Annotated in this window: 57 protein-coding genes (1 of these 57 running past the window's edge); 24 read left to right on the top strand and 33 right to left on the bottom strand. The window is 63.2% G+C overall.

What is annotated here, in order from left to right; translation table 11 throughout:
• On the top strand, positions 1-111 hold the final stretch of the coding sequence (locus ACOVRJ_RS10200) for a S1C family serine protease (RefSeq protein ID WP_422043740.1). 1071 nt of this gene lie to the left of the window's left edge; 111 of the gene's 1182 nt are visible here — the last part of the coding sequence; its start codon lies off the left edge, out of view; it ends in the stop codon at positions 109-111.
• 43 nt (positions 112-154) lie between these two features.
• Here ACOVRJ_RS10200 and tatC read toward each other — a convergent pair whose 3' ends face one another.
• From tatC to argB, 12 genes are all read right to left on the bottom strand, one after another.
• A complete protein-coding gene (tatC, locus tag ACOVRJ_RS10195; protein WP_422043739.1) occupies positions 155-943 on the bottom strand; it encodes a twin-arginine translocase subunit TatC in 789 nt (262 codons plus the stop codon).
• Between the two features lie 3 nt (positions 944-946).
• On the bottom strand, positions 947-1456 hold the full coding sequence (gene tatB, locus ACOVRJ_RS10190) for a Sec-independent protein translocase protein TatB (protein ID WP_422043738.1): 510 nt from the start codon (positions 1454-1456) through the stop codon (positions 947-949).
• Between the two features lie 22 nt (positions 1457-1478).
• Positions 1479-1706 carry a Sec-independent protein translocase subunit TatA gene (gene tatA, locus ACOVRJ_RS10185; protein WP_422043737.1) on the bottom strand — a complete coding sequence of 76 codons (228 nt, stop codon included), beginning with the start codon at positions 1704-1706 and terminating at the stop codon, positions 1479-1481.
• Positions 1707-1809: 103 nt separating this feature from the next.
• Positions 1810-2157 carry a histidine triad nucleotide-binding protein gene (locus tag ACOVRJ_RS10180; protein ID WP_422043736.1) on the bottom strand — a complete coding sequence of 116 codons (348 nt, stop codon included), beginning with the start codon at positions 2155-2157 and terminating at the stop codon, positions 1810-1812.
• A 23-nt stretch (positions 2158-2180) separates the two neighbouring features.
• Positions 2181-2585, bottom strand: coding sequence for a DUF4870 family protein (locus ACOVRJ_RS10175; RefSeq protein WP_422043735.1), 405 nt, complete (start codon positions 2583-2585; stop codon positions 2181-2183).
• Positions 2578-2946, bottom strand: a complete 369-nt coding sequence (locus tag ACOVRJ_RS10170) for a phosphoribosyl-ATP diphosphatase (protein WP_422043734.1) — start codon at positions 2944-2946, stop codon at positions 2578-2580. The genes ACOVRJ_RS10175 and ACOVRJ_RS10170 overlap by 8 nt, the downstream gene beginning before the upstream one ends.
• Before the next feature lie 14 nt (positions 2947-2960).
• Positions 2961-3359: a phosphoribosyl-AMP cyclohydrolase gene (gene hisI / locus ACOVRJ_RS10165; RefSeq protein ID WP_422043759.1), complete on the bottom strand. Its 399-nt coding sequence runs from the start codon at positions 3357-3359 to the stop codon at positions 2961-2963.
• A gap of 10 nt (positions 3360-3369) precedes the next feature.
• Positions 3370-3825 (bottom strand): NUDIX domain-containing protein, encoded by a 456-nt coding sequence (locus ACOVRJ_RS10160; protein WP_422043733.1) that lies wholly within the window; start codon positions 3823-3825, stop codon positions 3370-3372.
• Positions 3818-4744, bottom strand: coding sequence for an ATP-binding protein (locus tag ACOVRJ_RS10155; RefSeq protein WP_422043732.1), 927 nt, complete (start codon positions 4742-4744; stop codon positions 3818-3820). The genes ACOVRJ_RS10160 and ACOVRJ_RS10155 overlap by 8 nt, the downstream gene beginning before the upstream one ends.
• A gap of 132 nt (positions 4745-4876) precedes the next feature.
• Positions 4877-5542 (bottom strand): nucleoid occlusion factor SlmA, encoded by a 666-nt coding sequence (gene slmA, locus ACOVRJ_RS10150; RefSeq protein ID WP_422043731.1) that lies wholly within the window; start codon positions 5540-5542, stop codon positions 4877-4879.
• 150 nt (positions 5543-5692) lie between these two features.
• A complete protein-coding gene (locus tag ACOVRJ_RS10145) occupies positions 5693-6385 on the bottom strand; it encodes a pyrimidine 5'-nucleotidase (protein WP_422043730.1) in 693 nt (230 codons plus the stop codon).
• Between the two features lie 69 nt (positions 6386-6454).
• Complete coding sequence (gene argB / locus ACOVRJ_RS10140) at positions 6455-7369, bottom strand: acetylglutamate kinase (RefSeq protein ID WP_422043729.1); 915 nt, start codon at positions 7367-7369, stop codon at positions 6455-6457.
• Between the two features lie 188 nt (positions 7370-7557).
• Between argB and ACOVRJ_RS10135 the strand changes: the two genes are divergently transcribed.
• The 3 genes from ACOVRJ_RS10135 to dtd are packed head-to-tail and all read left to right on the top strand — an operon-like array spanning position 7558 to position 9642.
• Entirely contained in the window at positions 7558-8283 is a 726-nt protein-coding gene (locus ACOVRJ_RS10135; protein ID WP_422043728.1) for a hypothetical protein, read from the top strand.
• A gap of 31 nt (positions 8284-8314) precedes the next feature.
• Positions 8315-9205, top strand: a complete 891-nt coding sequence (locus ACOVRJ_RS10130) for a cation diffusion facilitator family transporter (protein ID WP_422043727.1) — start codon at positions 8315-8317, stop codon at positions 9203-9205.
• Complete coding sequence (gene dtd / locus ACOVRJ_RS10125) at positions 9202-9642, top strand: D-aminoacyl-tRNA deacylase (RefSeq protein ID WP_422043726.1); 441 nt, start codon at positions 9202-9204, stop codon at positions 9640-9642. The genes ACOVRJ_RS10130 and dtd overlap by 4 nt, the downstream gene beginning before the upstream one ends.
• A gap of 23 nt (positions 9643-9665) precedes the next feature.
• Here dtd and htpX read toward each other — a convergent pair whose 3' ends face one another.
• Together htpX and ACOVRJ_RS10115 are read right to left on the bottom strand one after the other, a co-directional pair.
• On the bottom strand, positions 9666-10541 hold the full coding sequence (htpX, locus tag ACOVRJ_RS10120) for a protease HtpX (RefSeq protein ID WP_422043725.1): 876 nt from the start codon (positions 10539-10541) through the stop codon (positions 9666-9668).
• Positions 10542-10639: 98 nt separating this feature from the next.
• Positions 10640-11068: a MerR family transcriptional regulator gene (locus tag ACOVRJ_RS10115; protein ID WP_422043724.1), complete on the bottom strand. Its 429-nt coding sequence runs from the start codon at positions 11066-11068 to the stop codon at positions 10640-10642.
• A gap of 70 nt (positions 11069-11138) precedes the next feature.
• Here ACOVRJ_RS10115 and ACOVRJ_RS10110 point away from each other — a divergent pair, with 70 nt between their 5' ends.
• Genes ACOVRJ_RS10110 through ACOVRJ_RS10100 form a run of 3 tightly spaced genes read left to right on the top strand, consistent with a single transcriptional unit; the run spans position 11139 to position 15192 of the window.
• Positions 11139-12404, top strand: coding sequence for an NADH:flavin oxidoreductase/NADH oxidase family protein (locus tag ACOVRJ_RS10110; protein WP_422043723.1), 1266 nt, complete (start codon positions 11139-11141; stop codon positions 12402-12404).
• Positions 12405-12448: 44 nt separating this feature from the next.
• Positions 12449-12916 carry a (2Fe-2S)-binding protein gene (locus ACOVRJ_RS10105; protein WP_422043722.1) on the top strand — a complete coding sequence of 156 codons (468 nt, stop codon included), beginning with the start codon at positions 12449-12451 and terminating at the stop codon, positions 12914-12916.
• Positions 12913-15192, top strand: coding sequence for a molybdopterin cofactor-binding domain-containing protein (locus ACOVRJ_RS10100; RefSeq protein ID WP_422043721.1), 2280 nt, complete (start codon positions 12913-12915; stop codon positions 15190-15192). The genes ACOVRJ_RS10105 and ACOVRJ_RS10100 overlap by 4 nt, the downstream gene beginning before the upstream one ends.
• A gap of 175 nt (positions 15193-15367) precedes the next feature.
• Here the strand turns inward: ACOVRJ_RS10100 and ACOVRJ_RS10095 are convergent, their stop codons facing one another.
• From ACOVRJ_RS10095 to ACOVRJ_RS10055, 9 genes are all read right to left on the bottom strand, one after another.
• Positions 15368-16336: a tripartite tricarboxylate transporter substrate-binding protein gene (locus ACOVRJ_RS10095; RefSeq protein WP_422043720.1), complete on the bottom strand. Its 969-nt coding sequence runs from the start codon at positions 16334-16336 to the stop codon at positions 15368-15370.
• A gap of 100 nt (positions 16337-16436) precedes the next feature.
• Positions 16437-17723, bottom strand: coding sequence for a phenylacetate--CoA ligase family protein (locus ACOVRJ_RS10090; protein WP_422043719.1), 1287 nt, complete (start codon positions 17721-17723; stop codon positions 16437-16439).
• The gene (locus ACOVRJ_RS10085; RefSeq protein WP_422043718.1) at positions 17720-18019 is read right to left on the bottom strand and encodes a hypothetical protein; all 300 of its coding nucleotides are present in this window, start codon (positions 18017-18019) and stop codon (positions 17720-17722) included. The genes ACOVRJ_RS10090 and ACOVRJ_RS10085 overlap by 4 nt, the downstream gene beginning before the upstream one ends.
• An 18-nt stretch (positions 18020-18037) precedes the next feature.
• Complete coding sequence (locus ACOVRJ_RS10080; protein WP_422043717.1) at positions 18038-18844, bottom strand: ABC transporter ATP-binding protein; 807 nt, start codon at positions 18842-18844, stop codon at positions 18038-18040.
• 110 nt (positions 18845-18954) lie between these two features.
• Positions 18955-20289: an ABC transporter substrate-binding protein gene (locus ACOVRJ_RS10075; protein WP_422043716.1), complete on the bottom strand. Its 1335-nt coding sequence runs from the start codon at positions 20287-20289 to the stop codon at positions 18955-18957.
• 66 nt (positions 20290-20355) lie between these two features.
• Positions 20356-21432, bottom strand: a complete 1077-nt coding sequence (locus ACOVRJ_RS10070; protein ID WP_422043715.1) for a branched-chain amino acid ABC transporter permease — start codon at positions 21430-21432, stop codon at positions 20356-20358.
• 50 nt (positions 21433-21482) lie between these two features.
• On the bottom strand, positions 21483-22412 hold the full coding sequence (locus ACOVRJ_RS10065; protein WP_422043714.1) for a branched-chain amino acid ABC transporter permease: 930 nt from the start codon (positions 22410-22412) through the stop codon (positions 21483-21485).
• A gap of 10 nt (positions 22413-22422) precedes the next feature.
• Positions 22423-23220, bottom strand: coding sequence for an ABC transporter ATP-binding protein (locus tag ACOVRJ_RS10060; protein ID WP_422043713.1), 798 nt, complete (start codon positions 23218-23220; stop codon positions 22423-22425).
• A gap of 89 nt (positions 23221-23309) precedes the next feature.
• Positions 23310-25256, bottom strand: a complete 1947-nt coding sequence (locus ACOVRJ_RS10055) for an AMP-dependent synthetase/ligase (protein WP_422043712.1) — start codon at positions 25254-25256, stop codon at positions 23310-23312.
• Between the two features lie 220 nt (positions 25257-25476).
• Between ACOVRJ_RS10055 and ACOVRJ_RS10050 the strand changes: the two genes are divergently transcribed.
• The gene (locus ACOVRJ_RS10050) at positions 25477-26202 is read left to right on the top strand and encodes a Crp/Fnr family transcriptional regulator (protein ID WP_422043711.1); all 726 of its coding nucleotides are present in this window, start codon (positions 25477-25479) and stop codon (positions 26200-26202) included.
• A 334-nt stretch (positions 26203-26536) separates the two neighbouring features.
• Positions 26537-27277: a class I SAM-dependent methyltransferase gene (locus ACOVRJ_RS10045; RefSeq protein WP_422043710.1), complete on the top strand. Its 741-nt coding sequence runs from the start codon at positions 26537-26539 to the stop codon at positions 27275-27277.
• Positions 27278-27494: 217 nt separating this feature from the next.
• Here the strand turns inward: ACOVRJ_RS10045 and ACOVRJ_RS10040 are convergent, their stop codons facing one another.
• Positions 27495-28460, bottom strand: a complete 966-nt coding sequence (locus ACOVRJ_RS10040; protein WP_422043709.1) for an AraC family transcriptional regulator — start codon at positions 28458-28460, stop codon at positions 27495-27497.
• 204 nt (positions 28461-28664) lie between these two features.
• On the opposite strand from ACOVRJ_RS10040, the gene ACOVRJ_RS10035 reads away from it, so the two are divergent.
• Entirely contained in the window at positions 28665-29237 is a 573-nt protein-coding gene (locus ACOVRJ_RS10035; RefSeq protein WP_422043708.1) for an NAD(P)H-dependent oxidoreductase, read from the top strand.
• Positions 29238-29288: 51 nt separating this feature from the next.
• Here ACOVRJ_RS10035 and ACOVRJ_RS10030 read toward each other — a convergent pair whose 3' ends face one another.
• Positions 29289-29888: a GNAT family N-acetyltransferase gene (locus ACOVRJ_RS10030; protein ID WP_422043707.1), complete on the bottom strand. Its 600-nt coding sequence runs from the start codon at positions 29886-29888 to the stop codon at positions 29289-29291.
• Positions 29889-30048: 160 nt separating this feature from the next.
• Between ACOVRJ_RS10030 and ACOVRJ_RS10025 the strand changes: the two genes are divergently transcribed.
• Both ACOVRJ_RS10025 and ACOVRJ_RS10020 read left to right on the top strand, forming a co-directional pair.
• Positions 30049-30309, top strand: a complete 261-nt coding sequence (locus ACOVRJ_RS10025) for a hypothetical protein (protein ID WP_422043706.1) — start codon at positions 30049-30051, stop codon at positions 30307-30309.
• 107 nt (positions 30310-30416) lie between these two features.
• Positions 30417-32489: an ATP-binding protein gene (locus ACOVRJ_RS10020; protein ID WP_422043705.1), complete on the top strand. Its 2073-nt coding sequence runs from the start codon at positions 30417-30419 to the stop codon at positions 32487-32489.
• A gap of 45 nt (positions 32490-32534) precedes the next feature.
• Here the strand turns inward: ACOVRJ_RS10020 and ACOVRJ_RS10015 are convergent, their stop codons facing one another.
• From ACOVRJ_RS10015 to ACOVRJ_RS10005, 3 genes are all read right to left on the bottom strand, one after another.
• A complete protein-coding gene (locus ACOVRJ_RS10015; protein ID WP_422043704.1) occupies positions 32535-33296 on the bottom strand; it encodes a phytochelatin synthase family protein in 762 nt (253 codons plus the stop codon).
• 67 nt (positions 33297-33363) lie between these two features.
• Complete coding sequence (locus ACOVRJ_RS10010) at positions 33364-34320, bottom strand: aldo/keto reductase (protein ID WP_422043703.1); 957 nt, start codon at positions 34318-34320, stop codon at positions 33364-33366.
• Positions 34321-34422: 102 nt separating this feature from the next.
• Entirely contained in the window at positions 34423-35208 is a 786-nt protein-coding gene (locus ACOVRJ_RS10005) for a hypothetical protein (RefSeq protein WP_422043702.1), read from the bottom strand.
• 224 nt (positions 35209-35432) lie between these two features.
• Here ACOVRJ_RS10005 and ACOVRJ_RS10000 point away from each other — a divergent pair, with 224 nt between their 5' ends.
• The 6 genes from ACOVRJ_RS10000 to ACOVRJ_RS09975 all read left to right on the top strand — a co-directional run bounded on the left by ACOVRJ_RS10000 (position 35433) and on the right by ACOVRJ_RS09975 (position 42518).
• Positions 35433-36368 carry a recombinase RecA gene (locus tag ACOVRJ_RS10000; RefSeq protein WP_422043701.1) on the top strand — a complete coding sequence of 312 codons (936 nt, stop codon included), beginning with the start codon at positions 35433-35435 and terminating at the stop codon, positions 36366-36368.
• Positions 36325-37704, top strand: coding sequence for a Y-family DNA polymerase (locus ACOVRJ_RS09995; protein WP_422043700.1), 1380 nt, complete (start codon positions 36325-36327; stop codon positions 37702-37704). Before ACOVRJ_RS10000 ends, ACOVRJ_RS09995 begins: the two co-directional genes overlap by 44 nt.
• Positions 37701-40889: an error-prone DNA polymerase gene (locus tag ACOVRJ_RS09990; protein ID WP_422043699.1), complete on the top strand. Its 3189-nt coding sequence runs from the start codon at positions 37701-37703 to the stop codon at positions 40887-40889. The genes ACOVRJ_RS09995 and ACOVRJ_RS09990 overlap by 4 nt, the downstream gene beginning before the upstream one ends.
• Positions 40890-41093: 204 nt before the next feature.
• The gene (locus ACOVRJ_RS09985) at positions 41094-41579 is read left to right on the top strand and encodes a TerB family tellurite resistance protein (RefSeq protein WP_422043698.1); all 486 of its coding nucleotides are present in this window, start codon (positions 41094-41096) and stop codon (positions 41577-41579) included.
• 54 nt (positions 41580-41633) lie between these two features.
• Complete coding sequence (locus tag ACOVRJ_RS09980) at positions 41634-42008, top strand: hypothetical protein (protein ID WP_422043697.1); 375 nt, start codon at positions 41634-41636, stop codon at positions 42006-42008.
• 39 nt (positions 42009-42047) lie between these two features.
• The gene (locus ACOVRJ_RS09975; RefSeq protein WP_422043696.1) at positions 42048-42518 is read left to right on the top strand and encodes a CopD family protein; all 471 of its coding nucleotides are present in this window, start codon (positions 42048-42050) and stop codon (positions 42516-42518) included.
• Between the two features lie 41 nt (positions 42519-42559).
• On the opposite strand, the gene ACOVRJ_RS09970 is transcribed toward ACOVRJ_RS09975, so the two are convergent.
• From ACOVRJ_RS09970 to ACOVRJ_RS09960, 3 genes are all read right to left on the bottom strand, one after another.
• Positions 42560-43621, bottom strand: coding sequence for an alpha/beta hydrolase family esterase (locus ACOVRJ_RS09970; protein WP_422043695.1), 1062 nt, complete (start codon positions 43619-43621; stop codon positions 42560-42562).
• A 271-nt stretch (positions 43622-43892) separates the two neighbouring features.
• On the bottom strand, positions 43893-44408 hold the full coding sequence (locus ACOVRJ_RS09965) for a hypothetical protein (protein WP_422043694.1): 516 nt from the start codon (positions 44406-44408) through the stop codon (positions 43893-43895).
• Between the two features lie 8 nt (positions 44409-44416).
• The gene (locus ACOVRJ_RS09960) at positions 44417-46414 is read right to left on the bottom strand and encodes an SDR family oxidoreductase (protein WP_422043693.1); all 1998 of its coding nucleotides are present in this window, start codon (positions 46412-46414) and stop codon (positions 44417-44419) included.
• A gap of 261 nt (positions 46415-46675) precedes the next feature.
• On the opposite strand from ACOVRJ_RS09960, the gene ACOVRJ_RS09955 reads away from it, so the two are divergent.
• The 3 genes from ACOVRJ_RS09955 (at position 46676) to ACOVRJ_RS09945 (ending at position 49708) form a co-directional block, all read left to right on the top strand.
• Entirely contained in the window at positions 46676-47497 is an 822-nt protein-coding gene (locus ACOVRJ_RS09955; protein WP_422043692.1) for a phasin family protein, read from the top strand.
• 115 nt (positions 47498-47612) lie between these two features.
• Positions 47613-48791: a patatin-like phospholipase family protein gene (locus tag ACOVRJ_RS09950; RefSeq protein ID WP_422043691.1), complete on the top strand. Its 1179-nt coding sequence runs from the start codon at positions 47613-47615 to the stop codon at positions 48789-48791.
• Positions 48792-49099: 308 nt separating this feature from the next.
• Entirely contained in the window at positions 49100-49708 is a 609-nt protein-coding gene (locus tag ACOVRJ_RS09945; protein ID WP_422043690.1) for a DUF642 domain-containing protein, read from the top strand.
• A gap of 126 nt (positions 49709-49834) precedes the next feature.
• On the opposite strand, the gene ACOVRJ_RS09940 is transcribed toward ACOVRJ_RS09945, so the two are convergent.
• Positions 49835-51322, bottom strand: a complete 1488-nt coding sequence (locus tag ACOVRJ_RS09940; protein WP_422043689.1) for a carboxypeptidase M32 — start codon at positions 51320-51322, stop codon at positions 49835-49837.
• Positions 51323-51394: 72 nt separating this feature from the next.
• Positions 51395-51886: a YqaA family protein gene (locus ACOVRJ_RS09935; RefSeq protein ID WP_422043688.1), complete on the bottom strand. Its 492-nt coding sequence runs from the start codon at positions 51884-51886 to the stop codon at positions 51395-51397.
• 168 nt (positions 51887-52054) lie between these two features.
• On the opposite strand from ACOVRJ_RS09935, the gene dusB reads away from it, so the two are divergent.
• The 3 genes from dusB to purH are packed head-to-tail and all read left to right on the top strand — an operon-like array spanning position 52055 to position 54982.
• Positions 52055-53122: a tRNA dihydrouridine synthase DusB gene (gene dusB / locus ACOVRJ_RS09930; protein WP_422043758.1), complete on the top strand. Its 1068-nt coding sequence runs from the start codon at positions 52055-52057 to the stop codon at positions 53120-53122.
• Complete coding sequence (locus ACOVRJ_RS09925) at positions 53119-53352, top strand: Fis family transcriptional regulator (protein WP_263537410.1); 234 nt, start codon at positions 53119-53121, stop codon at positions 53350-53352. Before dusB ends, ACOVRJ_RS09925 begins: the two co-directional genes overlap by 4 nt.
• A gap of 49 nt (positions 53353-53401) precedes the next feature.
• Positions 53402-54982 carry a bifunctional phosphoribosylaminoimidazolecarboxamide formyltransferase/IMP cyclohydrolase gene (gene purH, locus ACOVRJ_RS09920; protein ID WP_422043687.1) on the top strand — a complete coding sequence of 527 codons (1581 nt, stop codon included), beginning with the start codon at positions 53402-53404 and terminating at the stop codon, positions 54980-54982.
• Positions 54983-55259 lie beyond the last annotated feature (277 nt).

The following is a 55259-nucleotide window of genomic DNA, read 5'->3' as shown; positions in this document are numbered from 1 at the left end:
GCACTCAAGCCCGACACCTCCACCACCGTGTCGGTGCTGCGCGGCACGCAAAAGCTAGAGTTGGCCATCACCGTAGCGCAACGCCCAAAACCACAGGTCGAGCGCAACTGAGGCGCTAAAAACAAAAACGGCGCCTTCTAAGCGCCGTTTTTTTTCAGGTCCGCGTCTCGGCGCCCTCTTCGGGCGCCTTGGTATAGCGAATGAAATACTTCGCCGCGAACACGCCTAGCTCGTACAAGATACACATCGGGATCGCCAGCGCCAGTTGCGACACCACATCCGGCGGCGTGATGATGGCGGCAATGACGAAGGCCACAACAATGAAGTAGCCGCGAAAATCGCGCAGCTTTTCGACCGTCACCACCCCCATACGCGCCAACACCACCACCACCACGGGCACTTCAAAGGCTGCGCCAAAGGCAATGAACATCGACATCACGAAGCTCAAATAAGCCTCGATATCCGGCGCGGCCGTGATGCTTTTGGGCGCAAAGCTCTGGATGAACTTGAAGACCTGGCCAAACACGAAGAAGTAGCAAAAGGCCACGCCGACGAAGAAGAGCAAGGTGCTGGAAACCACCAGCGGCACGACCAAACGCTTTTCGTGCGAGTACAAGCCGGGCGCGACAAAAGCCCAGACCTGATAGAGCACCACCGGCAGCGCGACCAAAAACCCCGCCAGCAGGGTAATCTTCAGCGGCACCATAAAGGGCGAGATCACATTGGTGGCGATCAAGGTCGAACCTTGCGGCAACTGCGCCACCAGCGGCGCCGCCAACAAGTCGTACAAGGCGGAGGGCCCTGGGTAAATCGCAAGGACGCCAAAGCAGATGCCAATGGCGATGGCCGCGCGTATCAGGCGATCGCGCAACTCGATCAGGTGCGAGACAAAAGGCTGTTCAGTGCCGGCGAGTTCATCGTCGGGCTTTGGAGTTTGACTCATGGCTCAGAGCGATCGGCCGGGCCGAAGAGATGGAGGGCGAAAACGCGCCACACGGGCCGCACCGGACTGGGCATGACGGCGCACACCCACACGCTGCTTGTACCACTGAGGCGTGGCACCACGCTTTAAGCGCCAGTTTTTCTTGGGCGATCTGTAGACCGGCGGATGCAAGGCGCTGCCGTCATAGGCGTAGCCACTCAAACTGGTTTCCCCGCTGGCCGCATGGCTGACGTCCGCCCAGGTTTGGTCGAATGCCTTGTTGGCGCTGTCGACCTCCTGCTGGACCGTCGACGCCATATTGCTCGCCGCCGACTCCATCTCGGTCTTCATTTTTTGCAGCTCTTCCAGCTCGATCGAGCGGCTGACCTCGGCCTTCACATCGGACACATAGCGCTGTGCTTTGCCCAGCAAATGTCCGATGGTGCGCGCCACGCGCGGCAAGCGCTCCGGGCCGATCACGACCAGCGCTACCGCGCCAATCAGCGCGAGTTTGTCAAAACCAAAATCAATCATGCAGCGTCAGACCGGCGATCCATCAGGACTTGGTCTTGGCCTCAACGTCAACCGTGTTGGCATCCGTCGCCTTGTTGGCAACCTGCTGCACCGGCGCGGCGTCTGTGGCACTGCCATCCTTCATGCCGTCCTTGAATCCCTTGACGGCACCGCCCAGATCACTACCCATGTTCTTGAGCTTCTTCGTGCCAAAAACCAGCACCACAATCACCAGCACGATCAGCCAGTGCCAAATGCTCAGCGAACCCATAATTACTCTCCAAGAATCGAAGTTGTCATTCTAGTTGCGCCGTGTGACAAACACTGTCATACGGCTCATCAAGGCCCCTCAGGCCGATCAGCCCCGCGCCTCGTCAGCCCTTCAACCAGGGGCGCGGGCCACCCATCACATGCATGTGCAAGTGGTAGACCTCTTGTCCGCCATCTTGCCCGGTATTGATGACCGTACGAAAACCATTTGTGACCCCCAACTCGCGCATCAGGCGCGGCCCCAACACGGCCATCTGACCCAAGAGAGGCGCATGCTCTTCACCCAGATCCGCCATGCTCGCGATATGCAGCTTCGGGATGATTAACACGTGCACCGGTGCCCAAGGGTGAATGTCATGGAAAGCCAGCAACTGATCATCCTCATAGACCTTGCGGCTGGGGATTTGACCGGCAACGATTTTGCAAAACAAGCAATTGGGATCGTGAGACATGGGAGAACTCTCAACAAGGTCATTCAAACCGGCATCGACCGGCCAGCATTCATCGCAACCCAACCGCGCAACACGCGATAGAGGAACCAAATCGAAATCAGGCCCCAGGCGATCCAGCCCGGCACCACCAACAAAAGCCACAAAGGACTGGTCAGCAAGTACAGCACACCCGCCCAGACCACCGAGCGCAGACGCCAGCTGAAATGAGAGGCCTGCCAGGTCCCGGCGGCCTCATCCCGCTTGACCAGATCAACCACCACAGCCACCAGCAATAAAAACACACTGGCTTGCACACCCGGTAGCACCGCACCGATGGCCACCACCGCATGCAGGATGTAACTGAGCATACCCACGGATCGCAGGTGTTGCTGCCGCTGCGGATCCATCACGTCGGTGGCCTCGATGACTTCGTCGCGAAAATCAGTCATTCGGTTCCTCCTCCACGGGCTTGTCTTTGCTTGACGAGCGCTGCGCAAACTCCTGCAAGCCCGACAAGCCCTCGCGTCGCGCCAACTCGGCCAAGACCTGTTCCGGTTTGAGGCCAAAGTGGCTCAAAGCAATCAGGCTGTGAAACCACAGGTCGGCCACTTCATAAAGCACCTTCTGCGGCTCGCCATCCTTGGCGGCCATCACCGTTTCGGTCGCCTCCTCGCCAATCTTTTTCAAGATCGAATCGAGGCCCTTGTCAAAAAGCTTGGCCACATAGCTGGTGGCCGGATCGCCGCCATTGGCAGGCTTGCGTGACTCAATCACGGCGGCCACGCGGGCCAGGATGTCTTGACTGGGCATGCTTACCTCCCTGTTCACTTGTAGATCTGGTCCGGGTCCTTCAAGACAGCATCCGCAGTCACCCAAGCGCTGCCCTCCAAGCGCTGATAGAAGCAGGAATGGCGTCCGGTGTGGCAGGCAATCCCCGGTTGATGCCCGTTCTGGGTGATTCTCAGCAGCACGACATCGTTGTCACAATCCAGCCGCATCTCATGCACCGTCTGCGTATGACCGGATTCCTCGCCCTTGTGCCACAAACGCGCACGCGAACGACTCCAGTAGACGGCCTCACCGACCTCCACCGTACGGGCCAAGGCTGCGCGGTTCATCCAGGCAAACATCACCACATCACCGCTGTCACGCTCTTGCGCGATCACCGGCACCAGGCCATCTGCATCCCATTTGATTTGATTCAACCAGTCCATGAGCTTCAGTGTAGTGGCCTCAGCCGAGATGGGTCGCGGCCCCTGCAAAGCCACGCTCAGCAGCAAACCAATCCAACACCGGAATCGTGCCGGGCAGCACCGGTTGCACCTGCACCGGCAGGCTCTGCCAGGCCATTGTTTGCTGCTCACGCATTTCAAACGCACCCGTCCACTCATACACCTTGCAGAAGTGCAGACGCACCCGGGCATGTGGGTAGTCCATCACCAACTCATGCCAAGGATGGGCCGCACCGATGGTGATGCCCAGTTCCTCCTGCAACTCGCGGCGCAGCGCCTGCTCGACGGTCTCTCCGCGCTCCAACTTGCCGCCAGGGAATTCCCAGTAACCGGCATAGACCTTGCCCTCAGGCCGCGAGGTCAGCAAGAAGCGACCTTCGACGCCCTCGGCATCGCGCTCCACCAACACACCCACGGCAACATCCACCGGCGTCCTCTCGATGCCCGCATCAGACATGATCCAAGCCCTCCGGCGGTGCGCCATGCCCCAACACGGCAGGCAAAGCGTCGAGCGCGCCACGACCCGCCAGATCGCGCGCGAACTGATAGGCCACACGACCCGAACGGGAGCCTCGCTCCAAAGCCCAGACCAAGGCTGGCTGGCGCGAGGCAGCAATCAACTCATCGGCCACACCGAAGTAACGCAGCCATTGAGCGGCAATCGCCAGGTACTCTTCTTGGCTAAAGGGGTAAAAGCTCAGCCACAGGCCGAAGCGCTCGGACAATGAGATCTTCTCCTCCACCGCCTCGCCCGGATGCACCTCGCCGTCGGGCTGATGTTTGTAGCCCAGGTTGTCTTTCATCTGCTCGGGCAGCAAATGCCGACGGTTGCTGGTGGCGTAGACCAACACGTTGTCGCTGGCCGCGGCCACCGAACCATCCAGCATGGACTTCAAGGCCTTGTAACCCAGTTCCCCCTCATCAAAGCTAAGGTCGTCGCAAAAGATCACAAAGCGCTCGGGCCGCTCCGCCACCAGATCGACCAGATCTGGGAGGTCGACCAAGTCACTCTTGTCCACCTCGATCAGGCGCAAGCCTCGCGGCGCAAACTCGTTCAAACAGGCCTTGATCAGCGAGCTCTTGCCGGTCCCCCGTGCGCCGGTCAGCAGCACGTTGTTGGCTGGCCTGCCCCTGACGAACTGCTCGGTGTTTTGCAACAGGCGCTGCTTTTGAGCCTCGACCTCCAGCAACTCGCTCAAACGGATGGAGGCGGCATGGCGCACCGGCTCCAGCACTGGAACGCCGCGACGGCGGCGATAACGAAAAGCCGCAGCGGCCTGCCAATCGGGGGCCGCTGCGGCCGGAGGCAGCAAGGCCTCCACCCGGGCCAACAAGCCCTCGGCGCGTTGAAGAAAAGCTTGCAAAGAGTCGCTCATGGTCGCACTGCCATTCAGGGCCGGCCAGTGTAGCGGGCGTGCCGCCCACTCCAGCCTCTGCAACTGATGGAAAGCAAGGCCCGTTGCCCCATGTCCGGCGACACGCCGAACAAAGCGAGCATGCCAAGCGCCTTAGCCCGCCACCAGCATGCGCAGTGCCGCTTCCATCTGCTCGATGGGGCTGCGCTTGAAGCCCGAACGGGCGTAGCGCTGCAAACGCCCGATGATGAAGCTGACCAAGACCGAGGCCTGTGCATTGGCGTCAACCGTCGGAGTCAACGATCCGTTCGCCTCGGCGGCCCTGCGCAAGACTTGGCGCAAAGCGCCTTCAACCCGGTCGAAAAACTGGTTCATGCGCAGCACCAGTCGCTCGTTCTCGTAGACCAAGGCATCGCCGACCATCACGCGCGTCATGCCCGGATTACGCTCACCGAATTGCAGCAAGACCGAGACGATCTTCTGCGCCTGCATGACGCCCGATGACCCTTCGCGTTCGATGATCTGATTCAACAAGGTAAAAACGCTGCCCTCGATGAACTCAATCAGGCCCTCGAACATCTGCGCCTTGCTGGCGAAATGGCGATACAGCGCCGCCTCGCTGACCGACAACTTGGCGGCCAGGGCAGCCGTGGTCACCCGGTCGGCCCCGGGCTGCTCCAACATGCTGGCCAAGGTCTGCAAGATCTGCACGCGGCGCTCGCCAGGCCGGGGACGCTTGCGCGTGCTGCCGGCTGCCGCCTCTGAGTTGCTGACCACGGCTGCTTCATCAACGTTCAGTTCAGACTCTGGGGCTGGCATTGGGGTAGCGGCTTGAAGGGTTGAGGCGGGGCGATGCTGAGTGACCGCGACAGCACATTTGCGGCATCGGCGGGAGATTCTGGCACAGGCTCGTGTCGGCTCAAGCGCGGCGACTCCGAGCCCCCGTGCAAGGCTTTGCGGCGTGACTCGTCAGCGCAACTGACTCAGCGATCGAATGCGTTGATCGACATAGACCGGCCGGCGCCGCAGGCCAATGCCTGCCTCGGGACCATGACATGCCGCGGCCTTGTGTACCCAACGTTGCATCCAGACGGTACGCAGGCCGACACGGCGCGCCGACTTTTGATGCACCAAAGTGTCTTCCACCAAGACGCAGTCACGCGCCTGCAGTTTCAGGCGGGCCAACAAGGCGCGGAACATGCGCGCATCGGGTTTCAGCCGCCAATGGCCGAACATGCGCATTTGCTCGCAGGGAATGATGGCCTCGAAACAATGCTGCATGCCCAAGGTTTCGAGCACCCGCTGGGCATAAGCCTGCGGCGCATTGGTCAACAAGAATTTGCGGCCGCGCAAGCGCTTGAGCGCCGCCAAGTCATGCGCATGGGTGTGCAGCAAAGGCTCGATGCCGTCGAGCTTGTGGGTTTGGTGCAGAAAGTGATCGGCCCGCACGCCGTGATGCCGCACCAAGCCCAGCAAGGTGGCGCCATAGCGCTGCCAGTACAGGGCCCGCAGGCGGTTGGCCTCGGCTTGGGGCACGCCCAAGTGCTCTTCGATGTAGTCACCCATGGACTGATGCAAGGCGCCGAACACATGGGCCGAGGCATTGTGCAAGGTGTTGTCCAGGTCGAAGAACCAGACCCGGCGCTGCGAAGCCGGCCGCACAGCCGGTCTCAGTGAGCCCGAATCATTGCAGGTCCTCACTGTGTTCAGACGCGGAACAAGTCTTCGGTCTCAATGAGACCGAATCATTGTTCCGTACGCCTGGTCTGACAGGATCTCCAGCAGCATCGCGTGCGGCACCCGGCCGTCGATGATGTGCACCGCATTCACGCCGCTCTTGGCCGCGTCAATCGCGCCCGCAATCTTGGGGATCATGCCGCCGCTGATGGTGCCGTCTTCCACCAACTCGTCGATGCGACGCGGGGTCAACTCGGTCAGCAACTGGCCTTCTTTGTCCAGCACGCCGCGGATATTGGTCAGCATCAAGAGTTTTTCAGCCTTCAGCACCGTGGCCAGCTTGGCCGCCACCACATCGGCATTGATGTTGTAGCTCTCGTTGTGCTCGCCAAAGCCGATGGGGCTGACCACCGGGATGAACTGGTCATCTTGCAGTGCCTTCACCACGCTGGGGTCGATGGAGACGATATCGCCCACCTGACCAATATCGTGCTCTTTGTTTGGGTCGTCCTTGTCCTGCACCATCAGCTTCTTGGCGCGGATCATGCCGCCGTCACGCCCGGTCAGGCCCACAGCCTTGCCGCCGGCGGCGTTGATCAGGCCCACCACGTCTTGCTGCACCTCGCCGGCCAAGACCCACTCGACCACGTCCATGGTCTCGGCGTCGGTCACGCGCATGCCTTGGATGAACTCACCCTTCTTGCCCAGCTTGCTGAGCAAGCCTTCGATTTGCGGGCCGCCGCCGTGCACCACCACCGGGTTCAGGCCCACCAGCTTGAGCAGCACCACGTCTTCCGCAAAATCTTTTTGCAACTCGGGGTCGGTCATGGCATTGCCGCCGTACTTGATGACGATGGTCTTGCCGTGAAATTTACGGATATAGGGCAGCGCCTGCGAAAGGATCTCGGCCTTCTCGCGCGGGCTGATATGGCCGATATCGGTGGCGTTGGATGCTGGCTCGGTTTTCATAATGGGCAAGGTCGTTCGGATCAAGAAACAAGGGCAAGGTTTGAGAATGATTGTAGGGTGGCGCTGCAGTGGGTACCGCCATGGCAACACTCTGTCGCGGCGCATGTCAACAAGGCTTCGAATCGTGGAACACTCCAGCTCGCTCCCGAAAAGGGAACGCCAAACTACAACACGAGGAAGACACCCCTATGTCGAAGTTGACTGCCTTTTTAAGCGGCTGCACCGCCACCGCGACCGCCATCATCGCCATCACCTTACTGACCGGGGCCAAGGCTCCTCCGACCAAGTTCGAGGAGATAGATGTCGGCCGCATCAATGTGCGCGAGCCCGACGGCACGCTGCGCATGGTGATTTCCAATCGCACGCAGTTCCCCGGCGCCCCCTGGAAAGGACAGGAAATCCCGCGCCCGGACCGACGCAGTTTCGCAGGCATGCTTTTCGTCAATGACGAGGGCACAGAAAGCGGCGGCCTGATCCAGAAAGGCAGCCTCGGTGCCAACGGCAAGGCCGACGCCGGCTTGAGCCTGACCTTTGACCGATTCCGTCAAGACCAGGTCCTGCAACTGCTGCATGCCGAGCAAGGTGGCCAGGCCATGACCCACATCTTGATCAATGATGAACCCTCGCATGAGCTCATGGATGTCAAGAATCGAATGGCGCGCTTTGACGAGATCGACGCGATGAAGCCGCCCGAGCGTCGCTTGGCCATGCAAGAGATGCGAGACAAAGGCTTGATGCCAGCCAATCGCGTACGCCTGGGGACCACGCAGGACAAGGCATCGGCCCTGTCCCTGGCCGATGCCCAGGGTCGTACCCGCATGCTGCTGATCGTCAGTGCCGACGGCAAGCCCAGCATCCAAATGCTCGACGAACAAGGCAAGGTGGCCAAGACCATAGGCTTGGACACGCCCTGAGCATGGCCAGGGCGGAGGCGACAATGCACACATGCAAGTCAGCTCCTACCTGAAGTTATCCGTCGCCGTCGCCCTGGCCACCATTGTTCTGAAAACCGGCGCCTGGTGGTGGACCGACTCGGTCAGCTTGGCCGCCGATGCACTCGAGTCGCTGGTCAACTTGGCCGGCGCCATGTTTGCGCTGGCCATGGTCACCATTGCCGCCAAGCCGCCGGATGCCGAACACCCCTACGGCCATCACAAGGCCGAGTATTTCTCCAGCGGTTTTGAAGGCGTGCTGATCATTGCCGCCGGCATGGGCATCATCTGGGCCGCCGCCCATCGGCTATTGGATCCGCAGCCGGTGGAGTCCTTGAGCATCGGCATCGCCTTGGCCGTCATCAGCTCGGCCATGAACGGTGCGCTGGGCTGGGCCATGCTGCGCAAGTCCCGAGAGCAACAGTCAATGGCGCTCGAGGCCAATGCCCGCCATATGTTCACCGACGTCTGGACCTCGGCCGGCGTGGTGCTGGGCTTGATTGGCGTGATGGCCACCGGCTGGCTGTGGCTGGACCCGGTGCTGGCGATTCTGGTGGCCTTGAACATATTGCGCGAAGGCGTTCAGCTTGTGCGCGCTTCCAGCGATGGCTTGATGGACCAGGCCCTGGATGCCGACTCGATGCAAGCAGTGCAAAAAGTGCTCGATGAGTATTCGCATCAACACATCCGCTTTGACCATCTGGTGACCCGCAGCGCTGGGCAAAGGCATTACATCGATCTGCATATGCACATGCCGGCGCAATGGAGCTTGGGCCGCGCCGCCGCCCTGCGCAATGCGCTGGAGCAGGCCTTGATGAAGGCCGTGCCGGGGTTGCGCGCCAGCATTCAATTGCTACCCAGCGATGTAGAAGCGCATTTTGACGAAGTGGCCGAACAGAAATGATTGCCGTACTGCAAAGAGTTCGCCACGCCAAGGTGGAAGTGGCCGGCCAGACCCTTGGCGCGATTGAGCAAGGGCTGTTGATGCTGGTTTGCGCCGAGCCCAGCGACACCGAACTGCAAGCCGAGAAGCTGATCGCCAAGGTCTTGAAGCTGCGCATTTTCAGCGACGAGGCCGGCAAGATGAACCGCAGCGTGCAAGACATCGGCGGCGGCCTCTTGATCGTCTCTCAGTTCACCCTGGCTGCGGACTGCAGCAGCGGCAACCGGCCCAGCTTCACCGGCGCCGCCGGCGCCGAACAGGGCCGGCAGCTCTACGAAGCCTGCTTGCGTTTGGCGCGTGAGAAGCACCCCAAGGTCGAAGCCGGCGAGTTCGGCGCCGATATGCAGGTGAGCCTGCTCAACGACGGGCCGGTGACCATTCCGCTGCGGATCAACTGATCACCAGCTGAAGGGCAACAGGATCAGTTGCCCTGCTGCAGACGCGCGATGCGCTGTTCCATCGGTGGGTGGCTGGAGAACAAAGCCATCCAACCACTCGGGCGAGCGCTGATGCCCATGGCTTGCATGGCCTTGGGCATCTCACCGGGATCCAGGCCACCCAAGCGTGCCAAGGCATTCACCATCGGCTGCTTGCGCCCCATCAGCTGCGCCGCACCGGCGTCGGCGCGGAACTCGCGCTGACGCGAGAACCAGGCCACGATGATGGCGGCGACCACACCCAAGACGATATCCAAAACGATGGTGGTGACGTAGTAGCCGATGCCCGGCCCATCGTTCTGATTGCGCAGCACGATCTTGTCGACCACATAGCCGATCACCCGCGAGAGGAAGACCACAAAGGTGTTCATCACGCCCTGGATCAGCGCCATGGTGACCATATCGCCGTTGGCGACGTGGGCCACTTCATGGCCGATGACGGCCTCCACCTCTTCACGGCTCATGGACTGCAAAAGTCCAGTCGACACCGCCACCAGGGCCGAGTTCTTGAAGGCGCCGGTCGCAAAGGCGTTGGGCGCACCTTCGTAGATGCCGACCTCGGGCGTCTTGATGCCGGCCTTCTCGGAAAAGCGTTCCACCGTAGTCACCAACCAGATGTGGGTGGCGTCGCCCGAGTTGTTGATCACCTGCACACCGGTGGTCCATTTGGCCATGGGCTTGCTGATCAACAGCGAAATAAAGGCGCCGCCAAAACCCATCACCATGGCAAAGCCCAAGAGGCTGGTGAGGTTGAGTCCATTGGACGTCAGGAACCGATTCAGGCCCAAGAGATGCACGGCCACGCCCAGCACCAGCATCACACCCAAATTGGTCAATAAAAACAAGGCAATGCGTTTCATGAACAGCCTCTCAAACACTAGAAAAAAGAATCCGCTCGCATGATGCGGTCAAGTTAACTTCCGATAAAGCAGGCAAACCGACAAACTCTATCCTTTTTTTACGAAGTTTTGCTAAGCTCCTCCCGCCAGGGTTGGGGTGACTGCTGCGCCGCGGGCTCCAAGGCCAAGCATCGACCCAGTTGCCACTGCGCCTGCAAGTCACTCATCAAAGCCTCGGTTTCCTGGCGCTGTCGACTCAAGCTGGACTGCATCGCATCAATCTCGATCAGCCGCTCTTGCAGGCTTTGCAAAACCAAGTCATGCGGCAGGTCGCCCTGCCCATGCGCCATCAAGCGACGCAAGGTGTCGAGTGAGAAGCCCAGGCGTTGCGCCGTCTGTATCACCAGCAAACGCTGCAAGGCCAGTTCGTCATAAACCCGATAGCCGTTGGCGCCGCGCTTGGCGGCGGGCAGAAGACCACTCGCCTCGTAAAACCGAATCGCCGAGGCGGCCATGCCGGTGCGCTGTGCCAAGTCACCAATCTTCATGGCGTCCCCTTCGCTTGAGATTCACCCCGAAAAAAAACCACTTGACCTTTAAGTTGGCTTGAAGCTTAGCATGCCGACCATGAACCACGCCCGCAACGCTTTTTCAGCCCTGTTCCAAAGTCTGCAACTGCCCAATGGCCAAATCTTGCCCAATCGCTTGGCCAAGGCCGCGATGGAGGAGAGCCTGGCCGAGTACGGCCAAGTTCCAGGCAGCGCCATCACACGGTTGTATCAACGCTGGGCGGACGGTGGCGTGGGCCTGATGATCACCGGCAATGTGATGGTGGACAGCCGCGCCATGACCGGCCCCGCGAGCATCGCCTTGGAAGCCGAAACTCCCTTAGAGGCTTTCCGGCCTTGGGCGGCCGCCGCCAAATCCCGGGGTGCCAAGGTCTGGATGCAAATCAGCCACCCCGGTCGCCAGGTCTTCGCCGCCTTGGGGGGCACGGTCTGGGCACCTTCAGATGTAGCCCTGAAGCTGGGCAAGCATTCCAAGCTGTTTGGTCGGCCTACCGCAATGAGCGAGGCGCAGATCGCCGAGGTGATTGAACGCTTCGCCATCACCGCCCAGCGCGCCGAACAAGCCGGTTTCGACGGCGTACAGATTCACGCGGCCCACGGCTACCTGATTTCGCAATTCCTGTCGCCGCTGAGCAATCAACGCCACGATGGCTGGGGCGGCAGCATTGAGCAACGCGCCCGCCTGCTGCTGGAGGTGATCCGCGCCGTGCGCGCCAAGGTCTCGGCCGGTTTCAGCGTCGCGGTGAAGCTCAACTCGGCGGACTTCCAACGCGGCGGCTTCAGCGAGAGCGATGCACAAGCGGTGGTACAGATGCTGAACCTGGAACAGATTGACTTGCTGGAGCTTTCCGGCGGGAGCTACGAAAGCCCGGCCATGCAAGGCCGTACCGCTGATGGCAGGACCTTGGCCCGTGAAGCCTACTTCTTGGAGTTCGCCAAAGGATTGGCGGCCCAGGCGCGCATGCCCTTGATGACCACAGGCGGCATCAGTCGTGCTTCGGTCGCCTGCCAGGTCCTCGACAGTGGAGTGGCCATGGTCGGCATGGGCAGCGCGCTGGCAATGGCACCGGACCTGCCCCTGCAATGGGCCCGGGGTGAAGCCGTCAATGCACCGATCGCGCTTGTCCGCTGGAAAGACAAGGTACTGGTCGGTATTGCCACCATGGCCTTGGTTCGTCGCCAATTGCACCGCATGGCCCAGGGGCAGAGACCCAAACCCAAGGTCTCGCCACTGTTCACCCTGCTCTGCGACCAATGGCGCAACAAGCAAAGGATCCAGCGGTATCGACAGTGGAAAGCTGGCGCCAGCGCCTGAACGACGCTACAAAGGCAAGGCACGAACCCAAGCCCCTCATATTTATGCCCACCACCCTCAACATCAACGGCAAAAGCCGCGTTCTGAACATTGAACCTGAAACCCCCTTGCTGTGGGCGCTGCGCGATGAACTGGCTCTGACCGGCACCAAATTCGGTTGCGGCGTCGCCAGTTGCGGTGCCTGCACGGTCGAGGTGGACGGCGTCGCCACACGCGCTTGTGTGATGCCCATCATGGCGCTGGAGGGCAAGCAGATTCGCACCATTGAAGCCGAACCCGACCGCATCACCGCCGCCTTGCAAGCCGCCTGGATCCAGCACCAGGTGCCGCAATGTGGCTACTGCCAAAGCGGCATGATCATGGCCGCGGCCAGCCTCTTGCGCGCCAATGCCGCGCCCAGCGACGCCGATATTGACGCCAACATCAACAACATCTGCCGCTGCGGCACCTACCAGCGCATTCGCGCGGGCATCCACACCGCCGCCGCACAGTTGCAAGGGAGCGCCCCATGAAGCGCCGCGGTTTCCTGATCGCAGGCGGCTTGGTCGGCGGCGGCGTGCTGCTGGGAGTGAGCCTGACAAGGCCCCCAACAGCCCAATCGCGCCTGGGTGACAAAACCATCTTCCCAGCCCAGGGCGAACAAGTCGCCTTGAACGGCTGGGTCAAGATCATGCCGGACGGCAGCGTCATCGTCGCCTCGCCGCGCGCCGAAATGGGCCAGGGGGTGCACACCGCCCTGGCCATATTGGTCGCAGAGGAGATGGATGCCGACTGGGCCAAGGTCAGCACCGAGCAAGCCCCGGTGGCACAGATTTATGCCAACACCGCGCTCTTGATCAATGTGATCCCCTTCAGCGCCGATGACGACAGCCTGCTGGCACGCATCGCCCGCCGCACCGTACAGAAAGTCGGTTATGCGCTGAGCCTGCAAGTGACCGGCGGCTCCTCCAGCGTGCGCGATGCCTGGGAGCCGATGCGCTTGGCCGGTGCCACAGCGCGCGCCATGTTGGTCGACGCTGCAGCGCAAAGCTGGGGTGTCGAGCCGCAAACCTGCACGGTACGGGACAGCGTGGTCAGCCATCCTCCCAGCGGACGCAAGGCCGGCTTTGGCGAGTTGGCAGCCGCCACAGCCAAGATCGAACCCCGCGCCGATGTGCAGGTGAAAGACCCGAGCGCCTTTCGTTTGATCGGCAAGCCAACGCCGCGCACCGACATTCCGGCCAAGGTCAAGGGCAGCGCCGAGTTCGGCATCGATGTGCAAGTCGAAGGTCTGCTGTTTGCCGCGATTCGACACTGCCCCGTGTTCGGCGGCAAGGTCGCAAGCTTCGATGCGGCAAAGGCGAAGGCCAGCACTGGCGTCAGCGATGCTTTCGTGATCCAAGAACAGGCGGTGGTGGTCGTGGCCGACCGCTATTGGCGCGCCAAGACTGCGCTGGAGGGCTTGGCCATCGAATGGCATGAGGGAGCGCATGCCCAGCTCGACTCGGCTCAAATCGCTCAACAACTGCAGAGCGCCCTCCAGTCCAAGGACAGCGGCACCGGCTTTCGCAGCCAGGGCGACGCCGACAAGACGCTGAGCCAGGCCAAGCGCAAACTGGACGCCACTTACTTCGCCCCCTTCCTGGCCCATGCGGCGATGGAGCCGATCAACTGCACGGCCCTGTTCAAGGACGGCCGTTTGACCGTCTGGTGCGGCACGCAGGTCGCCTCGCTGGCCCGTTGGCGTGCGGCCAAAGTGGCAGGCATAGAGACGGAACAAGTGACGCTGCATGTGCCTCTCCTGGGTGGCGGCTTTGGACGTCGGCTCGAACTGGACATGATCGAGGAGGCGGTGCTGATCGCCCAGCAAACCCAAGGCCGGCCGGTGAAGCTGATCTGGTCGCGCGAAGAAGATATGCAGCACGATATGTACCGCCCGGTGGCCATGGCCAGCTTCGCTGCGGCGCTTGACGATCAAGGGCTGCCCCTGGCATGGCTGAACCGAGTGGCGGCGCCGTCGATCGGCTTGTCGACCACCGAGCGACTGCTGCCCTCCTTTGCCGCCGATTCGCCCGACAAAAACCATATCGAAGGTGCCTTCGATTTGCCCTACGCCATTCCCCATCTGAGCGTGCGCCAACTGCGGGTCAAGACGCCGGTGCCCGTGGGGTCATGGCGCAGCGTCGGGCACTCCTACAACGCCTTCTTCACCGAAGGCTTCATCGACGAGCTAGCTCATGCGGCCGGCAAAGACCCGTTTGCGTACCGACGCGCGCTGCTGGCCGACAAGCCGCGCCACCGCAAGGTCTTGGAGTTAGCGGCGGCCAAGGCGGGCTGGGGGCAGGCATTGCCGCCCGGACGGGCACGCGGCATCGCCGTGCATGAGAGCTTTGGCTCTTGGTGCGCGCAAGTGGCTGAAGTTTCCTTGGGCGCCGGCCACATCCGCGTGCACCGGGTCGTCTGCGCCATCGACTGCGGCGTGGTGGTCAATCCAGACACGGTGGAGGCGCAGATGCAAAGTGCCATCGTGTACGGGCTTTCGGCCGCGCTATTCGGCGAGATCACCATCAAGAACGGCCGCGTCGAGCAGAGCAACTTCCCCAGCTATGAGGCCATTCGCATGGCGCAGATGCCGCAGATCGAAGTTCACATCCTGCCCAGCAGCGCCGCGCCGGGCGGCGTCGGTGAGCCGGGCACGCCGCCGATTGCACCGGCCGTGGCCAATGCGCTGTTCTCCCTGAGCGGTGAGCGCCTGCGAGATTTGCCCCTGCGCCCCAAGGCGGCCGCGCCCGACACGCCCAAGGCGTAAGCGTCTGAAAGCAAAAACGCCAGGGGCCTCGCGGCACCCTGGCGTTTTGCGTTCAAGCGCAAATCTTGTTAAGCGAGACTTCTGACACCGCGATCAATCCCCTTGCAGGGCGCGCCGTCGCAGAGCTCCGGCCCCTCCTGAGGCGAAAAAGGCTGCGCAGGCAGCCTTTTTGTCCTCAGTCGGCATACTGGCCGGCGGCCTTGATGATGGGGCCCCACTTGGCGATCTCGGCTTCGACAAACTTCTTGTGCTCGGCACCGTTGGTGCGCGCATCGGTCACGATCACGGCACCCAGCGCTTCTTGGCGCTTCTGAAACTCAGCGTCTTTCAAAGCGACCTTCAGCGCTGCGCTGATCTTGTCTTGCACCGCCTTGGGCGTGCCCTTGGGCGCGTAGACGCCGTGCCAGATCGCGACACCAAAGCCCTTCAATCCCGCCTCATCCAAGGTCGGCAGCTTCGCCAGTGCAGGCGTGCTCAGGCGCTTGGTCGAGGTCACACCAAAGGCCTTGACCTTGCCGCCTTCGATTTGCTGCGTGGTGTTGGTGGTCTGGTCGCACATCAAGTCAATCTGGCCGCCCAGCAAGTCGGTCATGGCCGGACCGGTGCCCTTGTAGGGCACGGTGGTCATGTCGATCTTGATCGTGCTTTGGAACAAGAGGCCGCACAGATGTGAGGCCGAGCCCAGGCCGGCATTGCCGAGATTGATCTTGCCCTTGTTGGCATCCATCCACTTGGCCAGTTCGGCGTAGCTGTTGGCCGGCAGGGTCGAGCGGCCGATCAAGGTCATCGGCACCTCATTGATCAAGCCCAGGTACTCAAAGTCCTCCAAAGTCTTGTACTGCATATTGCGGTACAGGGCAGGCGAGGTGGCCATGCCGATGTGGTGCAGCAGCAGGGTGTAGCCATCCGGTGCGGCCTTGGCCACCTTGGTCGCACCCAAGGTGCCGCCGGCGCCGCCGACGTTTTCGATCACCAAGGTGGCGTTCAAGGGCTTTCGCAGCGCTTCGGCCAGATCACGCGCGACCTTGTCCGTGGGCCCACCGGCCGAGAACGGCACGACGATAGTGATGGGCTTTTCTGGATAGTTGGCACAAGCAGTTCCTGCGGCCAGTGCCAGCAGACTGAGAGTCAGAAGCTTTTTCATCGACGTCCTCGAAATAATGGGTTGAGGGGTAATGGGGTGACCCATGCTAGAACGTGCGACAGAGCTCGCCATGTCGGGAAACACGTAGTCCCGATTGAGCTCAGTCGAGACGGCGACGGTCTTCGATCACCCGGCCATCATTGGGCAAGGCGCCCGAGGCCAGCAACTCGACCTCGGCGCGCAGCTTGGTGAGCTCACGCACCGCCACCGCCAAGCGCTCCGCCAGACCTTCAAGGGGCGCAGCCACCTCCACCTGCAAGCGCATCTGGTCCTGGGCCATTTCGCCCTCGATCAGCAAACGCGCCCGTGTGAGCTCCGGGAACTGTTTGACGAGTTGCGCCACCTGACTGGCATGCACAAACATGCCGCGCACCTTGGCCGATTGGTCGGCGCGGCCCATCCAACCCTTGATGCGGGTGTTGCTGCGCCCGCTGGGGCAAGCGCCCGGCAAGACCGCCGACAGATCGCCCGTCGCAAAACGGATCAGCGGATAGTCCGGGTTCAAGGTCGTCACCACCACCTCGCCCACCTCGCCGTCGGGCACCGGCTCGCCGCTGCCGGGCCGCACGATTTCTAGAATCACGCCTTCGTCCAACACCAACCCTTCGCGGGCCGAGGTCTCGTAAGCGATCAAACCGATGTCGGCGGTGGCGTAGCACTGGTAGGCCGCCACACCGCGCTCGGCCAGCCACTCCCGCAGTGCAGCCGGGAACGCTTCGCCGCTGAGCAAGGCCTTGCGGACCGAACGCATGGCCGCGCCCTTGCCATCAACACTGCCCTGCTCGGCCGCCTTGTCCATCAGGATCTTCAGAAAGCTCGGCGTACCGGCATAGGCCTGCGGGCGCAAATCAGCCACCGCCTGCAACTGCAACTCGGTGTTGCCCACGCCGCCGGGAAACACACTGCAGCCCAGAGCATGCGCGCCGCCCTCCATCATCGAGCCCGCCGGCGTGAGGTGGTAGCTGAAGCTGTTGTGCACCAGATCCCCGGCCCGAAACCCGGCCGCATACAGGGCGCGGGCCATGCGCCAATAGTCGGATGCCTGCCCCTCGGGCTCATAGAGGGGCCCGGGGGATTGAAACACCCGCCTCGCAAGGCGAGGACCCATCAGCCCGCCCCAACCCACCGTCGCATAACCGCCCAAAGCATCCGTTTCTCGCGAGGCGGCTTGACGCGCCAACAGCTCGGACTTGCGCGTCAGCGGCAACGCTGCCAGCGCCTCACGGCTGTTCACCCGGCTCGCATCCACACCCGCCAGGAGTTCGCGATAGGCGGTGGTTTCCAGCTGTGCATGGACGATCTGCCGCGCCAGAGCTGCCATCAAGGCCTGTTCGCGAAGCTGCGGATCACGGGTTTCCAGCGCGTCGTAAAAAGGGCTGCTGCTCATGGTGTTTCATCCGTCCAGCGCGCCACACGACGCTTGATTTCTTCCAGCAGGCTGCGGACGTCGGCGCTGGACTTGCATTCACGACGATCCCAGTCAGGGCTATGAGCAGGTCGCTTGGCCAAGCTGGCCATCAATTTGCCGTCCGCCACCGTCAAGCTCAGGACCACCTGTCCTTGTAGGCTGTAAGTTTGGGCTCGCTCACTGAGCGAGCGAACATCGCGCAAGGCCCGTTTGATTTGGACGAGCGCATCATCCGGCTTGAACGCAGGCAGGGTAAAAAAGAGATCATCATTCACGGCTCGCTCCTTGCCTGTTCAAGCCAGCCAGCGTTTGCGGCGTTTGTAGCTCTTCACATCCTTGAAACTCTTGCGGTCGCCGCCGCCCATGCCGAGGTAGAACTCCTTGACGTCCTCGTTCTCGCGCAAGGACTTGGCCTCGCCGTCCATCACAACGCGGCCGTTCTCCAGGATGTAGCCGTAGTCGGCATAACGCAAAGCCATATTGGTGTTCTGCTCGGCCAACAGAAAGGTCGTGCCTTCCTTGGCATTCAGGTCTTTGACGATCTCAAACACCTCTTCGACGATCTGCGGCGCCAGGCCCATGCTGGGCTCGTCCAGCAGCACCATCTTCGGGTTGGCCATCAGCGCACGGCCGATCGCACACATCTGCTGCTCGCCGCCCGAGGTGTAAGCGGCCTGCGAGGTGCGCCGCGTCTTCAGGCGCGGAAAGTAGTTGTAGACCTTCTCCAGCGTGTCGGCCACGGCCGCCTTGCCATCCTTGCGGGTGTAGGCGCCGGTCATTAGGTTGTCCTCGATGCTGAGGTGGGCGAAGCAGTGCCGCCCCTCCATCACCTGGATCACGCCGCGGTTGACCATCTCAGAGGTGCTGAGCTTCTCGATGCGCTCGCCGCGCAGCTCGATCGAACCCTTGGTGACCTCGCCGCGCTCGCCCGCCAGCAGATTGGACACAGCGCGCAGCGTGGTGGTCTTGCCGGCACCGTTGCCGCCCAGCAGCGCGACGATGCCGCCCTCCTTGACCTGCAGCGACACGCCTTTGAGCACCAGGATCACATGGTTGTAGATCACCTCGATGCCGTTGACGTTCAGAAGAATATTGCTCATGGTCTAAAGCCTCGTTGACTCGATACAGCGCCGCGCGCGGCGCTGTATCGAAGGCTCCGCTAGGAGCCCCCTCGCCTCGGGCGAGGGTAGGGAGTGGTGTCAGCCGGGCCTCAGGACTGACAGTCAGCCGGCGTGCGACGGGTGAGCTTCTTCTCGGCCGCGTACTTTTCGGCCGAAGCCTTGACCATCGGCTTGATGATCTGCTCATCGGCCTGCAGCCAATCGGAAGCCCAGACAAACTTGCTGCCGTCCCAGGTATGCACCCGCGCCCAGTTGGCGCCCAGGTGGTCGGCGCAGCTGGTGGAGATCGGACGCATCACGCCCTTGAAGCCCAGCCCGTCGAGCTTGGCCTGGGTCAGGTTCAGGTTCTCAAAACCCCAGCGGGCCTGCTCGCCCGTCATGACCTTGCCCTTGCCGAAACGTTCCTGTGCGGCACGCACGCCTTCGGTGGCCAGCATCGCGCCAACCACGCCGCGCATATAGAGCACACTGCCCACATCGTCCTTAGGCCCGGCGCCCTCGCCCTTGGCATAGACCTTGTCGAGGATTTCCTTGACGACGGCAGAACCCGGTTCGGCACCGTGCTGCATCATCACCGCGCTATAGCCCTTGGCGGCCGCACCCACATCTTTCAGGTCCGGCTCGGCGCCCGACCACCAGGTGCCGAACATCTTCTCGCGCGGATAGCCGGTGGCGATGGCCTCCTTGATGGCGGTGGGCGTCATCACGCCCCAGGTCTGCATCACGACAAAGTCGGGGCGTTGCTGACGCACTTGCAGCCAGATGGCCTTTTGCTCGACGCCAGGTGCGGGCACCGGCAGCAGTTGAAGCTCAAAGCCGTGCATCTTGGCGCGCTCCTGCACGATGGGCAGCAGCTCCTTGCCGAAGGCACTGTCATGGAAGACCACGGCGATCTTCTTGCCCTTGAGCTTGTCCCAGCCGCCTTCCTTGTTGGCGATGTGCTGCAAGACCGCGTCACCGGCCAGCCAATAGTGGCCAGCCAGCGGGAAGTTCCACTTGAAGACGCCGCCGTCGGCGGTGTCGCTGCGGCCATAGCCGGAAGTGATCAGCGAAATCTTGTCGGCCGGCACCTTGTCGGTCAGCGCAAAGGTGATGCCGGTGGACAGCGGCTGGAACACGGTGGCGCCGCCATGCTTGCCCTTCAGGCGCTCATAGCACTCGACGCCGCGGTCGGTGGCATAGGCGGTTTCGCACTCTTCCACCAAAGTCTTGACGCCGTTGATGCCGCCGCGGGCATTCACCAGCTTCATATAGTCGTTGTGGCCATTGGCCCAGGGCGTGGCGTTCGGCGCCACCGGGCCGGTGCGGCCGGACAGCACCGGGAAGAACTGCACCTTGTCCTGTGCGGCTGCCGGCATTGCCACCAGCGAGGCCAGTCCGGCTGCGGCCATCGAGGCGGCCATCGCGAGCTGCTTGAGTTTCATGCGTGTCTCCTAAGAAATGTGCACTCTGCGGTGCGGGGTTGAATGAGGCTTGAGCTGGGAACGGTGTCAGTGCGGGAAGGGCCACAGGCGCAGCTTTTCCTTGCCGATGGACCACAGGCGCGCCAGGCCGTGCGGCTCGACGATCAAGAAAAACACGATCAGGCCGCCGAAGATCATCAACTCGGTATGGGCGATCAGCGCGGTGCCAATGTTCAGGCCGACCATATCGCCCAAGAACGGCAGCGCACGATTCAAGAAGATGGGCAGCACGACGATGAAGGCGGCGCCGAAGAAGCTGCCCATGATGGAACCCAGGCCGCCGATGATGACCATGAAGAGCAGCTGGAAGCTGCGGTCGATCGAGAAGGCCGCCGGCTCCCAGGAGCCCAGATGCACAAAGCCCCACAGCGCGCCGGCCACGCCGACGATGAAGCTGCTCACCGCGAAGGCGGTCAGCTTGGCGTAGACCGGCCGGATGCCGATCACCGCCGCTGCCACGTCCATATCGCGCATGGCCATCCACTCACGCCCAATATGGCTGCGCACCAGGTTCTTGGCCAGCCAGGCGAACACCACGACGAAGCCCAGGCAGAACAGATACTTGGCCACCGGGCTGTCGATCGGATAGCCGGCCAACTTCAGATCCGCCACGCTGACCGTGCCCGAGGTCGAGTAATTGGTGAACCACTGCACGCGCAAAAAGGCCCAGTCAATAAAGAACTGCGCCGCCAGCGTGGCCACCGCGAGGTAGAGGCCCTTGATGCGCAGCGAGGGAATGCCGAAGAAGATGCCCACCACCGTGGCACACACGCCGCCCAGCAAAATGGCCGCGATCACCGGCATGCCCTCGACCCGCACCAGGAAGTTGTAGGCCGCATAGGCACCCACCGCCATGAAGGCGCCGGTGCCCAGCGAGATCTGCCCGCAGTAGCCCACCAGGATGTTCAGGCCCAGCGCCGCCAGCGACAGAATCAGGAAAGGAATCAGGATGGCGCGGAAGGCATATTCATCTGCCAGCAGCGGCACGCCGACCACCGCGAACAGCAGCAGCAGCGCGATGCCGAAGCGGTCCTGAGCGATCGGGAAGATCTGTTGATCGGCCGGGTAGGAGGTCTTGAACTGGCCGTTCTCACGGTAGAGCATGGTTTGTCTCTCTTCAGATGTTCTTTGGGCTTCGATCCACTGCGCCAGCGTCAGACGCGGTCAATGATCTTCTCCCCGAACAGGCCCTGCGGGCGCACCAGCAGCACGAACAGCACCAGCACATAGCCGAACCAGATCTCGATGCCGCCGCCCAGCATCGGGCCGATGTAGACCTCGGACAGCTTCTCGCCGACACCGATCACCAGGCCGCCGATGATGGCGCCCGGCACCGAGGTCAGGCCGCCCAGGATCACCACCGGCAGCGCCTTCAGCGCCACCAGCGAGAGCGAAAACTGCACGCCCAACTTGGAACCCCAGATCACACCGGCCACCAGCGCCACAAAGCCGGCCACCGACCACACGATCACCCAGATGCGGCTGAGCGGAATGCCAATGGACTGCGCGGCCTGGTGGTCATCGGCCACCGCACGCAGCGCCCGCCCGGTAGCGGTGTACTGGAAGAAGGCCGACAGGCCGGCCACCAGCGCCGCCGCAATGCCGGCTGCGTAGAGGTCTTCCTTGTTCACCAGGATGCCGCCCGGGAAAGTGCTCTCCAACAGGAACATCGGGTCCTTGGGCAGGCCCACGTCGATCTTGTAGATCTCGCTGCCGAACAGGGTCTGGCCGAAGCCGTCGAGGAAGTAAGTAATGCCCAGCGTTGCCATCAGCAGCGTGATGCCCTCCTGGTTCACCAGCTTGCCCAGCACCAGGCGCTCGATGGCCCAGGCCACGATCCCCATCACCACCATCGCGGCCGCGAAGGCGAGCAGATTGGCCAGCAACTTGCTGTCGAAGCCCAGCAGCGCCGGGAACCACTCGGAGAAGCGCGCCATCGCCAGTGCCGCGAACAGCACCATGGCACCTTGAGCGAAGTTGAAGACGCCCGAGGCCTTGAAGATCAGCACAAAGCCCAGCGCCACCAGCGAATACAGCATGCCCGACATCAGGCCGCCGATCAAAGTTTCGATAAAAAATCCCATTGCGCCGCCCTCAGTGAGATGTGCCCAGATAGGCCTTGATCACATCGGGGTTGGCGCGCACCTCGTCGGGCATGCCGTCACCGATCTTCTTGCCGTAGTCCAGCACCACGACGCGATCCGAGATGTCCATCACCACGCCCATGTCGTGCTCGATCAGCACAATGGTGGTGCCGAACTCGTCGTTGACGTCCAGGATGAAGCGGCACATGTCCTGCTTCTCTTCCACGTTCATGCCGGCCATCGGCTCGTCCAGCAGCAGCACCTGCGGCTCCATCGCCAGCGCACGGCCCAGGTCGACGCGTTTTTGCAGGCCGTAAGGCAGGCGCCCCACCGGCGTCTTGCGCCAGGCCTGGATTTCGAGGAAGTCGATGATGCGCTCGACAAAGGCGCGGTGTTCGCATTCCTCGCGCTCGGCCGCGCCCCATCCGAACGGGCCACGGAAGGCCTGCTGGAAGATGTTGGTCTTCATCTTCAGGTTGCGGCCGGTCATGATGTTGTCGATCACGCTCATGCCCTTGAACAGCGCCAGGTTCTGGAAGGTGCGCGCGACCCCCATCTCGGCCACCTGACGCGAGTTCATATGGCTGAAGGTCTGGCCCCGGAAAGTGATCTTGCCTTCCTGCGGCGTGTAGACGCCGTTGATGCAGTTCAGCATCGAGCTCTTGCCCGCGCCGTTCGGCCCGATGATGGCGCGGATCTCATGCTCGCGCACATTGAAGCTGATGTCGGTCAGCGCCTTCACGCCGCCGAATCGCAGGCTGATGTTCTGGACGTCCAGGATGACGTCGCCAATCTTCTTCTCGGCCATGATCAACGCTCGCAGGGCCGCCCCAAGGGCGTTGAACGCCCCCTCGGGGGGCAGGGGAGCGGCGAAGCCGCAACTGTGGGGGTGAACATTTATGCTGCCCTCTTCACTGCAGGGAAGGTTGGAACGTCGCCAATGCGCAGATCGGCCGACACCTTGCCGCTGCGGCCGTCCTCAAACTTCACCGTGGTCTCGATGAACTGCGAGGTCTTGCCGCCATACAGCGCATCGATCAGCACCGCGTACTTGTCGGCAATGGCGCCGCGCCTGACCTTGCGGGTGCGCGTCAGCTCGCCGTCGTCGGCATCCAACTCCTTGTGCAGCACCAGGAAGCGGGTGATCTGGCTGCCGGCCAGCAACTCGTCCTGCGCCAGGTCGGCATTGACCTTCTCCACGCAGTCGCGGATCAACTCGTAGACCTCGGGCTTCTGCGCCAGATCGGTGTAGCCGGCATAGGGCAGGTTGCGCCGCTCGGCCCAGTTGCCCACGGCCTCGAAGTCGATGTTGATGAAGGCGCAGACCTTCTCGCGCTTGTCGCCAAAGGCCACCGCCTCCTTGATGTGCGGGAAGAACTTGAGCTTGTTCTCCACATACTTGGGCGCGAACATCGCGCCGTCGTTGGGTCCGCCCATCAGGCGGCCCACATCCTTGGCGCGGTCGATGATCTTCAGGTGTCCGTGCGCATCGATGAAGCCCGCGTCGCCGGTGTGATACCAGCCCTCGGGCGTCAGCACCTCGTCGGTGGCGGCCTGGTTCTTGTAGTAACCCTTCAGCAGCCCTGGCGACTTGACCAGGATCTCGCCACTCTCGGCCAGCTTGATCTCCACGCCATCAATGGGCACACCCACCGTGTCGGCGCGTGCCTCATGGTCAGGCTGCAGGCAGACGAACACCGCCGTCTCGGTCGAGCCGTAGAGCTGCTTCAGATTGATGCCGATCGAGCGGTAGAAGGTGAACAGGTCCGGCCCAATGGCCTCGCCCGCCGTGTAGGCCACCCGCACACGCGACAGGCCCAGTGTGTTGCGCAGCGGGCCGTAGATCAGGAAGTTGCCGAGCGCGTACTTGAACTTGTCCAAAGCGCCCACCGGCTTGCCATCCATCAGCGGCGGGCCGACGCGGCGAGCCAACTGCATGCACTGCTCGAACAGCCAGCGCTTGATGGCGCTGGCGTCTTCCATGCGGATGGTCACGCTGGTCAGCAGGCCTTCGAAGACCCGCGGCGGCGCGAAGTAATAGGTCGGGCCGATCTCCTTCAGATCGATGCTCACGGTGCTGACCGACTCGGGGCAGTTCACCACATAGCCGCAGACCAGCCACTGCGCGTAGCTGAAGATGTTCTGGCCGATCCAAGCGGGAGGGAGATAAGCCAAGACCTCCTCTTGCGCCGTCAAACGATCAAAGCGCGCGCCGGCCTGGGCCCGGTCAATCAGACTCAGATGCGTGTGGACCACGCCCTTGGGATTGCCGGTGGTACCGGAGGTGAAGAACATCGCCGCCACATCGCTGGGCTGACCCGCTTGCACTTCGGCGGCAAAAAAGCCCGGGGCCGATAAAGCATGCGCTCGCCCCTTGGCGCACAGCTCATCCAGAGACGCCAGACCGGTCTCCACATAATTGCGCAGCCCGCGGGGGTCATCAAACCAGATGGTCTTGAGCTGCGGGCAGGTATCGCGCAACTCCAGCATCTTGTCGACTTGCTCCTGGTCCTCCACCACCGCGAAGGCAATCTCGGCGTTGTTGATGGGATAGACAAACTCGGCGGCCACCGCGTCCTGGTAGAGCGGCACCGGGATCGCCCCCAGCGACTGAGCCGCCAGCATCGCAGCCGACAAGCGCGGCCGGTTCTCGCCCACCACCACCAAATGATCGCCGCGGCGCAGACCGGCGGCGGCCAAGCCATGCGCCATCTCCTGCACCAAGGTGGCCAACTGACTCCAGCTCAGCGCCTGCCAGATGCCGTATTCCTTCTCACGCAAAGCCGCTGCATGGGGCCGCTGAGCCGCGTGGTCAAGCAAGAGTCGAGGGAATGTCGTCGCCACCTTGTTTGTCTCCTGATCGGTGCAGGGCCGTCGCTGATGGCGCACGCAGCTCGAAACCGGTGCACCCGCCGCCTCAACACGGTGCGATCCTAGGCTGGACTTTGACGCCATGTTGTCGCTGCAACGACAATCCAAGGGACTTCCCCGCCCCGAGCTTTCCCCTAGCCCGCAGCGGCTTGCGCGTAAGCCTGGCGTCATGTTGGAACATCGACACTGAGGCATGAGCGCTTCAGACCCCCTCCACGCCCCTTTGCGTCAACGCGCCCGCGCCGCCTCGGCGCAAGAGCTGGAAGCCATCCCCTGGCTGCTGGTGCTAACGCCCGAGCAGCGCCAAAGCACGATTGCCCAGTTGCAGGTCGCCGATGCCGAGGTGGGCGAACGCATTTGCAGAATCGGCCGCCCGGCTAACTTCTGGTTTGGTGTGATTGACGGCCTGCTGAAGATGAGCAACGACGATTCCAGCGGCCCGGCCATCACCTTCGCCGGCATCCCACCCGGCGGCTGGTTTGGCGAGGGCACCCTGCTCAAGCGCGAGACCTACCGCTACAACATTCAACCCCTGCGGCGCAGCGTGGTGGCCGGCCTGCCGATCGAGGCTTTTCATCAATTGCTGGAAACCAGCATCAGCTTCAACCGTTACATGTTGAACCAGCTGAATGAGCGGGTCGGCCAGTTCATCGCCGCCCGCGAGATGGACCGCATCTCCGACCCCGATCTGCGCGTGGCCCGCCACCTCGCGGCGCTCTTTCACCCGCAGCTCTACCCCGGCGTGGGCGAGCTTTTGCGCATCACCCAACAAGAACTCGGCTATCTCGCCGGTCTGTCCCGCCAACGGGTCAACCAAGCCTTGAACCATCTGGCCGGCCAGCAACTGATCCGGGTGGAGTATGGCGGCGTACGGGTGATTGATCTGCAGGGCTTGAGGCAGTTTCCGGCGCTGGGCTGAATTCTTGTGGCACGAACGGCGTCGCGCGACAAAGACCGGCCAGCGCCCCGAAAGCCCTGCCGCGCTGCATAACGCTGCAGCACAGCCTGGGTGGAATCAGCAGATTGCGGCTGGCCAACGGGCCGAATACTGATACCCATGCCCAGCCATGCGCAGACCCAGGTAACACCGGTCTATCTATACTCAAAGAGAAAAGGTGAAAGTTGGTTCGTTCGGCATCTGTAGCAAAGACACATGAGCGCAGTGCGCCGTCCCTGGCTTGGTTCGCCTTGCCCGAACCACCGCTCACACCGACGGTGAAAAAGCGCCAACGCTAGATCAACAAGGGAGCATGATGGAAATCTTTCGCGCGTTTAGACGGTACCCGGGAGTCTTGACCGAACAGCTCCTCCGCCTGGTGGGACGAAGTGATCGGACCCCGAGAGAGTCCCCCTCCGCAAAGCAGACATTCACTGCGATTTATCGAAGCGGAACATGGGGCTCCAACGCAAAAACAGGAGATCGCTATTTCTCTGGCACCGGCTCGCACGATCCGCAAGTTGTTGACCCCTATGTCGCCGCCGTTTCAGCTTTTCTTCGGGAGCTTTCGGGGAGTCCCTCCGTCGTCGACCTGGGGTGTGGCGACTTCAATGTCGGATCAAAAATCCGCCAGCTGTGTGGCAGCTACACCGCATGCGACATCGTTGAGGAGCTGATAGAACGCAATCAACGTGTATTTGCGAGCCTCGCCGTCGATTTCCGCGTCCTGGACATGATCAATGACGATCTCCCTGCGGCACGCGTCTTTTTCGTACGGCAAGTACTCCAACACCTGTCGAATGCCGACATCGCACAAGTGCTTTCCAAGATCCCGACCACATGCGAGTATTTGATCGTTACGGAACACCTCCCGTCGAAAGCTGGATTCGTTCCAAACGTCGACAAGGAACGCGGCCACGAGATTCGTTTGCGTGTAGGTAGCGGTGTGGTCCTCACCGCTGCACCGTTCGAGCTCAAGCCTATCAGCGAAGAAGTGCTTTGTGAGGTACCAGAGATGGGTGGCGTGATTCGAACCCTGGCCTATCGACTTCGCTGAGCGCCTGCGTGCGGCGCACCGAATGCCTTTGGACACACTTTATAGGCGCCGCCTTCCGATAAATGACCAGAGCCGCTGTCGGCGACTCTGCGCTTATTCATGCAAGACAGCGGAGCGCCTTAAGTTTGTGCATCAAGGTCACCGCGGAACCTGACCCTGCGTACGCCCACGACTGGCTTGGGCGGGCTGCTGCCCCCACCCAAGCAACTGAACCGGGCTACCGCGCCTCAAGGCGCCGGAAGCTGCCGGGCGCCATGCCGTAGTGCTGCTTGAAGGCCCGGCTGAAGGCCGCCTCAGACTGGTAGCCGAGCTCGCCAAACATCTGCGCGATCGGCTGGCACGAGCTGCTCAGCCAGGCGCGGGCCAGTTGCATGCGCCACTCGGTCAGGTAGCCCAGCGGGCCCTGGCCTGTCAGCGCAGAAAAGCGGGTGGAGAAGGCCGAGCGCGACATGCCCACCGCCTGGGCCAGCCCGTCCACCGTCCACAGGGTCTGAGGCGACTGGTGCATCAATGTCATCGCCCGCCCCACACGCTGATCGCTCAATGCGGCCAACCAACCCTTCTCGTGCAGCGGTGCGCTGGCCAGCCAGGCGCGGATGGCTTGCACCACCAGGATGTCAGCCAGGCGGGTCACCACCGTCTCGCTGCCGGGCTTGGGCACGGCGGCTTCCTGCGCGATGTAACGCAGCGTGCTGTGCAGCCACAAGTCCTGCTCGGTCTCGGCGGCGTCCATTTGCAGCACGGCTGGCAGTTGGCTGACCAGACGCTTGGCCAGCAGATGGTCAAACCGCACCACGCCATACATCGCCTTCACGACGGCACCGCCGCCACCGTAGCGCACCGTCTCGAACAGTTCGGTGACCTGCTGGATCGGCAGCGCGTCCAGAGGCACGGTGCTTGTGCCCAAGGCGCTGAGAAACCGGTGCGGCGAGCCATGCGGAATCAGCGTCAGGCTGCCCTGCTGCAGCGCCTGCGGCGGATGCCCGTCCACCTCCAGCCAGCAGTGGCCCTGGGTCACCACCAAGAACACCATGACCCCATCCATCCGCGGCACCTCAATGCCCCAGGGGGCACTCAGTTCGGACTGGCAGTAAAGCGTGCCCTGCAGGCGAAAGCACTGCAGGGCCTGAGTCAGCGGGTCCGGCGACGGGTGGGCAGAAGGGACACAGGGCGAAGCGGGCATTGGCAGATCCTGATGGCATGCAAACAATGCAATTCAGCCAAATCTCTGTACGAATTGCAATAAACAAAGTTCAATTAATCATTCTTTGTTTTGATATTTCAAAGAATACTGGGGGCAACCGGTCGACAAGGCCTGACGCCCCGAGCGCAGCCCGCCAGCGTCAATGCCTCCATACCGCCCCCACGATCAACCAGGAGCACTCTTGTGAAACGCATCCTCATACTCGACGGTCATCCGGCCGCCCAATCGCTTTCGCGCGCCTTGGCGGAAACCTACGCCGAGGCCGCGCGGCTGGCCGGCCACGAGGTTCGCCTTGTGCATCTGCACGAACTCCAGTTCGACCACGACTACGCAGAGAAAAAACCGCTGGAGCCCCGGCTGGACCAACTGATCGAAGACTTGGCCTGGAGCGATCACTTCGTCATGACCACACCCATGTGGTGGGACGGTGTACCGGCCAAACTCAAAGGTCTGTTTGATCGGGCTTTGCTGCCAGGCCGGGCCTACGACCCGCGCAAGCTCAGCCGCCTGGGCATTCCCGCGCCGCTGCTGACGGGACGCAGCGCACGCGTGGTGTTCACCTCCGACACACCGGGCTGGTTCCTGCGTCTGGTCTACAAAAACGCGCTGATCTGGCAGCTGCGCCGGCAGGTCCTGGAGTTTGTGGGGCTCAAACCCGCCCGCTTCACGCACTTGGGTCCCGCCAGCCAAGCCCAACCCAGTCAAGTCACCCGCTGGCTGGAACAGATGCGGCTGCTGGGTGCTGCCGCGGCTTGATGCCAGAGCGCCCTCGCCGCGGCATCAGCGGGAAGACCCGGCGAGGGGGTCTCAAGCACCGAAAGGCGTGGGCTGCGGCCTGAGTTTGGGCGCGGCGGCAAAGGCCGCGGCCGTGATTTCATAAAGCAGATTGGGCGCTTGGCCCGGCACGTCGGCCAAAGAGGCTTTCAGATGCAGGCCGATGCGCTCCAAGGTTTTGCGTGAGGGCATATTGGCCGGCTGCACCAGGGCCCGCACGGCCGGTACCCGCAAATGCTCAAAAGCCAGGGCCAGCGCGGCCAAGGCCATTTCCGAGGCGTAGCCCTGCCCCCAGGCCTGCGGACGGAAGCGGAAATAAAGGCTCAGGCCTTGCTGGCCGTCAATGCGCTTGGACATCAGGCCGCCAAAACCCACGACCTGCTCCGGCTGCGTGCGCAAGGCAATCGCCCAATAGCCAAAGCCTTCGGTCTGCCAATGGCGTTGCCAGCTTTGCAGCAGCTCCTGCGCGGCCTCGCGAGTGCTCAACATGGCGGCGGTATTGAAGCGGTTGACCGTCGGGTCGGCCTGAATCTCGAACATGGCCTCTAAATCACTGTCTTGAGGTGGGCGCAAGACCAGACGCTCGGTGTCCGGCGAAAACAGCTTCGCCCCACGCAACTCGTTCAAGACCATGAACACTCCTCCCCCAGAGCCGTGAAAATCTAGTGGAAACCCTAGGTTAAGGGTAGCCCCGAAGGTCGGGCTTGATCTACCCCCTATCCCAAGGGAACTTGCGGTTCTGGCGCAACACTTGCCCGCCAGAATGCAGGGCATGACGTCGATGCCCAAGCACATGCGGGCCCAACGAATCGGAGCTCGACCGCGTCCGCAAGCAACTGCTGGCCGACAGCGCCAGCAGGGCAGACAGAACGCCGTTCTTGCCACCCAGTTGCTGGACCAACTCGACAGGCAAAGCAGCTTCCTCAACGAAGCCGCCGAGGCAGCTGCCTTGCTGCAACTCTCGCCAGCCCAAGTGCTGCAAGCACTACGCCGCGCCTTGACGCCACCAGGCTGGGTGACGCTGATGACCGGCGCGCGGAGCGATGCGCAGTGAAGCAGCGCCGCACGCTCGGACTGCTGATATCCTGCAAGACAGGGTGAACCTGCGACCCCGCCGGATCGCATCAAGCGACCGATAGCCTTGCCGTTTTCTGTACCCGCATGGAACCTCAGACCGACCCGATCGCTGCCTCCCTGTCTGCGGACCCAGCCCCCGGCATGGCGGAGTTGTTCGGGCGCCTGGATGTGGAGCTGGACTCCGGCCGACGTGAGCAGGCGCTGGCCAGCATCAAGAGCTTGCGGCAAAGCCACGTGATCAGTGCCGGAGACGAGGTCCGCCTGGAAGCCCGCGAACTGCGCCACAAGCTGACACAGGACATCACGCAGGAAATGGTCGATCAGGCCTTTGCGCTGATCGACCGGGCCGAGCAACTCTACGAGCAAGAGCAGCAGCACCGCCCGCTGGCCGAGGCGCTGATTTGCCTGGCCCGCTTTCAAAGCAAGTCGCACCTGAGCGCCCTGGCGCTGGCCTCGCTGGGCCGGGCGGAAACCCTCTATAGCGCGCTGCAGGATCAAGGCAATCTGTTCCGCTGCCTCAATCTGACGGCCAAGATCCTGCACGACGCCGAGATGTACCAAGAGGCGGTGAACCGGCTCGAGCCCTGGGCCCATGATGCGCAGCGACTGGCCGGCCTGAACCTGGAGCAACGCTACAGCCTGCTGGTCAATCTGGCGGCGGCCTATTCCTTTCTGGACCGCCCCGCCGACGCCACCTACTGGCAAGAGATTCTGTACGCGGAGGCCTTGACGCTCGATCATCAACCCGCCCGGCTCTTTCGCGACGCGGTCAACCTGGCTAATCAGCGCCTATGGACCGGGCACTTGGACGAGGCACGGCGCCTCTTGGATGTCGCCGAGACCACGCACAAGGCCCACCCAATCAGCCAGGAGCAGCAAACCTTTCTGGTTCAGAACCGCGCACTGATTGCCTGGAAATCAAAGCAGTACACCGAGGCGATTGCGCTGTTTCATCAAGCCCGTGATCTGGCACGCAGCCAATCGCAATGGCCGATCTTGGGCCGCGCCTTGCGCCGTCGCGCCGAATGCGCAGAAGAAGCCGGCCTGTGGGAAGAAGCGCTGGCCGCCCGCAAGGAACAACTCGAGTTGAACCAATCGCAATTGAGTGCGATGCGCGTCAACAACAGCAACAGCATGCTGGGCATGCTGGACCATGCCCGCACCCAGGCTCAAAACGAATACCTGCGCAAGCATGGCAATCAGCTGGAGCTGGAGTTGGCGGAACGCAATCGCCAACTCAATGCCAGCCTGCTGCGGCTGCAAGGCGAGATCGAGGTACGCCGCCAGGCCGAGGCCGATCTGCAGGAAGCCCGCGATGTGCTGGAGATCAAGGTCGATGAACGCAGCCGCGAGTTGGAGCATGCCATGCGCCTGCTGCTGGAGCGCGACAAGCAACTGGCTCTGGGGCATCTGGTCGCTGGCGTGGCGCATGAACTGAACACCCCTTTGGGCAATGCCCTGCTGGCCACCAGCATCATGGGCGACAGCCTGCAAGCGAATCGCCGCGCTTTTGAGGAAAACCGCCTGCGCCGCCAAGACTTGGCACAACTGCACGCGGAACTGGGCCATGGGTTGGACATTGCCTCCCGCAGTCTGTCCAGGGCGGCCGATCTGGTGGGGCGATTCAAGGCCCTGGCGATCGAACAGTCGAGCGCGCAGGTCTTGGAATTCAAGCCCCAGCAGGTGATCGACAACACCTTGGCGGTGATGGCACCGGTGCTGCGTTCGCAGCAGGTCGAAGTGGACTGCCTCGTGAACAGTGAGGTGACATTGCGCAGCGACCCTGGCGCCCTGGGACAAGTGTTGACCCAGTTGATCGAGAACGCGGTGCTGCATGGTTTTGGGCAGGGGGTTGAGCCCCCCATCGACGGCCGGCCTCGATCGCACCACTTGAAGATTTCAGGCACCGTGCATCAGCAGCATTATGTGCTTTGCGTGGAAGACAATGGCTGCGGCATCAACGCGGAACATCTGGCGCGCGCTTTCAACCCGTTTTTCACCACCCGGCTCGGCCAAGGATCCTCCGGACTGGGCCTGCACATGGCCTATCGCCTGGTGACACAAAGCCTGAAGGGCCAGATACAACTGCACAGCGCAGCGGGCGCTGGCTGCCGGGTCGAACTGACACTGCCGCTGAACATCCAAAGCGCCGGCTGAGGCTGGCTGCGTCAACGCGAAAAGCCGGCCACTGAACTCAGACGGCTAAGCCGCCGGCGGTGTCAGGCATTGCCCGGCGCCCACGGCATGCAGCCGACTCAGCAGTTGCTCCAAGCCCTCGGGTCGGGCCACGATCTCGCCGGCCCGCTCCATCAATAAATAACCGCGCGGCTGAGCGGTCGCGGCGTCGAGCTCCTGCATGGCCGCCCACAAGCGGTTCACAGGCACCCAGTGCGGCGGATATTTGAATCGCGCCACATCCAGGATCAAAACCTGATCGCTGGCCTGATGCCAAGCCGCCAGCGGCGAGAAATGCCCTGAACCGGTCTGACCCAGCGGAGCACGGTCGTAATTGGCCACGATGAACGGCCCTGCCGGCGCCCGCACCGAGGCCAGCAGCGCTGCGCGAAAGGCAGCCAAGCCGTCCGGCTCGGCGTGCACCATCTGCACCTGGGCACCATTGCACTGCGCCAGGCAGGCCACCTCGGGCAGGGTCAGGCCCTCGGCCGCCGCCAACTCCAAAGACTTGCAACAAATCAGCAACTCCTCACCGAAGAAGCGCCAGGGGCCCTTCCAGACCCGGCCGGGGTCAATCTCCAACGCGTTCAACACCGTCACCAAGGTACCGATGCCGCACCAAGCCGGCTCGGCCTGGGTGTGCAAATGCGCCACCAAGGGGTAGAAGGCCTCGGCATCGCCGGCCATCAAGGCCTGGCGCAGCAGCAGGCGCCCCTGTGGCGAGGCAAAGGCGACGAGATCATCCGGCAGGGGGCGACGGTGAAAAGAGGCGTTCTGGCTGGGGCTCATAGGGGGATTATTCCGGAGCGTGGGCAGGGAGCCTCGCCCCCGATCCATCACCCGCTCACCCCTTGGCTCAAGGCAGTGCGCGCCCGCGCGCTGAGACATAGAGGCCATACCAGGCCTCGCGGCTCAAGCACAGGCTGACGGCCTGCGCGCTGGCCTGGATGCGCGCCGGATCGCTGCTGCCAATCACCGCGCTGATACCGGCCGGATGCCGCAGCAACCAAGCCAGCACGATGGCCTCGCGGGAGACGCCGTGTTGCGCCGCCAAGTCGCCCACCAAGCGCGCCGTGGCCTGCACAGCAGACGGCGCATCGGCGGGCGCAGCGCCGCTGTAAAGCCCTCGCGCCATGGCGCCCCAGGCCTGCAACTCCACGCCTTCGCGCTGGCAGAAGTCCAGCGTATCGCCCCAAGCCGAGGCGGCTGGCACCGCCTGCTCATCGTTGAAACAGGTGCCTGCCTCCAGCCAATCGCGCTTGAGCAAGCTCATCTCCAACTGATTGGCCACCAAGGGCTCGGCAATGGCGGCGCTGATCATGCGCATCTGCGCCGCATGCATATTCGACACGCCTAAGCGCCCCACCTTGCCCGCAGCCTTCAGGCGCGTCCAGGCTTCGGCCAACTCGGCCGGCTCCAGCAATGGGTCCGGCCGATGCAGCAGCAAGACCTCGATGTGATCGGTGTGCAAGCGCCTCAGGCTGGCCTCGACGCTGGCCAAGATGTGCGCGCAGGACAAGTCATAACGCGCCGGGCCCGCAGCATCGGCAAAACGAATGCTGCACTTGCTTTGCAGCTGCAGACGAGCGCGCAGCGAGGGCTGGCGCTTGAACAACTCGCCAAAACACTGCTCGGCCTTGCCCAAGGTGTAGATGTCGGCATGGTCAAAGCGCGTGATACCTACGGACAGTGCGGCCTCCACGGCGGCATGGGCCTTGGCAATATCGGTCTCGCTCAGCGGCTGATGATCCCAGCCTCCACCCAAACCCATGCAGCCGAGGATGAGTCGATTCAAGTGATTGGATTCAGTCATCAGGATTCAAAGAAAAGAAAAACCGCGGCGCCATGCCCAGGATCCAGCGACCTGCACCGGCCGCTACGAACCGGTCCACCAGAACATCGCCTCTAGGGCCCGCTAAATCGGCGTGCGTGGATAAGCGCGGGAAGACGAATGAGACCTAGAACTGCGACGCGACCGAGACTGCGCTCGCGCGGTTTGCAGCTTCAACTGGCGCGCCGCCTGCACGCGCAGCATCGCCCGGATCCCGTGGAACAAGGCGAACAAGACCCCTGCAGCGATCGCCCAAGGCGTAATTTCATCAATCAGTTGTCGCACCAAGAACGAGGCCCGTTGGGCATCGGCCATGATCTCAGCCTCGCTGCGGGGACGATCATGAATCGAGCCGTCGCCATAACGCTGGCTCTGCCTCTCTTCGATACGGCGGGTCAAGCTCGCCCGCTCTGCCGCGCGCTCATCTTCGATGCTGGCCAGATGCCCACCGGTGATCTGATGGAGCTCGGTGCGAACGCCTTGCAAAACGTTTTTGACATCGGCGACCACTTCCAACTCTTTCACCGCACTGCGAAGCAAGTCATGCTGAGAGCCTTGCTCACGTCGCGGCTGCGCAGGGTTCGTCCCCAAGACGGCATCCATCGCAGCGCTGGGCGCATGCTTGGCAACGTCCGTGAGCAATTCGTTCATCGGCGCAACCGACGCGGCCTCGTCCAAGCTTTGCAATCGCGCGGGCAGATGGGGCCCGGGCTGCGGCCTTTGCGCATGGGGATTCGCACTGGTGGTCAGCGGTGTCAGCTGCGCCGACTCTTGGCCCGAGGAGAACAACACAGGCGCAGCCCATGAGGCCTGGCCTGAAACCAAGCATGCCAGCCACAACAGACCTTGATATCCCCGCTGCTTGCTCATCACTTTTCTGATTGGGACGACACACCAAAAACTGAAGCGGCCCCATTCTATGCGGGGCTTGGCCGGCCACAGTCCCAAAAGCATGGGTGCGACGCAAGCGCCACAAATTTGCTGAGGCGTGAAAAGTCAGCCACCCATCCAAGCCGGCGCATTCGGCGCCGCAGCAATTCACTTGCAAGAAAACGGCTCGGTCATATACTGTATAAAAATACAGTTAATTGATCATGTTAAGCCCCCTCCCCAAACGCCCGGAAGCCCAGTTGGACGCGCGGCTGCAAGCCCAGGTCTGGCGCGCCAGCAGCTTAGGGGCAGGCAGCGCAGCCAGCCAAACGCCTGCGGTCAGCAGCGGTTTTGCGGCCCTGGATGCCGAGCTGCCCGGCGGCGGCTGGCCGCTGCAAAGCCTGAGCGAAATCCTCTGCGACAGCGTGGCCACGCTGGAGTGGCGCCTGCTCGCCCCCGCACTGCGCCTGCTGCTGGCCGAGGCACCCGGCGCTGCCCAGCGCGCCGCCACGGCTGGCGCACGCCGCAGCCGCGCACGCATGGCGGCCGGCGCCTCCCCCCTCAAACGGCCAAGCGCCGCGCCGCACACACAGCAGCCGCTGTTGCTGATCAACCCGCCGCTCAGCCCGCATTTGCCCGGCTTGCAAGGCTGCGGACTGCCAGCCCAGCGCCTGATCTGGGTGGCGCCTGAAACACCGGCCCAGCAACTCTGGGCGCTAGAACAGGCCATCAAGGCGAACGCCAGCGCCGCCATCCTGGCCTGGCTGCCGCAGGCGCGGCCCGAGCAGATCCGGCGCCTGCAAAGCTGCGCCCAGGCCATGCAGGCGCCGATATTTTTGTTTCGCCCGCTGGCCATGGCCGGGCAATCCTCGGCCGCGCCCTTGCGCGTCAGCCTGAGCACCGGGCCCGGTTGGAACCTGCAATTGAGCATCCTCAAACGACGCGGGCCTTTGCATGAAGGCGTGCTGAATTTGCCCGCCCTGCCGGCCGATCTGAGCCGGGTGCTGACGCCGCAAATGCTGCACCTGGCGCAGCAGTCCCGCGCGGCCCTGCGTCCGCCCTCCGCCATCCCAGTGCCGGTCGCAACGACCCTGCACGCCACCGCGGAGGCCCGCCATGCATTGGCTCGCCCTGCTCTGCCCGCCCGCAGCCCCGGATGAAGCCCAGGGCTGGAGTGCAGTACCCGAACAGGTCCAGCAAACGCTGGCCTGGTGGGCACTGCAGTTCACGCCCAAGGTGGCCCTGCTGGAAGACGCCGTGGTGCTGGAAGTGGCCGCCTGCCTGCGCCTGTTTGGGGGCGCAGCCACTCTGCATCGCCGCATCCACCGCGAGGCCGCTGAGAGTGGCTTGCGGCTCGCCGCCATGGCTTGGGCGCCCAACAGCCTGGCCGCTCTGGCGCTGGCCCGTGCGGGGCAGCGCGACGGCCTGAGCCAAGCGCTGGCGCCGCTGCTGGACGCGTTGCCGCTGCACAGCCTGAGCGCGGTGCAAGCGCAGGCGCCGATGCTGGCCCGGCTGGGCTGCCGCACGCTGGGTGATGTGCGGCGGCTGCCGCGTGCCGGCCTGTCGCGCCGCTTCGGGCCGGCGGCGCTGCAAGCCCTGGACCAAGCCTATGGCCAGCGCGCCGAGGCCCATGTCTGGCTGCAAGCGCCGGCGCAGTTCGAGGCCCGGCTGGAGCTGCCTTTCCGGGTCGAGCATGCGCCACTGCTGCTGCACTATGCCCAGCATTTGCTGCGCCAGCTCTGCGCCTGGCTGGCGGCCCACCATGCCGGCATCCAACAGCTCAGCTTGCACTGGGAACATGACGCAATGCGCGCCCGCAGCGCGGGCCGAGGCGGCTGCCTGAGCCTGCACACCGCCTGCACCACCCGCGACTTCGGCCATCTCTCGCGGCTACTCAGCGAGCATCTGGCCTTGCAGGCCCTGGACGCACCGGCCGGCGAGATCCGACTGCAAGCGGGCGAGGTGCTGCCGCTGCAAGAAAGCACGGCCAGCCTCTTACCGGCCGCACCCGAGCAAGCCCATGAACCGCTGCCGCAGTTGCTGGAGCGGCTGTCGGTGCGTCTGGGCGCCGACCGAGTGCGCTGCGGTCGGCTGCAAGAAGACCACCGGCTGGAGGCCATGCAGCACTGGCTGCCCTGGACTGAAGCGGCAGCTGCGAGCACAGCAAGCCCAGCGGTGCGCGCCGCCAGCTACCCGCAACCCACCTGGCTGCTGGAGCCACCGCTGCGCCTGGCCGTGCGCCAAGACCAGCCGCAGTACCAACAAGCGGCGCTGCAATTGCTGGCCGGGCCGCAGCGCATCGAAGGCGGCTGGTGGCAGACGCTGGACGAGCCAAGCACCCGAACCACCAAGGCGCACCAGGGCCAGCCCGAAACCGCGCAAATGCAGCGCGACTACTTCCTGGCCTTGAGCGCGGGCCATATCGTGCTGTGGGTGTTTCAGCAGCGTCTCTCCGACGCCGAACATGGCTGGTTTTTGCACGGGGTTTTTGCATGAAGCCGCGGCCCACCTTGAACCTGAGCCTAGGTTTCAGCTGCGACTACGCCGAGCTGCACTGCCTGAGCAACTACTCCTTTTTGCGCGGCGCCTCCACCCCGGCCGAGTTGGTCGAGCGCGCCCATGAGCTGGGCTACAGCGCCCTGGCCCTGACCGATGAATGCTCGCTGGCCGGCGTGGTGCGAGCCCATGTAGCGGCCAAGGCCTGCGGCTTGAAGCTCATCATCGGAGCCGAGTTCAGCGTGCTCGATGAGACGGGTGACCCGCTCTTCAAGTTGCTGGTGATAACGCCTCATTTGCGCGGCTACCAGCAGCTCTGCCAATTCATCACCGATCTGCGCCGCGCCGCTGACAAAGGCAGCTACTGCCTGCGCTTCTCGGCCCTGCGCCCCGAGGCCTTGAGCGAATGCCTGATGGTGCTGCTGCCGCCCCGGCACGCCCCCTTGGCCGATGAAGACGCCGCGCTGCTGGCCCCGGCACGCTGGCTGCTGCGCCACTGCCCCGGCCGCAGCTGGATCGGCGTGACCCTGCTGCGCGAGCTGAGCGACGAGATGTGGCTGCTGCGCATGCGCCGGCTGTCCGAACAAACCGCCTTGCCGCTGCTGGCCTGCGGCGATGTGCAGATGCACCGCCGCTCGCGCAAACCGCTGCAGGACGTGATGACGGCCACCCGGCTGAACCGCCCGATCGCCCAGTGCGGCATCGATCTGCAAGTCAATGCCGAACAACATCTGCGCAGCCGCCTGCGCCTGGCCCAGCTCTATCCGCCCGATCTGCTGGAGCAAACACTGGTGCTGGCGGCGCGCTGCCAGTTCTCGCTCGACGAGATTCGTTACCAGTACCCCAGCGAGGTGATTCCGCCCGGCAGCACCCCGGCGCGCCATCTGCGCCAGCTGACCGAGGCCGGCGCGGCCAAGCGTTGGCCCGGCGGTCTCACCGACCCACTGCGCGCCCAAATCGAGCATGAGCTGAGCCTGATCCATGAGCTCGGCTATGAGCATTACTTTCTGACCGTGGCCGATATCGTCGCCTTTGCGCGCAGCGAAAAAATCCTCTGCCAGGGGCGCGGCTCGGCCGCCAACAGCATCGTCTGCTTTTGCTTGTTCATCACCGAGGTGGACCCGGCGCGCAGCGCCGTGCTGTTCGAGCGCTTCATCAGCCGCGAGCGCAATGAGCCGCCCGATATCGATGTGGACTTTGAGCACGAGCGGCGCGAAGAGGTGATCCAGTACCTCTATCGGAAATACGGCCGCGAGCGCGCCGCGCTGACCGCCGTGGTCATCAGCTACCGCCCGCGCAGCGCGATCCGCGACGTCGGCCGCGCGCTGGGCATGGACGAGGCCTTGGTCGAAAAGCTCGCCAAAGACCACAGCGGCTGGAGCGAAGAAGTGCTGCCCGATGAGCGCCTGCAGCAGTTGCTGGACGAGTTGGGCCTGGAAGCCGGCAATATCAAGATCCGCCAGCTGGTGCGCCTGGCCCGCCAGCTGATGGGCATGCCGCGCCACCTCAGCCAACACCCGGGCGGCTTTGTGTTGACTGAGGGGCCGCTGTCCCACTTGGTGCCGATCGAGAACGCGGCCATGGCGGACCGCACCGTCATCCAATGGGACAAGGACGATATCGACGCGCTCGGCCTGATGAAGGTCGATGTGCTGGCCCTGGGCATGCTGAGCGCGCTGCGGCGCAGCTTTGATCTGATTTCGACGCTGCGTGGCCGATCCTTCGGCATGACCAATGTGCCCGAAGGCGACCAAGCCACCTACGACATGATCTGCCAGGCCGACACGGTAGGTGTGTTCCAGATCGAATCGCGGGCGCAGATGTCCATGTTGCCGCGCCTGCAGCCGCGCTGTTTTTACGATCTGGTGATCGAGGTGGCGCTGGTACGGCCTGGGCCAATTGCCGGTGGCATGGTCCACCCCTATTTGAAAAACCGCGCCCTGCCACCCGAGCAAATCAAATACCCCAAGAACGAGTTGCGCGCCGCGCTCGAGCGCACCTGCGGCATCCCGATTTTTCAAGAACAGGTGATGCAGGTGGCCATGATTGCGGCCAGCTTCTCGGCTGGCGAAGCCGACCAGCTGCGCCGCGCCATGGCGGCCTGGAAGCGCCCCGGCGATCTGGCCCGCTTCCACGAAAAAATCCTCAGCGGCATGCGCAAAAACGGCTACCAGGATGAATTCGCCGAGGCAATTTTTCGCCAGATCAAGGGCTTTGCCTCCTACGGCTTCCCGGAGTCGCATGCGGCCAGCTTTGCCCTGCTCACCTACGTCAGCTGCTGGGTCAAGCGGCATGAGCCGGCGGCTTTTTTATGCGCCCTGCTGAACTCGCAACCGCTGGGCTTTTACACCCCCAGCCAGCTGGTACAAGACGCACGCCGGCACCGCATCGAGGTGCACCCCGTCGATGTGAATGAAAGTGAACGTTTAAGCCGGCTGGAGCCGCGAGCAGGCAGCAAAGAGGGCCGTGAGCAGCCCGCCGTGCGCCTAGGCCTGCACCTCATCTCGGGCCTCAGCACGGCAGCGGCCACGCGCATCGAAGACGCAAGACGCCAAGGCCCACCGTTTCGCGACACGCAAGACCTGGCCCTGCGCGCCGGCCTCGACCAACAAGACCTGCAGCAACTGGCCGCTGCCGATGCCTTGATGTCACTGGCCGGCCAGCGCCGCCAGCAGGTCTGGCAGGCCTCGGCCCTGCGCAGCCAACCCAAGCTCTTGCAAAGCGCCTTCAGCGCCGAGGCCGATCTCGATCTACCCGAAGCCCCGGAAGGCGAAGAAGTCGTCTGGGACTACGCCTCGCTAGGCCTGACCCTGCGCAGCCACCCGCTGCAACTGCTGCGCCCACGCTTGGCGCGCCTGGGGCTGAAGAGCGCCGAGCAAATGCAAGACTGGCCGAATGGCAAGCGCGCCCATGTCTGCGGCATCGTCACCGTGCGGCAACGGCCGCAAACCGCCAAGGGCGTGCTCTTCATCAGCCTGGAAGACGAAAGCGGCAGCGTGCAAGTGATCGTCTGGCCCGATGTTTACGCCGAACACCGCCGCACCGTGCTGGCCGCCAAGCTCTTGGCGGTGCATGGCATCTGGCAGTTTGAAAACGGCGTGCGCAACTTGATCGCCCGCACGTTTGATGATTTGACGCCGCTGCTGGGGCGGCTTTGTCTGGAAAAGAGCCGAGACTTCCGCTGACCCCTGCCCAAGCCCAAGCCTGAGCCAAGCTCGATCGCATGGCGCTGCTCTGGCACCCAAGCCCCCTGAATTCTCTGTTTTTTCGGAAGTAAAAATCAATGAAACCAATGTTTTTTATTCAGTAACAGGGCCCATACTCCAAACCTCGTCGAACTCAACTCATCAAGCCCACCCCACCTCAAACCTTCACCAAGGACATCCACCATGCGCTCCTATCCCCGCAACAGCCCCGAAGCCGCCGCCCGCATCGTCAGCCTGGTCCTGATTGCCGATGGCGATGCCAGCCGTGCGGAGTTTGAAGCCCTGGATCAACTCGATGCCGCCAAAGAGCTCGGTCTGCTCGCCGAAGGCTTGACGCCCATCGTGCGCACCCTCTGCGAAGACCTGCTGATGAGCACCTATGGCTCCGCATCGATGATGTCCAGCGTCGACGAGCCCAGCTTGGCCGCGTTGATGGCCGAAGTGGATGAACCTCAGTTGCAGCGAAAGGTGCTGCGCTTGGCCTTGGCGGCAGCCTCTGCCGACGCCTACCTCGCCGATGGCGAAGCGCTGGTGCTGGATGCGGCCTATCGCCATTGGCAGTTCAATTCAGGGCTACTCAAGTCCAGGTCCGTGAATTCCGAGACAAACAATCCAGCACTCACCATCGCTGCGCCGAACGCCCAAACACCCCGGGCTCATGCCGCCTAAGGCCTGAGGCCTGCGCCCCACCCTTTCACGACAACTCTTCGACAACTCGTCCCCATGTTTTACGCACTCAGTTGGTTTGCCGTCCTCAGCCTCATTGCACTCTGGTCCCTGACCGCCTGGGCCTTTCATGCACTGAGCCAGTGGGGGGCAGCCAACACCGACGGCCTGGTGGGCGCGGCAGCTCCGCTGCAAGAAATTCTGGGACCCTGGCTGCCGCCCGACTTGAGCCAGGCCCTGGCCGCCTTGCTGAGCAGCCTGCAGCCGATCATGGAATCGCTGCTCAGTCTGATCCCGGCCTTGGCGGGGGGGCTCTCCTTCATGGTCTGGTTGGTTTGGGGCCTAGGCTGCATACTCCTGCTGATTCTGGGTGCCGTTCTTCACGCCGTCATCGCCTTGGCTCGGCGCCACACCCTCGCAGGCAAAGCCTGATCATCCTCAGCCCTGATCCGCACTCGCAAGCCCCTCTCCATGATTTATTCCATTCTCAAAACTCTGCATCTCTTGGCTACTGTTGTGTGGCTCGGCGGCATGAGCTTCAGCTACTTTTTCCTGCGACCCGCCACGGCGCAACTCGACGCAGCGACACGGGTGCGCTTGATGCATGAGGTCCTCGGGCGTTTTCTGCGCGCCTCGCTGTGGGCCTCCTTGCTGGTCATGGGCAGCGGCATCTGGATGTTGGGCCGGGTCGCCAAACAGGCCATGCAATCCGGCGGGGTCTTCCAAATGCCTTTGGCCTGGACGGTCATGGCCATCCTCGGCAGCCTGATGGTGGTCATCTTTATGCACATCAAGTTTGCGCTGTTCAAGAGGCTCGCGCGCAGCACTGCCGCCCAAGACTGGGCTGCCGGCGATCAAGCCCTGGGCCAGATCCGCAACTGGCTGGCCACCAATTTGAGCTTGGGAGTGGCGGTGATGGGCGCGGCCTTGTTGTTGCGTTGACGCGTCCTCAGGTCAGACCGCCAAGACGGGCGACGGAAGAATCAACCCCTTCGTCGCCACTCAGCGTCGAAACTACGACTGACGAAACGCCAAACCATGCGCGAGGCATCCGGTCCTTGCGGGTCGCTGAAGGCCTGGCTCTTGGCGCCACCGCTCCAGGCATGGCCGAGCGCACTCACTTCGACCAAACGCGCCACCAAGCGCGTGCCAGCCTTGAAGTCCGTCAGCTGCATCGGGTAGCGCTTGCCGCGCCCTTGCTGTCGGGCTCGTCCAGCGCGCGCACCCGTGGCCTCGGCCCAGGCCTGCACGGCGGCATGGGCGTTGTCATCGGCCACCACCAAGTCCCGCACACCATGAATCACCAGCAGGGGCGGCAATGTCGACCCGGGCGTCAAACCCATGGCGGCGGCTGAGACCGCCAAAGACCGGGTCGAGCGCCGGCCTTTCATCGCACCCAAGGCGGTGAGGCCGGAATGCGCCGTGCCGGGCGGCACCCCCGAATGCATCACCACCGCCTTGAAACGCTCGGGGTGACGAATGGCCAGCAGGGCCGCCATGCTGGCCCCTGCCGACAGACCCGCCACAGCCACCCGGCTGCGATCGACCGGATGGCGTGCGCAAACCTGGTCCAGCGCCCTCAGGATCAAACCCGCTTCGCCATAGGCTTTGCCCGAAGCCGTGTCAAACCAGTTCCAACAAGCCTGAGGGTTGGCCAGACGATCTTGCTCCGGGTAAAGCACCATAAAACCTTCGCGTGCCGCCAAGCTGTTCATGCGCGTGCTGAGCGCAAAGGCATTGGCCGTTTGGCCGCAGCCATGCAGCATCAGCAGCAAGGGCAGCCGCTCGCCCGGCAGCAGCTCAGGCGGGCGATACAGCTTGAACCGCCGAGCGCCGCCCGCACCCAGGGTCACACCAGAGAGCCAATCGCCATCCACTCTGGGCGCCGCCGCCTTGCGCGTGGACCCGCCGAGGCTTGAATCCTGAGCGACCTTCATCGACTCGCCCAGCGCCTTGAACCCCACCTTCATCTGCCGCCTTGCGGCCTGTTTGAGGCTGCGCTGCAAACCACCCGCCCACACCGACATCATGCTTCGCTTCGCCATCGCTGCGGCCTCCCTGAGATTGCCTGCTTTTGCTTTGACCTGTGCCACCGTCTGCGCGGCCGAGTTCCAGCTTGTCGCTTGAGCCTCCTCATTCTCACCATGAGGATGTCAGCCGTATGTCGCCAGCGGGCCGAACCTGACTTCGAGGCCTATTTCTCAAGGGGGCAAGTGCCGCGGCCCAGCACTGCAGCCAGGCCTCGAGAAGCTCAAACCCGACTCCTGCTCGGGCATCACTGAAGCGGGCGCTTCGCCCTGGCCGGCAACAGCGCCGTCAACAGACAAACACCAAACCATCGCTCGCGCTCCAGCGGTGCTGGTCATCGGAACGATAGCCTCGCAACCACAAGCAGCCGTCCGCCTTGCGAAGGTAAAAGCCTTTAGGGAAATCCAGGCTGGCCTCCAAGGGCTCTGAAACCACGGTCAGGGCCCCCGGCGGCGCTTGGCCTTTGATCTGCGCCTGACCCACGGAGCCTTCTGGCTGATCCAGATACTGAAGCCTGAAGAAGGGCGCCGTCTCCACGGGACAGGGCCGCAGCCCCAGGCGAGCCGCTTGCGCCAGCACCTCAGGCATGGTCGCGCCAGCAGCAAAACCCAGCTCGGCCACCGTCACCGCCATCAAGTTCAGCACCGATCGCGCCGAGCCCTCTGGAAAGGCGGCATTCTCGAACAGCTCGCGCGCCATGGGATTCATTTGAACCTGCCTGGCCGCCAGCGCTTCCAACAGCGCTCGCTTGGACAAGCCACCCAGCTGGATCTGCCAGCGGGGCGCTTGCGGCGCGAAGCTCAAGCCCGCACTCAGAAATGAATCCCCTTCATCATCTGCTGCAAGGCAATCGCTTCCGGCGAGAGTTGCGACTTGCCCGACTTCTCACCCTTGGCCGCATCGCTGTCCGGGAACATGCGGAAGCTGGTGTTCATGACGATCTGCGCCACTCGCGGCATCAGCGCGTGCAGCAACTCGCCGGTGATGCCCAGGCGGGTGGCAATGCGCACCGGCTTGGCGATGCAGGCCTGCGCCACCATATCGGCGGCTTCTTCCGGAGCCAGCGTTGGCACATTCTTGTAGATCTGCGTCGGCGCAATCATCGGCGTGCGCACCAGTGGCATATTGATGGTGGTGAAGGTGACGCCCTGGTCTGCAAACTCGCTGGACGCGCAGCGTGTCCAGGCATCCAGCGCCGCCTTGCTGGCCACATAAGCCGAGAAGCGCGGCGCATTGGTCAACACGCCGATGCTGGAAATATTCACCACATGGCCCTTCTTCTTGGCCACCATGCCCGGCAACAAGCCCATGGTGACGCGCAAACAGCCAAAGTAATTCAGCTGCATGGTGCGCTCATAGTCATGGAAGCGGTCGTAGCTGCCCTCGATGGCGCGGCGGATCGAGCGTCCGGCATTGTTGATCAGGAAGTCAACGCCACCGAAGGTCTCGGTCAGCCAAGCGATCATGGCCTTGCAGCTCTCCTCGTTGGCGATGTCGGCCGAAAAGCTATGAACCTTGGCGTGATCACCGGCCGCAGCACGAATCTCGGCCACAGCGGCGGCCAGCTTGATCTCGTCGCGCGCACAAATCACCGTGATGGCGCCGGCTTCGGCAAACTTGATTGCCGCCGCCAGGCCAATACCGCTGGAGCCGCCGGTCACCAACACCACCTTGCCACCGCAGGCGCCGCGCAGGCTGCGGTCGATGAAGAGGTCGGGGTCCAGGTGGCGTTCCCAGTGATCCCAAAGCCGCCAGGCATAGTCGTGCAGATTCGGGCAGGCAATGCCTGAGCCCTTCAAGGCCGCAGCCGTCTGGCGGCAATCGAAGCGGGTCGGGTAGTTGATAAAGGTGAGCATGTCCTCAGGCAAGCCCAGATCCTTCATCACCGCATGCCGGATGCGCCGCACCGGCGCCAAGGCCATCAAGCCCTTCTTGACGCTCTTGGGGATAAAACCCAGCAGCGCCGCATTGACGAACAGGTTCATCTTCGGCGCATGGGCGGCCTTCGAGAAGATGTCCAGCACATCGCCGACCCGATAACCCACCGGGTCCACCAAATGGAAGCAACCGCCCGAGCTACGGGCATGGTGGTGGCTGATGTAGTCCAGGGCATCGACGACAAAGTCCACCGGCACGATGTTGACGCGCCCGCCTTCCAAGCCAATCGAAGGCATCCATGGCGGCAGGATCTGACGCAGGCGCTGAATCGGCTTGAAGAAATAGTAGGGGCCATCCACCTTGTCCATCTCGCCGGTCTTGGAATCGCCCACCACCATCGCGGGCCGATAGACGGTCCAGGGCTTCTTGCACTCCTTGCGCACGATTTTTTCACTCTCGTGCTTGGTCATGAAGTAGGGGTGATCGAGCCCCTCGGCCTCGTCAAACATGTCCTCGCGGAAGACACCTTCGTAGAGGCCCGCTGCAGCGATGGAGGACACATGGTGCACATGGCCAGCATCAATGGCTTGTGCAAACTCCACCATGCTGCGGGTGCCATCCACATTGGCTGCGATCTGACTGGCCTCGTCGGCCTTCAGGTCATAGACAGCAGCCAGGTGATAAACGTGGTCGATCTGCCCCTTCAGCCGCTTGATATCATCCGCCGCCACACCGAGCTTCTTGGCCGTTAGGTCGCCAAACACGGGCAAGGCGCGGGTTTTGCTGACCCCCCAAAAAGCCAGCAACTCCGGCAGCTTGTCGCGGCTTTCCTCTCGCAACAAGAAGTGCACGGTACTGCCCCGACGTGCCAGCAGTTTCTTGACCAACCGCTTGCCGATAAAGCCTGTGGCGCCGGTGACGAAATACTGCATGCTGAGGTCTCCTGTTAGAACTGATTTACTTGTGATTCTTGACCATCCTAGCAAGGCTGCCGCTGCACGATTACCCGCAGAGATTCGAGCTGACTCAAGCGTTGGAGCCAAGTCACGAGGGGCTCGAAACCCCGGTGGTGAGCCCTCCCTAGGTAGGGGACACTGTCTAGTGTTTGGCCGATACAGCGGCCGCAGAGCGATCTATAGTGAAACCATTCCCCGCACAAACCGTGCGCCAACCACCGCAAAAGGACTGACAACATGGTCAAGAAGCTTCAGAAGATGGCTGCCAAGAAGAACAATGCTTCCAACGGCGCCTTCGGCGGCGCGCTGCCAGCCGGCCTGCTGGAAGGCAATCTGGCGCAAGGTATCAGGGACTCGGCGCAACACATCTGGGCTGCGGGCCTGGGCGCTTTTTCCAAGGCACAAGGCGAAGGCGGCAAGGTGTTTGAGGCCCTGGTGAAAGAAGGTCTGAACCTGCAAAAGAAGACCCAATCGGCCGCCGAAGAAAAGCTCGGCGCCATGGCCAACAAGGTCACCGGCATGGCCGGCGATGTGGGCAGCAAGGCCGGTCAACACTGGGACAAGCTGGAATCGATTTTTGAAGACCGCGTGGCCCGCGCGCTCAACCGCTTGGGCGTGCCTTCGGCCAAGGATGTGGCTGAACTGATCGAGCGCATCGACGCCCTGAGCGCCGCCGTCGGCATCAAGCCACCGGCCAAGAAGAACAGCAAAGCTGCAGCCAAGGCCGTCAAGCCAGCCGCCGTCGTGAAGAAAGCCGTGGCCAAGCCCGCCGCCAAAGCCAAGCCTGAAGTGAAAGCGGCCGCGAAGACCGCCGTCAAGGCCAAGCCGGCCGCTAAACCTGCCACCAAGCCAGCCACCAAAGCCAGCGTCAAGCCTGCAGCAGCACCGGCAGCCTCCCCCTTCAAGAAGGTGGCCAGCAAGACCAGCGCGGCCGTCAAGAGCGCCGCCAAGCCTGCCGCCAAAGCAGCAAGCAAGGCCGTCAAGAAGACCAGCGCCAGCGTTGCAGCCGCCACCACCGCGGCAAGCGAAGCCGTGACAACGGCTGCGACCCAGGCCTGATCCAGGCTTGATCTCAAGCTCGGGCTGATTCAACTTGCAAGCAGCAGTCGGGAAGCCGCGCAAGCCGCGTCGGCCCCAGCCGTCAAGCCAGCAGCGGGCCCGGCCCCGCATCGGCTTGGCCCTGGCAGGGGGCGGCCCGCTCGGCGCCATCTACGAGATTGGCGCCCTGTGTGCTCTGGAAGAGGCCATTGACGGCCTCAACTTCACCGACTGCGACGGCTATATCGGCGTCAGCGCCGGGGGATTCATCGCCGCCGGCCTGGCCAACGGCCTGAGCCCGCGCGAGCTGTGCGCGGCCTTCATCGAGAACAGCGCGCCCGCGCCAGACAGCGTCGACCCGGCGGAGTTGCTGCAACCCGCGTGGCAGGAGTACTTCGATCGTCTGCAACGCCTGCCCGGTCTTTTGGCCAAAGCCAGCTGGGCCACGCTGGTGCAAGGCCGCTCGGTGCTTGGCGCTTTTGAGCGCCTCGGCGCCGCGCTGCCGACCGGCCTGCTCTCAGGCGACGCCTTGGCCGCTCAGCTGGAGCTGCAATTCAGCCAGCCCGGTCGCAGCAATGACTTCCGAGAACTGAACAAACGCTTGGTCTTGGTCGCCACCGACCTGGACAGCGGCGAAGCCACCCCTTTTGGCATGCCCGGCTGGGATCACATTCCCATCTCCCAAGCGGTGCAAGCCAGTGCCGCCCTGCCCGGCCTGTTTCCGCCGGTTGCCATCGAAGGTCGGCATTATGTGGACGGCGCACTGAAGAAGACCCTGCATGCCTCGGTGCTGCTGAAGGAAGGCCTGGATCTGCTGATCTGCCTCAACCCCTTGGTGCCCTACGAGTCAGATCCGGCCAACTCCACCCGCGCCAAGCGTGCCCGCATCCCGCATCTGGTGGACGGCGGCTTCCCGCTGGTGATGAGCCAAACCTTCCGCTCGCTGATTCACTCGCGCCTGGAATTGGGCATCAAGCGTTACGAGCACACCCATCCGGATACCGACGTTCTTTTGTTCGAGCCCGACCACCGCGACGCCGAGATGTTCATGGCCAACACCTTCAGCTACTCGCAGCGACACCATCTGGCCGAGCATGCCTATCAAACCACCCGCGCCGCCTTGCGGGAGCGCGCCAAGGCCCTGGGTCCCCAATTGGCCCGCCATGGGCTGAGCCTGAATGAAGTGGTGTTGGCCGACACCGATTGCCGCCTGCTGGGCGAACTCGAAATCGGCGCCCAAGCCCGTACCGCCGGCGCCTTGAAGCGCTTGCGCCGAGCCCTGGACCGGATCGAAAGCCGAGTTCGGAACCCTTGAACGGCTGAGATGCGGCGGCGCCGAAGCCCGTTCCGCCTTCGATGCCCCACCCTGAAAAGCCGCCACCCGCATCCATGCGCCATCGGGCATGAACACGCTTGAACGCCTGGCGCAAGGTACCCAGACGCTTTTCATACGCAGCGCAAAGCCAAAAAAAGGCGGCGATCACCCCGCATTTGTGCGCACAAATTCACGCCCGATCTGCTCGCCCCCTCGGCTTGCGGGGCTGACCGCTCGCCAACCCTGGCTCACACTGCGTTGCAATGCTTCAGCACTGCGAAATCACGAAGAAAGATAGCAAGTCAACTATGAAAAAAATCCTCACCCTGACGCTGGCCCTCGCCCCAATGCTGGCTCTTGCCGGCCCCAGCCTCGGCCAAAACCTGGTGCATAACGGCAGCTTTGAAGCCAACAGCCTGATCGGCGGTCAGTGGACCACCTACAAGAGCCTATCTGGCTGGACCATCGGCAACAACCAGATCGAACTGCGCAACAACGTCGCGGGCAGTGCTTTTGACGGCAAAAACTTCGCCGAGTTGGACGTCTATGGCAACTCCAGCATCAGCCAAGCCATCGCCACCATCGCCGGTCAGTGGTATGAGCTGAGCTTCAGCTATGCCAACCGCGCCGACAGCAACAAAGGCGCCAAGAGCAACGGCCTCGGCTGGAGCTTTGCCGGCCTGAGCGGTGAAGTCGGTAAGAACACCGCCACCAACTGGACCACCTTCAGCACACGCTTCCAAGGCACCGGCAAGTTGGAAACCCTGAGCTTCAGCGCCCTGGGCACTTCTGACGGCTACGGCACTTCGCTGGACAAGGTCAGCGTGAATGCTGTGCCTGAGCCGACCAGCCTGGCCTTGATGGCCGGTGGCTTGCTGGCCATGGGCCTGGTTTCGCGCCGCAAAAAGCAGGCTTGATTCCTGTTGGGGGTTTGCTGAAGCGACAGAGGGAGTAGAGACCGGACGACGCGACAGCAGCGACCAGCCCCAACAAAAAGGCAGCTCATTGAGCTGCCTTTTCTTTTGCCTTGAGCACCCAGGGCCTCAGCCCAAGTAGCGGCTCATCAAATGCGCCTTGAAGTGCGCCGGGTTGAGCGTTTCGCCGCTGGCGGCCTTGACCAGATCAGGCGTTTCCAGGCGGCTGCCCTGATGCCAAATGTTGTCGCGCAGCCAATCGAACACCGGTGCCAGATTGCCGGCGGCGATGTCCGCATCCAGGCCTGGGCGGGCCCGGCGCATGGTCGCAAACCACTGCGCCGCATACATGGCGCCCAGGGTGTAGCAGGGGAAGTAGCCGAACAGGCCGCAGCTCCAGTGCACGTCCTGCATGCAGCCGTCCTTGAAGTTGCCGCGCGTGTCCACGCCCAGCAGTTCCATCATCTTGGCGTCCCACAGGGCCGGGATGTCCTCGCACTCGATCTGCCCTTCGATCAGGGCGCGTTCGATCTCGTAACGCAGGATCACATGGGCGGGGTAAGTCACCTCATCGGCATCGACGCGGATATAGCCGCTGTGCACCCGGGTCAGCAAACGGTTCAGATTGGCCGGCTCAAAAGCCGCTTGCGCGCCCAGATGCTTGGCGATCAGCGGGCTCAGCAGCTTGGCGAAGGCCGGGTGGCTGCCCAACTGCATCTCGAAGCTCAGGCTTTGGCTCTCATGCAAACCCATGGAGCGCGCCTGCGCCAGCGGCTGGCCCAGCCAGTCTTGCGGCAGATTCTGCTCATAGCGCGCATGGCCGGTTTCGTGGATGGTGCCCATCAAGCTGGGCAGGAAGTCATCCTCGCGATAGCGGGTGGTGATGCGCACATCCTCGGGCACGCCGCCACAGAAGGGGTGAGCGCTTTCATCCAAACGGCCGGCTTCGAAATCAAAGCCCATCAGCTGCATCGCGTCCAGGCCCAGCGCACGCTGCGCGGCCTTCGCGAAGGGGCCCTGCGGGCGCAGCACGGTTTCGCTGGCTTGCTTGGCCTGTACGTCCTTGATCAGCTGCGGCAGCCAGCTGCGCAGATCACCAAACACGCGGTCCACCTCGGCCGAGCGCATACCCGGCTCGTACTGATCCATCAAGGCGTCGTACAGCCCCAAGCCGCTGCTTTCAGACAAGCAGCGCGCCTCTTCACGCGCCAAGCGCACGCATTCCTTCAACAAGGGCAGATAGCCCGCCCAATCATTGGCCTGGCGCTGGGCGCGCCACGCATGTTCGCAGCGCGAGTTGGCCAGCGACTTGGCTTCCACCAGGCTTTGCGGCAAGGCGTTCGAAGCGCGCCAGGCGCGGCCCATCTCGCGCAGATTGGCCGCTTGGTCGGCGCTCAGCGGCTCGGCCGCAGCGGCGTCCAGCAGGCCCTTCAGTTGCGGCTCGGTGGCCAGCTGATGCAGCAGGCCGCCCATCTCGGCCAGCGCCAGCGAGCGGGCCTCGTTGCCCTTGGCCGGCATATTGGCCGACTGGTCCCATTGCGCGATCGACTGCAAATGCGCCAGACGATGCAGACGTTGATGCCGTTGATGAAGCTCGGTGTAAGCGGGTGTGCTCATGAGTGAAATGGTGTTGCGGTGGGCAAGCAGCCATTGTCCACGCAAGCACAACGGCCCCGCCCTTTTGGGGGGTTAAAGCCCCCCAGGGAATACCCAGAGCAAGGCGGCCGTCATCAGCACATAGCGGGCGAATTTGCCGATCGCCATATAGGCCACACAGGGCCAAAAAGGCAGTCGCAGCCAGCCCGCCACCGCGCACAAGGGGTCACCCACCAAGGGCAACCAGCTCAACAGACAAGCCTTGGCGCCAAAACGATTCAGCCAAGCCAAGGCCCGCGGATTCGGCGGTTTGCGCTGGGTGGCGCGCTCATAGGCACGCTCGGCACCAAAACCCATCCACCAGCTGATGGTGCCGCCCAAGGTATTGCCGAGCGTGGCCACCACGACCGCGGGCCAGAACATCGTCGGGTCGGCCTTGATCAACAGGAACACGGCAGGTTCCGAACCCATGGGCAGCAAAGTCGCCGACACCAACGCAATCAGGAACACACTGGCCAAGCCCACTTTCGGCAGGGCCAGAAAGGCCAACAGGCCGTGAATCGAGGCTTCGAGGAAACTTTCCATGGCCGCGATTATGGCGAGCGGACTGGCCGCTAGGTCTGGGCCAGCAAGTCCGCCAACCGAGCCCGCCTGGGACGGCCGACGCAAGAAAGGTATACTTCTGCCTCTTTTTTAGGCACGACCACCCCTCCTCCGGGTCTCTCCCCACCCATGCAAGCCCAGCCGCCAATCCTGCAGATTGGCCCTCATCTATTGCCGAACCGTTTGTTTGTGGCGCCCATGGCCGGCGTCACCGATCGGCCATTCCGGCAACTCTGCCGCCGCATGGGCGCGGGCTATGCGGTCAGCGAGATGGTGACCTCGCGCAAGGACTTGTGGAGCAGCCTGAAGACCTCGCGCCGCGCCAACCATGACGGTGAAGCCGGGCCCATCGCGGTGCAGATCGCCGGCACCGACGCCGCCATGATGGCCGAAGCCACCCAGTACAACATCGACCGGGGCGCGCAGATCATCGACATCAATATGGGCTGCCCGGCCAAGAAGGTCTGCAACAAATGGGCCGGCTCGGCCCTGATGCAAGACGAACCCTTGGCCTTGCAAATCATTGAAGCGGTGGTGGAAGCCGCTGCGCCGCATGGCGTGCCGGTCACGCTGAAGATGCGCACCGGCTGGTGTGAAACCGAGAAGAACGCGCTGCGTCTGGCCTTGGCCGCCCAAGGTGCTGGCGTGGCCATGGTGACGGTGCATGGCCGCACCCGCGAGCAGGGCTACAAAGGCTCGGCCGAGTACGCCACCATCGCCGCGGTGAAGGCGGCGCTGCAGATTCCGGTGGTCGCCAATGGCGATATTGACTCCCCGCAAAAGGCCCAGCAAGTGCTGGCCGAGACCGGCGCCGACGCGGTGATGATTGGCCGCGCCGCCCAGGGCCGGCCCTGGATCTTTGCCGAAATGGCTCACTTTTTGGCCACCGGCGAAACCCTGCCCGCCCCCACCGTGCTGCAGGCCCGCGACTGGCTGATCGAACACCTGCACGACCACTACAGCCTTTACGGCGAGTTGACCGGCATGCGCACCGCGCGCAAGCACATTGGCTGGGCCGTGGTCGATCTGCCCGGAGGTGAAGATTTCCGTCAAGCCATGAACCGCCTGGAGAGCAGCGCGGCGCAAGTCCAGGCCCTGGGCGCTTGGTTTGACGAGCTGGCGGCGCAATATGAGCGCTTGCCCTATCTTGCCAAGCGGCAAGAAGATTCAACAATGACCGCCCATGACAACGAAGAAGAACTGAGGCTACAGGCATGACCCCGAAACCGATCGATGCCTGCGTGCGCGAAAACCTGGAAGTCTATTTCCGCGATCTGGACGGCGAAGAACCGCACTCGATGCACGAGATGCTGATTCAAGTCGTTGAGAAGCCCCTGCTGGAAGTGGTGATGGCACGCGCCGCCGGCAACCAAAGCAAGGCCGCCGAATGGCTGGGCATCAACCGCAACACCCTGCGCCGCAAGCTGACCGAGCACAAGCTGCTCTGAGTCTCTGAACTCGCGCGCGCCCTCCCTCTTCCCCATCCGATAGAAGACCATGTCCCAACTGACCGCCCTCATCTCCGTGTCCGACAAGACCGGCATCCTCGAATTCGCCAAAGAGCTGCACGCCCTGAACGTGCGCCTGCTGTCCACCGGCGGCACGGCCAAGCTGCTGGCGGATGCCGGCCTGCCGGTGACCGAGGTGGCCGACCACACCGGCTTCCCCGAGATGCTGGACGGCCGCGTCAAGACCCTGCACCCCAAGGTGCACGGCGGCCTACTGGCGCGCCGCGACTTCCCCGAGCACATGGCCGCCGCCGCACAGCATGGCATCACCATGATCGACATCCTGGCCGTCAACCTCTACCCCTTTGAAGCCACCGTGGCCAAGCCCGGCTGCACGCTGGAAGACGCCATCGAGAACATCGACATCGGCGGCCCGGCCATGGTGCGCAGCGCCGCCAAGAACTGGAAGGACGTCACCGTGCTGACCGACGCCAGCCAGTACGCACAAGTCTTGGCCGAACTGAAGGCCGAGGGCAAGACCAGCGACAAGACCCGCTTCGCCGCGTCTGTCGCCGCCTTCAACCGCATCGCTCAATATGACGCTGCGATCAGCAATTACTTGAGCGCACGCACCGAAGCAGGCACGCTGTCCGAGTACCCCGGCCAGATGAACAGCAGCTTCGTCAAGGTGCAAGACCTGCGCTACGGCGAGAACAGCCACCAGACCGCAGCCCTGTACCGCGACCTCTACCCCGCCCCCGGCTCCCTGGTCACCGGCAAGCAGTTGCAAGGCAAGGAACTCAGCTACAACAATATCGCTGACTCCGACGCCGCCTGGGAATGCGTCAAGAGCTTCGATGTGCCCGCCTGCGTCATCGTCAAGCACGCCAACCCCTGCGGCGTGGCCGTGGCCGCCAACGCGGCTGAGGCCTATGCCAAGGCCCTGAAGACCGACCCGACCAGCGCCTTCGGCGGCATCATCGCCTTCAACCGCGAGGTGGACGGCGCTGCTGCCGCCCATGTCTCCAAGCAGTTCGTCGAAGTGCTGATGGCCCCAAGCTTCAGCGCCGAAGCGCTGGAGATCTTCAAGGCCAAGGTCAATGTGCGCCTGCTGCAGATCGACCTGCCGGCCGGCGGTGCGCGCCCCTGGGATCAGGGCCGCAACGCTCAGGACGTCAAGCGCGTCGGCTCGGGCCTGCTGGTGCAGACCGCCGACAACCACTTCCTGAAGAAGGAAGACCTGAAGATCGTCACCACCCTGCAGCCCAGCGCCCAGCAGCTTGACGACCTGATGTTCGCCTGGACCGTGGCCCAGTATGTGAAGAGCAATGCCATCGTCTTCTGCGGCGGCGGCATGACCCTGGGCGTGGGCGCCGGCCAGATGAGCCGCATCGACTCGACCAAGATCGCAGCCATCAAAGCCGCCAACGCCGGTCTGGAACTGAAGGGCTCGGTCGTCGCCAGCGATGCCTTCTTCCCCTTCCGCGACGGCCTGGACGTGCTGGCCGATGCCGGCGCCACCTGCGTCATCCAGCCCGGTGGCTCCATGCGCGATGAAGAAGTGATCGCCGCCGCCAATGAGCGCGGCGTGGCCATGGTCTTCACCGGCGTGCGTCACTTCCGTCACTGATCGTTCAGACGCTGGGCAAAGAGCGCCGGACAGGGCTCGGGCGCTTCTGGGCCTGAATCACGGGCGTCCAATGAAGCCACAGGGTCTTGCGCGTGAGGCACGTCAGCCCCGGCCGTCGCCGGGCTCATGGTTCGGGGGTCGGCCCTGGCGGGCCGACTGCCTTGCGCTGCTCTCGCCTTGGGGCCGGCGCCGAACTCACTGCACTCGCTGCGCTCGTTTCGTTCAAACATGCGGCGCCAAGCTAGATGTTGAAGCGCGCTGCGCGCGCGCCTCCAAG

It is taken from the genome of Roseateles sp. (assembly GCF_049240545.1).
Classification (GTDB): Bacteria; Pseudomonadota; Gammaproteobacteria; order Burkholderiales; family Burkholderiaceae_C; genus Paucibacter_A.
The sequence above is the reverse complement of the archived record's forward strand: the minus strand, read 5'-3'. Positions and strand labels throughout refer to the sequence as shown.

Excerpts from the sequence above, each read along its gene's own strand:
- tatC (WP_422043739.1), bottom strand. The coding sequence starts at position 943 with ATGAGTCAAACTCCAAAGCCCGACGATGAACTCGCCGGCACTGAACAG.
- tatB (WP_422043738.1), bottom strand. The coding sequence starts at position 1,456 with ATGATTGATTTTGGTTTTGACAAACTCGCGCTGATTGGCGCGGTAGCG.
- tatA (WP_422043737.1), bottom strand. The coding sequence starts at position 1,706 with ATGGGTTCGCTGAGCATTTGGCACTGGCTGATCGTGCTGGTGATTGTG.
- ACOVRJ_RS10180 (WP_422043736.1), bottom strand. The coding sequence starts at position 2,157 with ATGTCTCACGATCCCAATTGCTTGTTTTGCAAAATCGTTGCCGGTCAA.
- ACOVRJ_RS10175 (WP_422043735.1), bottom strand. The coding sequence starts at position 2,585 with ATGACTGATTTTCGCGACGAAGTCATCGAGGCCACCGACGTGATGGAT.
- ACOVRJ_RS10170 (WP_422043734.1), bottom strand. The coding sequence starts at position 2,946 with ATGCCCAGTCAAGACATCCTGGCCCGCGTGGCCGCCGTGATTGAGTCA.
- ACOVRJ_RS10160 (WP_422043733.1), bottom strand. The coding sequence starts at position 3,825 with ATGTCTGATGCGGGCATCGAGAGGACGCCGGTGGATGTTGCCGTGGGT.
- ACOVRJ_RS10155 (WP_422043732.1), bottom strand. The coding sequence starts at position 4,744 with ATGAGCGACTCTTTGCAAGCTTTTCTTCAACGCGCCGAGGGCTTGTTG.
- slmA (WP_422043731.1), bottom strand. The coding sequence starts at position 5,542 with ATGCCAGCCCCAGAGTCTGAACTGAACGTTGATGAAGCAGCCGTGGTC.
- argB (WP_422043729.1), bottom strand. The coding sequence starts at position 7,369 with ATGAAAACCGAGCCAGCATCCAACGCCACCGATATCGGCCATATCAGC.
- ACOVRJ_RS10135 (WP_422043728.1), top strand. The coding sequence starts at position 7,558 with ATGTCGAAGTTGACTGCCTTTTTAAGCGGCTGCACCGCCACCGCGACC.
- ACOVRJ_RS10130 (WP_422043727.1), top strand. The coding sequence starts at position 8,315 with ATGCAAGTCAGCTCCTACCTGAAGTTATCCGTCGCCGTCGCCCTGGCC.
- dtd (WP_422043726.1), top strand. The coding sequence starts at position 9,202 with ATGATTGCCGTACTGCAAAGAGTTCGCCACGCCAAGGTGGAAGTGGCC.
- htpX (WP_422043725.1), bottom strand. The coding sequence starts at position 10,541 with ATGAAACGCATTGCCTTGTTTTTATTGACCAATTTGGGTGTGATGCTG.
- ACOVRJ_RS10115 (WP_422043724.1), bottom strand. The coding sequence starts at position 11,068 with ATGAAGATTGGTGACTTGGCACAGCGCACCGGCATGGCCGCCTCGGCG.
- ACOVRJ_RS10110 (WP_422043723.1), top strand. The coding sequence starts at position 11,139 with ATGCCGACCATGAACCACGCCCGCAACGCTTTTTCAGCCCTGTTCCAA.
- ACOVRJ_RS10105 (WP_422043722.1), top strand. The coding sequence starts at position 12,449 with ATGCCCACCACCCTCAACATCAACGGCAAAAGCCGCGTTCTGAACATT.
- ACOVRJ_RS10100 (WP_422043721.1), top strand. The coding sequence starts at position 12,913 with ATGAAGCGCCGCGGTTTCCTGATCGCAGGCGGCTTGGTCGGCGGCGGC.
- ACOVRJ_RS10095 (WP_422043720.1), bottom strand. The coding sequence starts at position 16,336 with ATGAAAAAGCTTCTGACTCTCAGTCTGCTGGCACTGGCCGCAGGAACT.
- ACOVRJ_RS10090 (WP_422043719.1), bottom strand. The coding sequence starts at position 17,723 with ATGAGCAGCAGCCCTTTTTACGACGCGCTGGAAACCCGTGATCCGCAG.
- ACOVRJ_RS10080 (WP_422043717.1), bottom strand. The coding sequence starts at position 18,844 with ATGAGCAATATTCTTCTGAACGTCAACGGCATCGAGGTGATCTACAAC.
- ACOVRJ_RS10075 (WP_422043716.1), bottom strand. The coding sequence starts at position 20,289 with ATGAAACTCAAGCAGCTCGCGATGGCCGCCTCGATGGCCGCAGCCGGA.
- ACOVRJ_RS10070 (WP_422043715.1), bottom strand. The coding sequence starts at position 21,432 with ATGCTCTACCGTGAGAACGGCCAGTTCAAGACCTCCTACCCGGCCGAT.
- ACOVRJ_RS10065 (WP_422043714.1), bottom strand. The coding sequence starts at position 22,412 with ATGGGATTTTTTATCGAAACTTTGATCGGCGGCCTGATGTCGGGCATG.
- ACOVRJ_RS10060 (WP_422043713.1), bottom strand. The coding sequence starts at position 23,220 with ATGGCCGAGAAGAAGATTGGCGACGTCATCCTGGACGTCCAGAACATC.
- ACOVRJ_RS10050 (WP_422043711.1), top strand. The coding sequence starts at position 25,477 with ATGAGCGCTTCAGACCCCCTCCACGCCCCTTTGCGTCAACGCGCCCGC.
- ACOVRJ_RS10045 (WP_422043710.1), top strand. The coding sequence starts at position 26,537 with ATGGAAATCTTTCGCGCGTTTAGACGGTACCCGGGAGTCTTGACCGAA.
- ACOVRJ_RS10040 (WP_422043709.1), bottom strand. The coding sequence starts at position 28,460 with ATGCCCGCTTCGCCCTGTGTCCCTTCTGCCCACCCGTCGCCGGACCCG.
- ACOVRJ_RS10030 (WP_422043707.1), bottom strand. The coding sequence starts at position 29,888 with ATGGTCTTGAACGAGTTGCGTGGGGCGAAGCTGTTTTCGCCGGACACC.
- ACOVRJ_RS10025 (WP_422043706.1), top strand. The coding sequence starts at position 30,049 with ATGCGGGCCCAACGAATCGGAGCTCGACCGCGTCCGCAAGCAACTGCT.
- ACOVRJ_RS10020 (WP_422043705.1), top strand. The coding sequence starts at position 30,417 with ATGGAACCTCAGACCGACCCGATCGCTGCCTCCCTGTCTGCGGACCCA.
- ACOVRJ_RS10015 (WP_422043704.1), bottom strand. The coding sequence starts at position 33,296 with ATGAGCCCCAGCCAGAACGCCTCTTTTCACCGTCGCCCCCTGCCGGAT.
- ACOVRJ_RS10010 (WP_422043703.1), bottom strand. The coding sequence starts at position 34,320 with ATGACTGAATCCAATCACTTGAATCGACTCATCCTCGGCTGCATGGGT.
- ACOVRJ_RS10005 (WP_422043702.1), bottom strand. The coding sequence starts at position 35,208 with ATGAGCAAGCAGCGGGGATATCAAGGTCTGTTGTGGCTGGCATGCTTG.
- ACOVRJ_RS10000 (WP_422043701.1), top strand. The coding sequence starts at position 35,433 with ATGTTAAGCCCCCTCCCCAAACGCCCGGAAGCCCAGTTGGACGCGCGG.
- ACOVRJ_RS09995 (WP_422043700.1), top strand. The coding sequence starts at position 36,325 with ATGCATTGGCTCGCCCTGCTCTGCCCGCCCGCAGCCCCGGATGAAGCC.
- ACOVRJ_RS09990 (WP_422043699.1), top strand. The coding sequence starts at position 37,701 with ATGAAGCCGCGGCCCACCTTGAACCTGAGCCTAGGTTTCAGCTGCGAC.
- ACOVRJ_RS09985 (WP_422043698.1), top strand. The coding sequence starts at position 41,094 with ATGCGCTCCTATCCCCGCAACAGCCCCGAAGCCGCCGCCCGCATCGTC.
- ACOVRJ_RS09980 (WP_422043697.1), top strand. The coding sequence starts at position 41,634 with ATGTTTTACGCACTCAGTTGGTTTGCCGTCCTCAGCCTCATTGCACTC.
- ACOVRJ_RS09975 (WP_422043696.1), top strand. The coding sequence starts at position 42,048 with ATGATTTATTCCATTCTCAAAACTCTGCATCTCTTGGCTACTGTTGTG.
- ACOVRJ_RS09970 (WP_422043695.1), bottom strand. The coding sequence starts at position 43,621 with ATGGCGAAGCGAAGCATGATGTCGGTGTGGGCGGGTGGTTTGCAGCGC.
- ACOVRJ_RS09960 (WP_422043693.1), bottom strand. The coding sequence starts at position 46,414 with ATGCAGTATTTCGTCACCGGCGCCACAGGCTTTATCGGCAAGCGGTTG.
- ACOVRJ_RS09955 (WP_422043692.1), top strand. The coding sequence starts at position 46,676 with ATGGTCAAGAAGCTTCAGAAGATGGCTGCCAAGAAGAACAATGCTTCC.
- ACOVRJ_RS09945 (WP_422043690.1), top strand. The coding sequence starts at position 49,100 with ATGAAAAAAATCCTCACCCTGACGCTGGCCCTCGCCCCAATGCTGGCT.
- ACOVRJ_RS09940 (WP_422043689.1), bottom strand. The coding sequence starts at position 51,322 with ATGAGCACACCCGCTTACACCGAGCTTCATCAACGGCATCAACGTCTG.
- ACOVRJ_RS09935 (WP_422043688.1), bottom strand. The coding sequence starts at position 51,886 with ATGGAAAGTTTCCTCGAAGCCTCGATTCACGGCCTGTTGGCCTTTCTG.
- ACOVRJ_RS09925 (WP_263537410.1), top strand. The coding sequence starts at position 53,119 with ATGACCCCGAAACCGATCGATGCCTGCGTGCGCGAAAACCTGGAAGTC.
- purH (WP_422043687.1), top strand. The coding sequence starts at position 53,402 with ATGTCCCAACTGACCGCCCTCATCTCCGTGTCCGACAAGACCGGCATC.